This window comes from Nonomuraea jabiensis (assembly GCF_014204795.1).
GTDB lineage: Bacteria > Actinomycetota > Actinomycetes > Streptosporangiales > Streptosporangiaceae > Nonomuraea > Nonomuraea jabiensis.
Window position 1 is genome coordinate 344,459 of record NZ_JACHMB010000001.1, and the last position, 56,441, is coordinate 400,899.

Genomic DNA, 56,441 nt, shown 5'->3' on the forward strand with positions numbered 1-56,441 from the left:
TGCTCGTGTGCTGCTCGGACGACCGGCACGTACTGCGTCCGCTCACCCCGGAGATCGGTTCTGCGACCTCCGCGATCCAGGCGACGCTCCGCCACGATGACCGGACCATCAGCGCCTACGGGCCGGGAGACGTCTGCGGAAACGACCCCAACGCCACTACCAGCGGCGACAAGCCGAGATCGATAAGTGCGGCTGGACTATTAAGGAAGCGCGCACAGCAGGCCAGGTGATGCAAACCATTCCCGGTCGTAGAATCGCCCGGTGATTCTGCCCATGATGATGAGGTACTGCTCCAGCTCTTCTGCTGTTGGCATGAACGGCCTGGATTCAAGGTCGTTCCAATAGGACGCATATTCGGGAGGCTCATATGAGCGCATGGCGGTCGGGAAATCGCATGTCGTGGTTGCTGCCGGTGTGATTTCGAGGCGTCTGGCCACCTCGTTGACGTCTTCGAGGTTGACCCATGTCGTCACCCCGGTCAGGGCGGTGCCAGGCGGCGCACCATCACGCCGACGAACTCGTCGCCTCGCACGAAACCGAAGTCCCGAGAGTCCCAGCTGGCGTCCGGATTGTCGCCCAGCACGACCAAGGCATGCCGGGGCACGACGGTCTCTGGTGCGTCGCGGAACGCCGGAAAACCCTGTCTCGGTACGGGGTCTCCGGGAACGGCGACCGCCCGTTTTACCAGCAACCGCCAACCGGGATGATCCGGCTTCTCCGGCAACTCGTCCTCGCCACCCGGTTCGAGACCCGGCGGCAGCCCGTCGATGGGCGGTGGATCGTCGATCCGGACGACCACGATCTGACCCGCGTGGACCAGCTTCGTCCGGCGGACGAGCAGCATGTCCCCGGAGCGCAGGGTGGGTTCCATGCTCGGCCCGTCGACGGTGGCGACCAGGTAGCGCCGGCGGATCCACCACAGCGAGGCGCCCAGCGTCAGCACGCCTCCTGCCAAGAGGAACAGCCTGCTCCACGTCATCGCGCCTCCTGATATCCCGCGGCTTGGAGCCGGAACAGGCGGGCGTAGTGGCCGTTCGCGGAGAGCAGTGCCTCGTGCGGCCCCAACTCGGCGATCCGCCCATCGTGGAGTACGGCGATGAGGTCGGCATCCCGAACGGCGCTGAGCCGGTGGGAGATCAGCAGGCTCGTACGACCCTGCCGGTACTCCCGGATGCGGGTGTGGACCTCGTGCTCGGCCTCCGGGTCGAGGCCGGAGCTGGGCTCGTCGAGGATCATCAGATCCCTGCCATCGCGGACAAGGGCCCTGGCCAGTGCCAGGCGCTGCCACTGCCCGCCAGAAAGCACCACCCCCGTTTCCGGATCGCCCTTGTCCGCCTCGGAGAAGAACATGCGCGTGAGCAGCGTGTCGTAGCCGCGCGGCAGCCCCGAGAGCGTGTCGTGCACTCCTGCGCGGGCGGCCGCGTCTCTGATCCGGGCCGGCTCGTCCAGGGCGGACAGGTCGCCGAGCCCGATGTTCTCGGCGGCGGACATGTCGAAGTTCATGTGGTCCTGGAACACGGCGCTGATCCGCTCGCGGAGCGAGGGAGGCGGGATGTCCCGCAGATCCACGCCGTCCCACAGGATCTGGCCGCGCGTCGGATCGTACATCCTGCACAGAAGCTTGATGAGGGTGCTCTTGCCCGCGCCGTTCAACCCGACGAGGGCGACCGAACGGCCGTGTGGAATCGCCAGATCGACGCCGCGCAGCACCCAAGGATGATCGTCGTCGTAGCGGAACCAGACATCTCGCAACTCCAGGCCCCGGCGCAGCACGGGAGCCGTCCCTTGCGACACGCTCGGCAGATCAGGCTCGGCCCTGATCACCGCGACGTAATGAGAGAAGGTGAGGAGCTGCTGGTGGAAGGACGCGATCGAGGAGACCAGCGTGTCCAGCGCGGCCTGCACACCACCGACGGCCGCGACGAACATGGCGACGTCGCCGACACTGAGCGAGCCCTGACGAGCGGCCATGATCGCCCACCACAGGCCGGCGCCCGCGACGGCCGCGCTCAGTACCGTCAGTCCGCCCTGAGTGAGCAGTTCCCGGCGGTCCATCCGGCTCTCGGCGGCGTCGGCCTCGCGCCGCTCGGTCATCATCCGTGCGCGAAGGAACGCGCCGATGCCGAACAGCCGGATCTCCACGGCGGCCTGCACGCCGGTGAGCAGCCGGCTGTAGAAGAACTCGCGGCGGTGGATCCGCTCGGTGTCCCACTGCATGGCGGCCCGCCTGCGCGACAGGAGCAGTTCGGCGACAAGCGCCGGGATGGCGGCCAGCAGCACCAGCGCGGTCATGACGGGGCTGAGGATCAGCAGGGACCCCACGAACCCGATGAGGGACAAGATGCCGTGCAGGCTTCCACACAATCCGCTGACGAGGTCGGCCGTGGTCCCGGCGCCCTCTTGCGCCAGGCGCAGCCGGTCGAGGAACACCGGATCCTCGAAACGCCGGAGACCGACCTGGCGCTCGGCCTCCGCGAAGAGCCGGTCGGTCGCGACGGCTCCCGCACGGCGGCCGGTCTGAGCGCGCAGGTAGCGGCTGGTCCCCGGAAGCGCGGCGGCGGACAGCCCCGCCGCCGCGAGCCCGAGCGCGAGCCCCGCGACCGTGCCTTCGGAGGTGGCCAGCCGGTCGATGACCGATTTGGTCAGCCATGCGGTGACAATCGGGGCCGCCGCCCCAGCGAGCGTCACGAAGACATAGCCGGTCACGCCTCCTGAGGCTGACCGCCAGGTCAGAGACACGGCCTCCACCGCGGCCGAGACCAGTTCCCGCAGTCCGACCGGGCTGCGCGCCCCGGCCACGTCGGCCTGGCCGCCGCTCATGCCGGCGACGCGACGGGGAGGTCCTCCAGGCGACCGCCTGCGGCGACGACGCGATGATCGGAGCCGAGAAGGTAGACCGCCGGCGTCCATGTGTTCCGGAACGCGCCGCCCACCGGGCCGTCGAAGTCCTCCTCGATCACCCGGGCCACCGGCGTGAGTGCTGCCACCATTTCGGCCTCGTCCCCGGCGACCACCGCCAGCACGTTCTGCCGTCCGAGCGCGCGGGCGTGCGCCACGAACTGGGGAAGGAGCTTGTGGCAGGGTTCGCATCCGGCGGAGAAGAACCCGACCAGTCCGGCGATCGAGTCGTGGGACACCGGTTCGCCGTCGACGGTGACGGCGGCGAACTCTCCGATGGGTGAGCCGGGACCCAGCGCGAGGGGAGGTCCGGCATGCTGGACGTTTCCCTCGCCCAGCTGTCGTATCCGGCGGATGAGGCTCAGGGTGAGCAGCAGGTTCAACACGCACAGCACGCCGATGAGCACGACCGCGACGGTCAGGTAGGGCATCAGGGGTTCCTCACGAAGAGATCGACGATGTCGTCGAAGGAAGCGGTCAGGTTCGCCCCGATCAGTCCCGTGGCGGCTGCCGCGGCCGTCCCGTCGAGCGCGGGCGAGCCACCGGGCACCAGCAGGCCAAGCGAGGCGGCGATCAGCAAACTGTTGCGGACCAGGTGACGCGTTTCGAGAGGGCGGCGGACGTACCGGTCCGATCCGCGCGTACCCCATCCGCGCGCCTCAACCGGTGAGCGGGCGGCGGCCGACCGCCGCCCGCGGACGCTATGCCGACCGCGTCAGCAGGTGCCGACCCTGACCGTCTGGCACCCCTGGTCGAGGCAGCAAGAACGAAGGTACTTGACCCCGTCCTTGCAGTAGTAGGTGTTGGTGCAGGCGGCTTCCACGGTCACCTTGTGGGCGACGCGGGCAAGCAGGCGATCTACGAGACCCATCATGATGTCTCCTCTCCGGCCCTGCGGCCGAAACAATGATGATCACGATGATCTGGTCTTCCGAATTACGGCGCAACGGTCGAAATTAAATCCCCGCCCCACGAAAGGAGGGGCCAGGTTTCTGGCATTTCGGACACAAAGCACTGTTAGCTGCATGGGCCGAAAAGGGCGTACATGCGGATCGGGAGCATGATCGGGAGGACGTTCTACGGCGATGGACCAGGAGAGACAGGCAGGCGCGATGTCGAGATCCTTTATGGAACGACAAGGCTGCTTCAGAGGGCCCCGGGCGCTTGACCCAGCAGTGCCGCGGACGTCGACCGCTCCGGTGCGCCGATGACCGTGAACAACGCATGGGCCTGCCCCCAAAGGCGTCGGGACTTTTCGCGCTCCGTGCCTTTCACGGCATGGCCGAGCGTCATCAGGGCCCGGGCGTAGTCCAGCCGCTGCCCGGATCGCCGCGCGTGTTCCAGGGCTTGCTCGCACGCCTCGACGCACTGCTCGACGTCGCCCGCCGCCAGGTTGATGGCGGCGAGCAGGCCGTGCAGCCGCGGCAGATTCAGCAGATTGGACGTGAGCGCGAGCTTCAGCGACCGGGCCGCCTCGTCCCACGCGGTCGCGTACCTGCCCTGGCGGTAATGGAACTCCGCGCGACCGAGCAACACCTCGTCCAGGTCGATGCCCGTGTGCTCGGCGAGGTCCAGCGCGGCGTCGAGGCGGGCGAGCGCGCTGTCCGCTCTGCCGAGCTCCGCTTCCGCTCCCGCCATGCCGGTCAGCGAGGCGATCCGGCACCGGCGGTTCTCGACTTCCTCGGCGATGGCCAGACTCCGGCCGAAGGCGTCGATCGCCCGCTCGTAGTGGCCGGCGTCGCGGTGCACCGAGCCGAACGTCTCGTACGTCACCGCCTCGGCGTAGCGCAACCCGTCGGGCTCGGCCAGGGCCAGCGCTTCTTCCAGGGATTCCAGCGCCTCGGGGAAGCGGGCCTGCCTCTTGCGCACCAGGGCCAGATTGACCAGTGTCAGCGTCTGGAGATGCCGGTCGCCGGACTCCCTGGCCAAGGGAAGGCAAGCCCGCAGGCACTCCTCGGCGCGCTCCAGCCGGGCGAGTATGAGGTAGGCCGAGGCCAGGTTGTTCAGCCCGCCCGCCTCGCCGCGCACCGACCCGAGCGCGTGATGGATCTCCACCGACCGCCGGTACCTGGGGATGGCCTGGTGCGGCTCTCCCTGCTGTTTCAGCACCACGCCGCAGCCTTGGAGCGCCCTGGCCTCGCCCAGCGGCCAGCCGGCCCGGCGCGACAGCGCCAGCGCGCGCTCGTAGTGATCCATGGCGTTCTTGAGGTCGGCCATGCGCCATCGGGCGAGTCCGAGAGAGTGATGCATCGCGGCCTGCCCTCTGAAGTTCCGCTCGTCCTCGGCGGCGGCCAGCGCGATCTCCGCGAGACGCAGCCACTCCCCACGGGTCCGCCGGTGGTGCAGGATGTCCGTCAGTGCCTCGACCAGCGACCACGCGTACGGCCGCGGCCCCTGCGCGGCGGCGTACGACACGGCGGCCACGAGGTTGTCCCACTCGGTGTCGAGCCAGTCGAGGGCGTCGGCCGCGGCGTCGAAGGTCGTCGGCGTGACCTCCGGCTGAGCCCTGTCGTAGGCGAGCTCCGCGACTTCGAAGCCGGCCGCCGCGGTGGCGTCGATGACCGTGCTCAGGTAGTAGTCGAGCAGCCGCTGGACGGCGGCCCGCCGCTCGCTCGCGGAGTCCTCGGCGAGGCTGCGCTGTGCGGCGTACTCCAGCACCAGGTCATGAGCGGCGAACCGGTGCGGCCCCGCTTCCTTGATCAAGTGGATCCGCGCCACCGTAGCGAGAAGGTCCTCCGCGCGCTCGCGGCTGGTCCTCGTCAGGGCGGCCGCCGCCGCAGGGGAGATGCCGCTCCCCCGCGCCAGTCCGAGCAGGCGGAACATCCGCCGCGCCGCCGGCGGCAGCGCGTTGTGCGACAGGTCGAGGGCCGCCTGTACGGCCACGCTCTCGTCGCCCTCCACGCGCAACCTCACCAGCCGCCCCCGGTCCGCGAGCTGATGGACGTAATGGCCGATCATCCGGTGCCCGTGGTCGCCGATCCAGGACACGGCTATGGACAGTGCCAGTGGCAGCCGGCCGCAGAGCGCCACGAGCTCTTCGGCGGCGTCCGGCTCCCGGAGCAGGCGGTCCTCGCCGATGCCTTGGGCGAGCAGCTGGTACGCCTCCCCGTGGTCCAGCACGTCCAGTGTGAGGCGCTCGATCCCGTCCACGGCCACCAGGCCGCTCAGCCGGTTGCGGCTCGTGATGACGGCCCGGCATCCAGGGTCCCCGGGCAGCAACGCGCGAACCTGCTCGGGGCCGGCGACGTCGTCCAGGACCACCAGCACGCGCCGCCCCGCCAGAAGCGAGCGGTAGAGCGCGATCTGAGCGTCCAGCTCGACCGGTATGTCCTTCGCCGCCGCGCCGAGCCCTTGTAGGAGCAGCTGCAGCGCCTCGGGTAGGGACATCGGCTCCCGCTGGTCGAAGCCCCGCAGGTCGAGGAACAACTGCCCGTCGGGAAAGCGATCGCTCGCGCGGTGTGCCCACCGGATCGCCAGCGCGGTCTTGCCCACGCCGGCGGGGCCGACCACGAGCGTCACCCGGCCGGCGTCCATGCGCCGCAGCTCCGCGGAGCGGCCCACGAAGCGGCTGGTGACGGGGGGCAGCTGACGCGGCACGGGCGCCGACCTGGCCGCCACGGTCGCCGGCGCCTCCTCGAGCAGGCGCTGGTGAAGCCGCTGCAGCTCTCCGCTCGGTTCCACTCCGACCTCGCGTACGAGCCTCGTCCGGAATTCCCGGTATGCCTCCAGCGCGTCGGGGAGACGGCCGTCGTCGCGGAGCGCCTGCATGAGCAGCGCGTGGGGCCGCTCCCGGAGCGGCTGTTCGGCGAGGAGCCGGGTCAGGCCGGCGATGGCCGCCCGGCTTCGCCCCATCATGAGCAGCGCGGCGGCGTGGCCCTCGGCCGCCTCACATCTGAGCTCCTCGAGCTGGTGCCGCTCCGCATGGGCGACGGGGCCGTGCAGATCGGCGAAGGGGTCGCCGCGCCACAGCGCGAGAGCTCGGTCGTACAGATCCAGCGCGGCCTGGTGCCGATCGTCCCCGGCGGCGTGCCGTGCGTTCTCCACCAGGGAGGCGAACTCCTCGGCGTCCACCGCGGCCGCTCCGGCGGGGATCACGTATCCCGGGCTCCGGGTGAGGATGACATCCCGTCCATGGGGGCTGAGCGCCCGCCGGAGCTCCGCGATCAGCGCGCGCAGCCGTGCCGGGGCGGAGGGCGGGAGGTCGTCGCCCCAGAGGCGGTCGGCCAGCCGTTCTGTGGACACCGCACTGCCGGTGTTCAGGAGCAGGGCCGAAAGCAGCGCCCGCTGCCTGCCGGTCAGGTGGACGGGCCGGCCCTCGACGATGATCTCCAGAGGGCCGAGGAGGAGGAATCGGACACCGGTCAAGATCACGGTTCGAGGCTAGTCCACCCCCTCCGACAGGGGCAATTTGCTTCCGTGCGAGATCCATGCGGCGTCCATGCGCGCGGCTGCCACGGTGTTGCCAAATCCCATCTCAGAGATTGGCTGATGCGCCGATGAGGCCACGACTCAAAGGCATCTCCTGGGAGCGGGTCGGGGATGAGCTGCGGCTGGTCTATGACCCGCGTGACCAACTGCTCCTGGCCGACCCCGACGGGACGGTGGAAAAGCTCGTGGGCCTGCTCAGCGAGGGCGGCAGGACCGTCGCCGAGCTCGCGGACGAGCTGTCGCTGGACGTGGCCGACGTACGCGACGCCGTCGCGGCGTTCGACGCCGAGCGGCTGCTGGAGGACGGTGACCGCCTCGACCGGCTGGAGCCCCCCGACGCCGAGCGGTACTTCAGCAACCTGGCCTTCTTCGAGTCGTTCAGCACCCTCGACCGCAGCCGGGAGGACCTGCAGCGCCGCCTGCGCGAGTCGCACGTCCTGGTGCTCGGCACCGGTGGCCTCAACTCCAACACCATCCCGCACCTCGCCGGGCTCGGCGTCGGCGCGATGACGCTGCTCGACCGGGACGCCGTCGAACCGCGCAACTTCGCCCGGCAGTACCTCTACCGCACCGAGGACATCGGCGCGCGCAAGGTCGAGCGCGCCGCGGCGTGGGTGCGGGCCTTCGACCCTGCCGTCCAGGTCGAGTGGGTCGAGGCCGACGTCGCTGGCCCGGAGCAGCTCGTCGAGCTCATCCGCCGGGTCCGGCCCGATGTCGTGGCCTCGGGCATCGATCGTCCGAAGAACATCGACCTCTGGGTCAACGAGGCGTGCGTACGCAACGGCGTGCCGTTCGTCCGTGGCGGCATGTCGGTCACCACCGGCACGGTCTGGTCGGTGAACCCGGGCGTCAGCGCATGCCGCGCCTGCGTACCGGCCGATCCCTCGAACCCGGCCGACTTCCCCGACCCGGACGACCCGGTCATCGCCGGCGCCATCGCCGCTACTCGCCTCTTCGTCAGCAGGCCACAGCCCAACCGTGGGATCGGGCCGGTCGCGGGCCTGCTGGGGGCATTCGGCGCCTTCGAGGTGCTGCGCTACCTGACCGGCTTCGAGCCACCGGCGTACGCCGGTAGGCCACTCGACATCGACTTCGCGCACGGCTGTGCGACCAGTCAGACCGAGTGGCCACGTGATCCCGCCTGTGCGGTATGCGGAGGGAGGTGATCAATATGAAGATCGAGATCGTACGAGTCGAGAACGCCCGTCTCACGCAGAACGGCACCGATTCCTAAGAATCGGTGGCGTTGGGGGCCGCACTCCTGCCTGATCGGGGTGCGGCCCTTCCCCCCTTCCTGACGACCATGGAGTGAAGAATGGCCGCGTCCCTGGATGAGGAGCTGCGCGAGCGGGCCGCCCGGCTGACGGTCGCCTTCGACGGCGGGGCATGGATTCTCGGCCGTCCCGAACTGGGCGTTTTCGTCGCGGTGCCGGAGCCGGGCGCGGTCTTCGTCACCGCGCTCCAGGAGACCGGCTCGCTCGACGAGGCCACCGCGCGGGCCAGCGAGGCCGCGGGCGAGCAGGTGGACGGTGCGGACTTCGTCGACGGGCTCGCCACCGCGGGGCTGCTCGACCCGCCGGCCGAGGCGGGCGGAGCGCGCGGGCAGATCAAATGGATCGAAGGGGTCAGTGCCCGATCGGCGGCCCGGCTGTTCGGGCCCGCCGCCTGGTCGTGCTACGCGGCCGCCGCGGTCTTCGCCGTCTCCCTCCTGCTGATCCGGCCCGATCTGCGTCCCTCCTGGGAGGACGCCTGGTTCCTGCCCAGCCCCGGCCTGTCCGCGTTCGGTTGGCTGGTGATCGGCATCGTCTTCGGCGCCGTGCACGAGGCGTGGCACTGGCTCGCGGGACGCGCTCTCGGCGTGCCGGCGATCTTCCGGGTCAGCTATCGGGGCACATACGTCGTCTTCGAGACCGATCTCACCCAGATCGTCACGGTGCCACGCCACCGCCGCCACGGGGTCTACCTGGCCGGAATGGCCATCGACACCGTGGTGCTGGCCACCGCACTGGGACTGCGACTGCTCGACCCGTCCGGTGTCCTCGACGATCTCCTCGCCGTCGTGGTGCTCTCCCAGATCGTCGGCATCGTCTGGCAGTGGGCCGCGCTGCCACTGCGCAGCGACTCGTACGCCCTGCTCGCGAACGTGCTGCGGTGCCACAACCTCTACCGGACGACCTGGCTGACCGCCAAGGCCACGTTGTTCCGGCTCACTCAGGCCGAGACGACCGAGCTGTCGGAGATGAGCGCACGTGATCGCCGGGTCGCCCGGTGGTTCGTGGTGCCGTACGTCGCGGGGATCGCGGGCATGGTCTGGATATTCGTCACAGGCGTGTTGCCCCTGGCCCTCTCTCTCGGGCGCTGGGCCCTGGCGCAGCTCGATGGCAGTGCGATCGGCTCGGCGGGGTTCTGGGAGGCGCTGGCCGTGGCCGCGTACATAGTCGTGCAGCTGGGTCTGCCGCCGCTGCTGGCTCTGCGCGAGCGCCGTCTGCGCCGGGCCGGCGAACTCCTCTGAGGTGCCGTCGCGTAGTCGCGTCTCCACGGTGCGCGAGATCCTGACGGCCCGCGAGGGCCGGGACCCCGGCGACCCTGAGATTCGCGACGCCGAGGCCGGGCCGCCCCTATGAGCCCGGCATCCGGGCGGTGCTCTCGCGGACGTACAGCCGGTCGTTGAGCAGGACGTCCGCCGGCTTGCCCTGCCTGAGCACCGTGTACCGCATCCCGGCCCGATCGGCCGCCTCCGCCCAGGCCTCCGGGTCGCACAGGCCGGGGTCGAAGTGCTCCCCAATGGACGAACAACCCGAAACGCCGCTCCCTGAAGGTGTCGGTCCTAGAGATGGCGGAAACCTCGTTCGTGGAGTTGGGCCGCGTACAGCGACGGGATCTGCAGGTCGGCCTCGCCGACGCCCTCGACGTGGCCGATCGGCTGCGCGAACGGACCGTCGGCGTTCACCACGGCGTTCCTCGCGCCGACGACGTAGTTCTGTGCGGTGGGCGGCTTCTGCACGACGATCTGGGTGCCGGACATGTCGCACCCCCAGGCCACGGAATGGGCGGCCGACCAGCCGTGCGACGTACCCCACCAGCCCCGGTTGTACAGGCCGAGCGTCAGCGTGCGATGCGGGTTGACCTCGCGGTGGCCGTCGAAGAGCAGGCCCGTGTTCCAGCGCCGATGGCCCTCGCTGGTGTTGTAGGTCTCCTCGGAGGTCCCGCGCAGGAAGACGATCCCCGAGTTCGAGGCGGCGCCGTTGCAGATGAACGCGTGCCTGGCCTTGGTGGCGTGGCAGTCCTTGAAGAGCACGAGCTGGGCGAACGGGTGGGCACAGAAGTTGTAGCGGTTCCCGCCCGCGGAGGTCGCGCCGGTCGGCTCCAGCGCGCGGCAGTTGTCGACCGTGACCCGGGTGGCTTCCCACGCCTCCATCCCGACCTGCCAGAACCGCAGTGCCGTGCAGTCGCGGATCCAGGCGTCCTCGGCGCGGAAGACGCGGATGGCGTTCTGGACCGCCGACTTGTCCACGAACGGGTCGCCGGTGAACTCGACGTCCACCCGCAGCCGCTCGACGCCTACCTGGGTGACCACGCCGGCCCGGTCGGTCTTGTAGAGGTACGACTGAGACAACGACCGGTCCAGGTGGTTGTAGACCGGCGCGTCGACGGTCACCTGGTTACCCCGGATGTCGGTGACGTAGCGGTTGTAGAGGATGGGCTCCTCATCCACGTTCCACGGCCGGCCGGTGTCGTGCCCGCCGTGGTCGATGGCCTTCAGCCACCCCTCCGAGCAGGGATGGAAGATGATGACGTTGTCGCCGGGCCGCAGCCCGCGGGCGTCGGCGACCTCGAACGAGCGCTCTCCCACCTGGACGAAGTCGGAGACGATATCGGTACGGGTGCCCGGCACCTCGCCACGCCAGGCCGACCAGTTCACCGGCCCCTCGCCACCCGCGACGATCACGGTGCGGTTCGCCGCTGCCGCAGCGGTGGCCATGATGACCGAGTTCTCCGCCGGGTCCTCGCCGTCTCCCGAACCACGCAACACGGTCCTGCTGGAGCGCACGTAGATCGTCCCGGACACCGGGTAGCGGCCCGGCAGGAGCAGCAGCGCCCCGCGCCGGTGCTCAGGCAGCGCCGCGATCTCGTCCAGCGCGGCCTGGATGTGGGCGGTGTTGTCGCCCTCGATCGGCCTGATCGTCTTGACCACGCGCAGGCGCGGGAGCGGCCGCTCACCGTTGCGGTAACCGGCGTGGCTGAAGTCGGGGACGCGGTTGCGCTCGGCGTCCTCGGCGTAGACGAGCCTGCCGTGCCTGCGGTACACGAGGGTCGAGCGCCAGGAGCCGGCCTCGGCGTAGGCGGACGGCGCCCCGGCCATGCCGGTCAGCGCGAGTGCGCCGCCTGCCGCCAGCAGGGTGCGGCGGCTGAGATCGTGAGTCATGAGCTATCCCTTCACAGCTCCGGCCACCAGGCCGGAGAGGAACGTACGTTGGAAGGCCAGATAGACGATCAAGCTGGGCAGCATGGCGACGAGCGCCCCGGCGAGCAGCGGGCCCGGCCCGATCTCCGGATTGGTGCGCAACATCGACAACCCCACCCCGATCGGGTAGTTGTCCGGGGTCTCGGCCACGATCAGCGGCAGCAGATACTGGTCCCAGACCATGTTGAAGCCGAAGATCGTGATCACGCCGAGCGCAGGACGGCACAACGGCAGGATGACCTGCAGGAAGATACGCAGCTCACCGGCGCCGTCAACGCGGGCGGCCTCCTCCAGTTCGGCCGGGATCTCCTTCATGAACTCGCTGATCACGAAGATCGAGAACCCCCACGCGCCCAGCGGCACGATCATGCCCAGCAGCGACCCCCTGAGCGAGACGCCCAGCAGCGGCAGATCGTTCAGCACCAGCGACAGCGGGATCGCGATGACCTCATCCGAGATCATCATCGTGGCCAGGATGGCCACCAGCACGAACGCCTGCCCGCGAAACCTCTTGCGAGCCAGCGCGTACCCGGCGAAAACGCTCACCGTGACCTGCAGCAGCAGCCCGCCGCCGGTGATGAACAGCGAGTTCATGAAGAACCGCCACAGACCCTGGTCACCCGCCACCTCGAAGTTCACCAGCGTCGGGTTCGACGGGAACAACGACATCCGGCTGGGGTCGTTGCTCCGGTCGAACGCCCCCGTGAAGATCGCCAGCAGCGGACCGCAGAAGACGACGAGCACGACGGCGTAGATGAGGATCCGGGCCACGGACGCCAGGGGGTGCTTGCGCCCCCAGGCCCAGCCCAGCGTGGTGTCAAACATCGAGCTCCCTCACCTGGGCGAGCGCGGTCTCAGACATTGAGCTCCTTCCGCCTGCGGTAGAGCGTGACCGCGGCCGTGAGCAGCAGCGTCGCCACGAACAGCACCACCGAGGCGGCGGTGGCGAAGCCCATGTCGCCCGTACGGAAGCCGGTGGCGAAGATCCGCGTCATGATCACGTCGGTGGCGCCCGCCGGACCGCCGCCGGTGAGCACGTAGATCTCGGTGAACACGCGCAGGCTGCGGACGCAGGCCAGGATGATGAGGATCGTCACGACCGGCCGTAGCGCGGGGATCGTGACGTACCTGATCCGCTGCGGCAGGCCCGCGCCGTCGATCGCGGCCGCCTGGTAGAGCTGCCGGTCGATCCCGGCCAGCCCGGCCAGGATGATCATCATGTCGTACGGCGCGCCCTTCCAGATCCCGACCAGGATCACCCAGCCGAGAGCGCCGTTCGGGTCGTCCAGGAACTTCTGGGTGTCGCTGCCGAACCAGCCGAGCAGGGTGTTGAGCATGCCCTCCTCGCCGGGGAAGTACAGCAACCGCCACACTTCCGCCACCACCGCGGTCGCCGTGACGACCGGCAGGAAAGCCGCCGTACGGACGAACCACAACGTCCTGGCCTTGCCCTCCAGCAGCAGCGCGAGCACGAACCCGAGGAGGATCGAGCCGCCGGTCTGGCCCACCGCGTACACCAGGGTGTGGGCGGTGGCGTCGCGGAAGGCCTCCTCGGCGAAGACCCGGCGATAGTTCTCCAGCCCCAGCCACTCATTGCCGAGGAACGGCTGCACCTTGAAGAAGCTCAGCCACATGCCCTCGGCCATCGGGATGTACTTGAAGTAGAGGAAGAGGATCAGCGCGGGCGCCAGGAAGAGCCACGGCACCAGGGCCGCGTTCCGCCTGCGCACTGTTCCGGTCCGGCTCGCCGGGGCGGCGGCGGCGCGCTCCGTGGTGAGCGTCATCAGCCGACCTTCTGTGTGGCCAACTCGGTCTTGAAGCCCCCGGCCAGCTCGGTCAGCGCCGCCTGCACGTCGGTGCCGCAGTCGGCGAAGACCTTGTTGAGCGTCTCGGCCGACTTCTGCCGGAACGGCTGCCAGTTCGGCACGTTCGGGAAGTACTTGCCGTCCTTCTCGTAGATCTCCTTGATGGCCGTCCAACGGTCGTCCTGGCGTTCGGTGAACACGTCCACGCTCTTGTTCACGGGCAGCTTGACGATCGCACCGTCGGAGTTGCCCGCCATGCCGAGCTTCTGCGCCTCAGGCGTGATGAGGTACTCGGCCAGCTTCTTCTGCTGGTCCTGGAGCTTGGAGCCGGCCATCAGGTAGACGTTCTCGCCCTCGGCCATCGAGGTCGCCCCTGCCGGGCCGGCCGGCGAGGGGATCACCTCGTACTTGTCCTTGCCAAGGCTCTTGTCGAACCGGCCGAACAGGTACGGGCCGGTCAGGTAGATGCCGGCCTTGCCGGTCTCGAAGAACGGGTGGGCGTCCTTGGTGACCAGGGTGAGCGCGCCGGGGATGACGAGCTTGTCCTTGCAGAAGAGGTTCTGCAGCCACTTGACGGCTTCGACGGACTTCGGCTGGTCGATGGCAGGCGTGAACTTGCCGCCCGACTCGGTCAGGAACTCCCCGCCGCTCTGCCAGATGTAGGTGGAGGCCCACCAGGACGCGTACCCGCGCTCGGTGGAGGCCGGGACGACCATCCCGTACGTGTCGGCCTTGCCGTTGCCGTCCGGGTCCTTCTCCTGGAACGCCTTGGCCAGGGCGACCAGGTCCTCCCACGTCTTCGGGACCTCGGCGCCGACCTTCTCCCGCCAGTCCTTCCTGATGAGCGTGGCGACGGTCTGCACGCTGTACGGCACCGCGTAGTACTTGCCGTCGTACCCCTTGGCCTGCTCCCACGCGCGTTCGTGCAACTCGCCCTGGCCCGCGATCTGGTTGCGGTCCACCGGGCCGATCAGCCCTTGGCTGACGTTCGTCCCGAGCATGCCTGAGTCGTTGATGATGATGTCGGGCAGGTTGCGCGCGGCGACGGCCTCCTGCACTTTGCCGTCCCAGTTGTCGAGGACCGGCACGTACTTGGTCTTGATGCCGGTCTTGGCGGTGAACGCGGCCAGCACCTTCTTGGTCACCTCGGCGGACGCGGGCGAGGCCCGGTTCCAGACCTCGAGCAGATCGTCGTCAGCGGCCGATGAGGAACCTCCGCAGGCTGACGCCGAGGCGATGAGACCGGCGGTCAATGCGAGGGTGGCGAGCGAACGGCGAGGGGAGGGCATACGGCACTCCATACCTGAAGGGAAGGGAGTTGCGAAACCTTTCGCAACTTCGACATGCCCGGTAACGTAGAGGAAACATCGGATGTGGGTCAAGATCTGGCGGCTCTGGATGGGGGTGAACGGCATACGCGCAGGACGGAGGTCGGATGTATTGCGCGCCGAAGGTCCGGCTACGCCGCCGACCACCGTGCGCCCGCGTGCACATCGGTGTCGGCCGCTCGGCGGCGCCTGCCGCGCCCAACGCTGCCGCTCACCGCTTTACCGGTGCCTGGCCTCGAAACGGCGCCCCCGGGTGTCGTCATGCCCAGCCGCACCTGCCATCACCAGGCGCGGCTGATACCAAGGCCCGCATCACGCGGGCGCCGTACACCCGGCTTCTTGTACGACGCCACCTGCGCCCTGACGTGCTCGATCAGGTCGTCGGTGGTGGCGGCGGCGTCCAGCTTGAGCACCACCACGGCCTTGACCGCCTGGCGCCAGGTCGGGTCCGGGACACCGATCACTGCGGCGTCGGCCACCGCGTGTGCGGCTCCAACATTCGGCCACAGCTTCCGCCCTGTCGGCGACGCCGGTTCCAGACGGCAGGGCCGGCGTGCGGACGGCACATGCGCTTCTTCCCCTCAAGACTTCCCGCAAGAGCCGCTCATGGCCTGGGAAAGGCGTCTCGCAACCTGACCGAAAGGGGTGTCGTATGGGGCCGCTGGAAGCCCTGCTCCTCTTCCCGGCGGTCGAGGTTCATGCGTCGATCGCGGCGCGATGATCCCTGCGCGGAAGTAAGGGGGGCTATGGCGCAAACAAGAAAGGTAACCATCAACCTGGACGCCGACCTCTTCGCGGACGCACAAGCGATCCAGGCGCACATGGGTCACGACAACATGTCGGCATCCCCACGACTATCGGGTCCGTGCCAGGACTAGTGCTGCATCAGGCGACGTTCGTCCCCATATTGGGCCTGTGGTGATCTCCCTCTGTTTCTGAGGTGTTGTCATTGAGATGAGACGTCCGTCGACGCCGTGTCGGAGGACTCGAAGCGGCGATTCGAGTCAGGGGCGCGCCAGCCGCGTTCAACTGACCGGCGGCATTGTTCAGGGTTGTCGCCTGCGCTGGTGAACAGGGCGGTCAGCAGCGGCACACCTTGGGCTGGCGACTGATGGGGCAGAGGGCCAGTGGCGATCAGTGATACCAGTCCATGTCCGAGATCCAGCTCTGGGTGGCCAGCCCCAGCGGGTCGATGTCGTCGCGAAAGCGGCCGGTGGCCATGGCGCGTTCGACGGCCCGGACCAGGCAGGGCCCTGGCCGGGGTCGGCGGATCCTTCGATGACGTGGCCAAGCTGACCATCTACGTCGTCGACTGGACACCCGACAAGATGCCGCTGCTGGGCGAGGGGGTTGCTCGGGCGGCGGCGAAGCTGGGGGTCGACCCGGTCAAGCCGATCACACTGCTGGGCGTTGCGGCCCCGGGAGAACCCGATCTGCTGCTCGAGGACGAGGCCACTGCCGTTATCGACTGAGCCGAGGCGCCTCAGACACGCCTACCGCCCTCCCGGGTCGCCGGGCGTGATCACTTCAGAATGCGGGCATGGCCGAGCGAGTTCGCGTACGCATCGATGATGACGAGGGCAATCGGCTGCTACGGATGGTGCGGCGGGGCTCCGGCTCCGTGATCACCTGGCGGCGGGCGCAGACGGTGCTGTGGTCGGCTCAGGGCATGACCGTCCAGAAGATCGCGGAGCTGGCCACGGTGACCGAATCTTAGGAAGCATACCCGCCGCCATGATCGGCCAAGGGTGTCCCCGCGATGGTGAGCGCACCCCCGAGCCGATCGTTGGCCGTGCGGAGCCAACGCACCAACCGTCGCCCGTCGGGACCGAGCTCTGCCGCGGCCTCCGGGGTGCTGAGCGTGGAGCCGAAGAAGTCGGCCCTGGCCCAGCGGACGGTCAGGCGCTCATCCAGCTCCTCCGGTGTCAACCCCAGGTCGGCATGCTCATCTGCTGCTGCCAGGTGCAGGAGGGAGCAGTGCACGTAGACGTGGAACGCGGCCAGAGCGCGGTCCACGCTGAACAGGCGCCCTGAGCCGCCCCACGGAACCAAGACCTTGTGGCTCGTGTCGTCGCTGTAGCCGTCCCGCAACATCCGGCGGGTCAGGCGGACTTCCACCAGCTTCTGGTGCAGGCACTCGTGAAGCAGGGCGTCGGCGGTCTCCAGCGGATCGTCGAGGAGTTCCTTGCCGATGTACACCAGCAAGGGCGTGCCGTTGATGAAAGCGCTGCTGAGGTCACCCGAGCAGAAGGCGAGCCCATCGACCAGGGCGGTAGTGGACGGCGCGACCTCCGGCAGCAGCCGGTGCAACAGGCCGCGGGCCCGTTCGACCGCTGTCTCCATGTCGGCTGACGGTTCCAGGATCTCGACAGTGAACGTGTGGCCGTCGTTACGCATCGTCTGATGGAAACGTTCGACGACCCGCTTGCCGAGCGGGTCGACGTCCCATCCGGCGATGTTCGAAGGCCCGGAGGGCGCCTGGGCGAGCAGGTCCATCAGTTCGAGCGCGGCGGCCTGGGCGCGTACCTCGCTGGTGCGCAGGTGGATGAGCGCTTCGTCGAGATAGCCCCTGATCAGGATGCGGTGAAGGGGGGAGGCAGGCCAGGGCCAGCTGAGAGAGAAGCCGGGGAAGACATCGGCGAAGAGCTCGGTCACCCCTCGGTAGAAGATGTCGGAGTTCACCCTCAACGACCGGCTGTCGCCGAAGACCCCGGTGGACAACTCCTGCTCGACCTCATTGACGATCATGCGATCACCCGGAGGAGCCCTTGGAGAAGGAGGTCGGAGACATGTTTGTCGAAGGCCGCGCGTGGTTGCCCGGCGATCTTGGTGTATCGGTCCGCGGCGGTCTCCAGGCTGTACGCGGTGGCCATCTCGAGTGCCAGCCAACTCGCCTTGTCGAGGATCAGCACTCCCGGCGGCTCCCGCATGAACACGAACGCGTTCGACAGATCTTCATACGGGCTCAGCGTCCAGCCCTCGGATTTCTCGTATCGGGGTCGGCTCACGCCGTCGTCACCTCTTCTCTCGGCATCGCAGCGCTTCGATCCGCGCCGCGCACTGAACGAGACGCCGCGCTGACCGCGGCGACCAGCGCGCCGGTCACCGCGCATGCTCCCAGCACCAGTCCCGCCGCGCCTGCGTTCCCGGTGCCGAAGGTCTTCGCCAGGAAACCGTCGTCCATGACAGGGGCCAGGCGGTCGGTCAAAGGCCCGGCGACCGCCATACCGAGCGGCACCGCGAGCTGGGCCACGGTCCTGCGCACGCCGAAGACCCTGGCCTGGAGGTCGAGCGGGACGGCCGACTGCCAGAGCGACTGGTAGGCCCCATTGATGATCGGAAGCACAAAACCCGCGCAGAAGCTGGCGGCAAGCCAGACAGGGCCGCTCCACCCGATGGCCGTGGGTAACGTGCCAAGAAGACAGCCCGCGATCATGCTCACGAGAATGAGCGGCACCCGGCGGACCCGGTGCAGAGCGATGGACGCCGACAGCCCGCCGAGGATGCCCCCGACCCCGCCCACCGAAGTCACCAGGCCGAGGAGCGCGGCGTCGTCACCGCTCCTCATCATGATCACGGGCACGGTCAGCACGGAACCCATCGCCACGACGAGATTCATCACGAAGAACACCACGAGCAGCGATCGCAGGGCCGGTCTGGCCGTGATGAAACGCAGCCCGGTCCGTGCGCCCTCGATGCTCACGGAGATCGACGAGCGATCCGCGATTGACGGCTCTGGGGCACCCCGAGGGACGCCGACCGCGACCAGCGTCAACAGCCCGATCAAGTAGCTGGCCGCGTCGATGAGCAGGACCCCGGTCAGATCGAAGACCCCGAGCAGCACGCCGCCGGCGACCGGGCCCAGCACAGCCGCCATCGAGTCCGTGAGGCTGACCAGCCCATTAGCCCGCGCCAGCCCGTCCTGCCCGGCCAACGTGGCGACCACCTTGGAGTACGCCAGCCAGTGAGCCGTCTCGACGACTCCCTCGATCACTCCCACGGCGTACAGGTGCCAGAGGCTGAGCTGCCCCGTCGAGTAGAGCACGACGAGTACGAAAGCGATGGTGGCGAGCAGCCCATCGCACCAAAGCATCAGCGTTTTCGGCGACACCCGATCGACATGGGCGCCGATGAATGGAGCCAGTACCAGCCCGGGCAGGAAATTCACCAGGAGCAGCGTGGACAGGACCGTGGCCGAACCCGTCGACTGCCAGGCCCAAAGGGTGATCGCATACCAGGCAAGCCCGCCGCCCAACGCCGAGACGGTCTGGCCGGACCAAACACGAATGAAACGCCTCAGCACCATCACACCCCCGTGGCGCGTTAATATCCGGTTGACACATTCCCAGAAGGCGCATCGAGCCGTCAAGATTGCAATACGGCGCGCCAAAGGGACTCCTTGACCGAAAGGAAGAGTCATGGCACTTGACAAAGCAAGCGATTTCCCCGATGTTTTTCGGCACTTCGCGGTGGCGGAGGGTGAACGACCCGACGAGTCATGCTATCCCTACGCCCCCGTATTCCCTATTCGAATAGACGGAAACAGGGCCGTCATCAAGCGGACAACGGGTCCCATGTCCGCCGCGGCCGCGATCGCCCGTTGGGTGCGAGCCCTCGACGAGCAGGGTGTCGAAGTGGTGAACCCCCTCACTCTGATCATGGACAACCCGGCGGAGATCGGCGACAGGGTTTGGGTGGTCTACCCCTGGATCGAAGGCAGGACCTACCAGGGATCGACCGCGGACATCGAGGCCGCAGGCGATCTCCTTGGCCGCATTCACGCTGCTCAGACGCCCGATGACGACATGCCGCGCTTCCCGTGGCCCGACCACGACGCCGCCTCCGTGGAGGAGGACGTGACCGGGCTGCAACGGGTGCTCGGCAAACATGCGCCGGAAATCCACGACGAGGTGCTGGCCAGGATGACTCCGTGGCTGGAGTCGTTCATGGCCGAGACCCTCCCGCCGGTGCGCGACGCCGACCTCCCGCGAGCCGTGGTCTGCATGGACTATAAGGCCAACAATCTGGTCTATGTCAATAACAAACCTGTCCTGATCGACCCCGACAACGCCGAGTTCGCACCCAGAATCCTCGACCTGGCACTCGCGGCCCTGCTGTTCCAGAACGAATCGGCCACCTCGCCGCCCAGACTCTTCACCACCGCCGAATGGGCAACGTTCATGTCGGCGTACGGCAGGCACGTGCGACTGACGGACACTGAGGTGACATTATGGCCCACGGTGCTGCGCTACATGCTTCTGGAATGGGGCACGTGGACCCTCATCGACGCGGCAGAGTGGGATGACTGGGAGGACGCCCATAAACGCGGTTTCCTCGTCGATCTGGCCACTGTCGACCTCGAAAAATTCCCGCTGCCAAATAGCTGATGATACAGCCCAAGTCAATACTGTCAGAAATTAGGCCACGCGAAGTATGGTGCCGATGGCGTCCAACGGGGGCGTTCGCGGCGCATTGCCGTGAGAGTCGTAACGGAGGGATTAATGTCCAACGCTCTGCAGGAACTCGAGGCCAAGCTCGAGGCCGCCTTCAACGCCGACGACTGGAGTCTGGAGTCGGACTCCGTCATTGACGAGGCTGCCCTCTCCGACCTGGAGGAGTCCTCGATTCGTCCGATCAACATGGACCTCGTCCCGCTCGGTGGCAGCAGGCCGCGGCCCAACTAGAAATCTGACGACCGCCGGCCGGCCGTAGAGCTCGGTGGGCGGCGACGCCCACCGAGCTTCCCCAAGGCCCAGATGACCTCACGCGACATGTTCCTGAGCGCTCTCCGTGACGCCGCCCAGGCGGCTCCGACGCCGGCTGTCCTCTACGACCTCGCGGGGATCGACACGATGGTGGCCGAGCTGCGACGTGACCTGTCGGAGCTGCCCGACGTCCTGATCTGCTTCGCCGTAAAGGCCAACCGCTGCCCTGACGTGCTTCGGCACCTGGCCTCTCTCGGGCTGGGCGCCGACGTGGCGAGTCCGGCCGAGCTGGAACTGGCCATGGCCGCGGGGATGAAGGTCGTCACCGCCACCGCGCCCGCCCTGAGCGGGAGCGAGCTGGCCGACTTCCACAAGCGCGGCGTCCTGCTGGACGTCAGCAGCGTCTCGCAGCTGCGCGTGCTCCTCGACGAGGTCGGTTCAGGGGTACGGCTCGGCCTGCGAGTGCGGGTGCCCGTCTCCCCCGCCGACCGGAAGGGCAAGGGCATCGAGTGGAGCCGGTTCGGCGTCGACCCCGCCGACCCCGAGCTCCACGAGTTGCTGCGGTGCCATCGCGTGGAGGTGACCAGGCTGCACGTCCACGCGGGCGAGGTCATGACCGCCCGGCGCGCACGCCGGCTCGTCACAGCGCTCCTGGCCTGTGCTGACCAGTTCCCCGAGGTCACGACACTCAACCTCGGCGGCGGCCTCGCCGCCCTCTACGCACGTCCGGCCGAGGCGAGACAGGCCTGGGCGGAGGTGGCCGCGGTGCTCGCCGAGCACCGCGGCAGGAGGTTCCGGATCGTCGTGGAGCCAGGGATGCTGCTGACCGCGCTGGCCGGATACCTCGTCGTGTCCGTGCGCGCCGTGGACCGGCACCCCACCGGTCATCAGGTGGCCACCGTGGACGCCTCGGGATGGAATCTCCTGTCCTGGACGAGCCCTCGCCTGGTGGCTCAGATTCCCCACCGTCCCGACGACCCACGCACCTACACCGTCGCCGGAGCGAGCTGCTACGAGGAAGATTACGTGGCCCGCTCGATCCAGGCTGCCGACCTGCGGGTGGGCGATCGGCTGATCTTCAATGCCGCTGGCGCGTACGTCACCAGCATGGCCCGTTCCATGCACGGGCTGGCTCTGCCGTACGAAGCCGCGCTCGTGCAAGGGAGCACCACGAAGTGCTGAGTGATCTGGACCCGTCCTTTGTCGACCTCCAGCAGGTCGAGTCGGTGATCGAGGGCGTGACGTCGCGCTGTGCCGTACTCGAGCTTGGAACCGACGATCCCCGCCGCGCGGCGATCCTGGCCGCCGTCGCCCCGGATGCCCTGCCGGGGAAACCGGGCACCCTTCTGCTCCGCCGCTACTTACGAGGCGATTACTGGCTGCCCCACCGCTTCGGCGAGGAGCTCGGCGACGTCGACTGGGGCGTGCACGTGGCGTTGCAAGACTCCGGGGTCGACGGCATGACCTACTGGGACGGCGAGGAGTTCGTGCGTGTCCTGGACAGGGCCGGGATTCCGGTACGGCCGGCGCCGGACGCCTGGTGCTGGACCAGCCCAGTCCGGAGCGCGGTTCGCTACACCGTCACCATCGGAGGCAGCGCGTGAAGCCGCTCACCGTTTCCCCGGGTGCCGTACGCAACTACGCGGAGATCGTCGCGATGGCCGAGCGCTACCGGCATCTGTTCAGCGACTACCCCGATCCGGTCGCCCGGAAGGCCAGACCGGCGGACTGGGATCCGCTCAACCCCTACCGGGACTCCGAGTACGAGGACGACGACCGCTACCACGTGCTCCAGATGGGGGACATGCCGCGCGAGCTGGCCGTGACCATTCTCAACGGCCTCGCCACCCCCGACTGCGACCTGCGGAACTTCTACTTCCAGATCAACAGGTACGACGTTGGCGACTACATCCTCCCGCATCGCGACAGCTTGCAGCAGGGCCTGTACATGCTCACCGACTCCGAGGTGGACGGACTGGTCGTGCAGTCGGGCCCCGGACGGATGGAGTTCGTCCCCGACACGGCGGGGAGTCTCGTCGAGCACGACCCGAGCGCATGGCACTGGGTCGATCCGGTGCGCGACCACATCAGGTACACCCTGGTGACCATCCCCGCCCGCCCGCCGGCCCGCTGACAAGGAGCCTCAATGGCAGACCACACCGTGGAGCCGCTCATGTCACAGCCCTCGCGGCGGCTGTTCGAGGCCGCCGCGGAGGTCGAGACCCCCGCGCTCATCTACGACCTGCAGGGCATCGCGGATACCGTCCGACGCATGCGGGAGGACATCTCGGTCGTACCGGGAGCCCGGCTGAACATCGCGCTGAAGGCGTGCCACACCCCTGAGATCCTGGCCCATCTCGCCGCGATGGACGTCGGCGCGGACGTCGCCAGCGTCGGGGAGCTGGACCTGGCCGAGCGCGCCGGCTTCCACGAGATCTCTGCGACCGGTCCGGCCTTCTCCGCGGCCCACTTCGCGCGGTTCGTGGACAGCGGGGTCGTCGTCGACCTCGACTCCTGCGGCCAGATCGACCTTTACGGACGGCACCACGCCGGCACCGTCGTCGGCCTGAGGACCAGGATCCCGCTTCCCGAGCGCCTGGAGTCCGAGGCGACATTCGGGCGCAACAGCAGGTTCGGCGTCACCGTCACCGATCCCGAACTCCACGCCGCCTTGGAGCGATACAGTCTGCGCGTCACCAGACTCCACCTGCACACCGGCCAGATGACCCCCGAGTCACTGCTGTACAAGGTCACCTACACGCTCCTCATGGCCGAGCAGTTCCCCGACGTCCACACCATCGACCTCGGTGGCGGCTTCTTCCACCTTTACGCGCACCGCGGCAGGGCCATCGCGGCGTTCGCCAGGATGCGCCGGATCGTCGAGGACTGGCAGGAACGCCACGGACGGCGGATCGCCTTCAGGTTCGAGCCGGGCGGAGCGGTGCTGGCCGTCTACGGCTACCTGTTCACCGAGGTCCGCTCGGTCGAGGAACACCACCCCCACCACGGAACCAGGGTGGTCACCGTGGACTCGTCTGCCTGGAACCTCGCCCCATGGCACAAGCCCGAGGTGCTGTCGGCCGTTCCCTCGGCCGATGCCGCCGAGAGGGAGCCCGGCCTGATCGCCGGGAACACCCTGTACGAGAACGACTTCTTCGGCACCGACATCAAGGGCCGCGTCCAGCCGTTCCGCTTCCCCAAATGCCAGGTGGGCGACCGCCTGGTCGTCACCGCGACGGGCGCCTACACGATGACCAACTCACGGCGTTTCAACCGGATCCCCCCACCGGTCGAGTACGGCTTCGACGGCGTCACTCTGACCCGGCTCACCACGGAGGTGTTCGCGTGAACGGGGTGCTGATGGTCAACCCCGAGCTGGTGAGGACAGGCGAGGAGACCTTCTGGGACGTCGCCGAGGGCAGAGAGATCCGGCTGGGGCCCGCCCTGACCTCGCTGGTACTCCAGTTCGCTGTGCCCAGCACGGTGGACGCGGTCATCTCGGGCCTCAAGGTCACCAACTCAGCCGCGACCGTGGCCTCCGCGGTCGCGGAACTGGTGACCCGGCGAGTGCTGGTCCATCACGAGACGCGGGCGCCCGACAACGGCCGGGCCGCCGGCCTGTTCCGCAGCCCGGTGCTCAGCGTGGCCGAGGCGCTCGGGGGTGAGGTCGCCGACGCCGTGGTCCTGGGCATGCCGTACGACGTGGCCGTGACCTACCGGCCGGGCACTCGCTTCGGTCCCGAGTATTTACGCCGGGTCAGCGGATCCCTGTTCCAGTACAAGGTCGTGGACGGCCTCCCGCGCGGCATGCACGATCCCGTCCGTGGGCACCGGGTTCTGGAAGGGGTACGGCTCGCCGACATCGGGAACATCACGGGCACCGTCTTCACGCGCAACGGCACCGGGTTCGACGCGCTGAAGCGGATCATGTCGCGCCTGGCCGCTGCGAGCAGGTTCCCCGTGCTTCTGGGGGGCGACCACTCGATCACGCTGCCTGCCGTACAGGGAATGCTCAGCGCCTATCCCCGGCTCGGAGTCCTGCACATCGACGCGCACGCCGACTACGCCGTGGCGCGCACCGACGACTGGCGGGAGGACTGCCACCACGGCAACTTCATGAGCTGGATCGTCGGCGACGAGCGGGTGCAGAAGATCGCTCAGTTCGGCATCAGGCAGCTCACCGAGGAGGAGACCTACACTCCGGACAAGGTAAGCCGATGGCCGGGAACGACGGCGAGCGGCGCCGTATCCGACGTGCTGGCCGCCCTGCCGGAGGACTTGCCGTACTACCTCACCATCGACGTCGACGGCCTGGACCCGGCGACGATGCCCGCCACCGGCACTCCGCTGCCCGGCGGCTTTGGCGCCCCCCAGCTCATCACGCTGCTGGAGGCCATCTGCGCCGAACGCCGACTGGTCGGCATGGACGTGGTCGAGCTGCAGTCCGACACCGCGGACGGGCCGGGCTTGGTGGCAGCGGAGATCGTGCTACGCGTACTGGACGCGGTGCTGGGACGAGGACGCCGATGATCGACGCCTTGCTGCTGGAAGCCGAGACGCTGGCCGAGCTGGTACGGCTCTCGTGCGCGTCGGCCGAGGACGAGCGCCGCTTCCAGCCGATCGTCGATCGGCTGGGGGCTGTGGCCTCACTCGCGCCGACCGCGCCGCTGGCCGCCGAGCAGGAGCTGGAGCAGCTTGCGGTACGGCTCCGCCGTGCCCTCCTCGCCCGAGCGCATGACCACTCCGATCCGCACTTCCGCTCGCCCGTGCACGGGCCGGCGCGACCACTTCCCTCCGGGGACACCAGTGCCCACATCTACGAGAGGAGCGCGAACCCCACTGCCCTGGAGAGGCGCGTTGCCAAGGCGGCCCCGCCGCCCCGCGGCTGGCGGGCCGATCACGTGATGTTCAGCAGTGGGACGGCGGCGATCTCCGGTCTGCTGCAGTGCTACCGCAGTATGGTCAGGGGATCGGAGCGGGACCCACTGCGCGCCGGGGTGTGGGGCGGGTACTTCGAGACGGACATGCTGTTCGAGCTGCTGAAGTCGGGCGCCTTCACCTGGGATGCCGTCTCCGACGTGATCTCCGCAGTCGGCGGTGGGCAGTACGACCTGCTGTTCATCGAGCCGGTCCGCTACACCTGGGACCTGACGACCCTCGACCTGCCCGCCTTCGTCCGAGCCTGGCGCGTCAGGTCACCCCGCAGAACCAGGGTGCTGGTCTTCGACACGACGCTGGCCTCCTTCACTTGGCCAAGTGCTCGTGTGCTGGAAAGTTTGCGCGACGGCTCGCCCCTGCTGGTGATAGAGGTGCGATCCGGCCTGAAGCTCGACCAGCAGGGCTTGGAGCTGGCCAACCTCGGCATCGTCTCGATCTACAGCTGTCACGAGGACGAGGGCACGCCCACTGCGGAACAATTCGGGCAATACCTCAGGTTGATCAGGTCGATCACGGGCACGGCACTGTCGATGGACGCCATGGCCGTGCTGGACACGCCGTTCATGGCGGCTCCGGTATGGGTCGCCCGCCACGCGGGCCAAGTCTTCCTCAACAACCAGACGCTAGCCGCCGCGCTCGCCCAGGAGTCAGGGCTGTTCAGCAAGATCGCGCATCCGAGTCTGACGGTGGCGAGCGGTCCTCTTCGGCATGCGCCGTTTGTCGTGTGCCAGCTGGCCGAGGACCACATCGCCAATCACGGCTTCCTCCTCGCCGTCGTCAGGGAAGAGGTCCGCCGCCGCGGCATTCGCCTGGACTGGGGATCGAGCTTCGGCTTCCGCTCGCATCGGTGGGAGACGATCATCCCCCGGGTGCAGGACCGGCGCGGGCTGTTCAAGATTGCGATGGGCTCGCGATCCGGCCCGTCGTTCGAGGCAGCTGTCGAGCTGTTCCGACAGCTGGCGCGCTACCGGGACTTCGACGCGTTGCGCCGCGCCTACCCCGGGCTGATCGCGCTGGACCTGATGGCGATGGCCGGGCCGGAGCCGTCAGCCTCTGCCGAAGACAGTCCAACGGTGCGCGATCGCGAAACCAGTCTGCTCGTAGACGCGCAGCGCGGCGGCGGGGCCGGCTGAGTCCACGCTGAGCGAGGCTCGCTCATAACCAAGTGCGCGGTACGCGGCGAGCGCGTGGCTGAGGAGCGCACTGGCAACGCCTCGCCCACGGGCGGCCCGAATGGTGCCCAGGCTGTGGATCCAGGCCTCTTTGACTCCCGTGACCTCGGTGTCGGCGGGATAGTAGTGGGCGAGCAGCACCCCGGTCACGCGCTCGCCCTCCGTGGCCAGGAACGACAGCTCAGGGCGGAAGGCCGACGCCGTGACCAGGCCGTGCCACACCTCCGGTGAAAGCGATGAATTGCCCCACTGGCCGGAGAAGGCATCGTTGCGTGCCTTGAGGACGGCTTCAGCCGGCCGGGAATCGAAGGGGACCACGGACATCCCATCGGGAGCGGCGACGAGGTCGATGTCATTGTCCAACCGTCGTTCCATGTCCAGCAGCCAGCGAACGGGGTCGAAGCCCGTGGCGGCCATCAGCGCCGCCTGGCCCTCGTTGCGTTCACTGGCATGGACGCGCAGCTCCAAGGTGCGGTCCGGGTAGTCGCGCCGCTGAACCAAGGCTGCCTGCTGGGCGAACCACTCCACCAGCCGTTGCCCGAGCCCCCGCCTGCGATATCGGGGGGCGACAGCGCCTTCCATGCCGGCGACCAGGGTGGCGGCCGCCTCCGGACGGAAGCGGATAATCCCGTATCCGGCGAGGTCAGAGCCATCGAAAGCCGCTACCGTCGCCGCTTCGAGGTCGACGCGCGGATCCGCGAGCTGGTCGCGGAGATCCGTCAGGCTGTAGTTCTCGCCCTTGTGGTCGACGGCCTCCACCTGGCCGAGGAAGTCGGCCCACACCGGGACGTCGGACGAACGTAATGGCCGCCAGAGAAGATCCACCCGGACAGGATAAGCCGTTTGAACGCGCTTCGGCCGCCGCGGGTTGCGCGGCCCGGCTATGCCCGTCGAGCAGCCTGTCTCAGTGGGCGGCGTCCACAATCCGTGCTCCGCGGCCGACTGTCCGAGGGTGCACCGCCGGCAGGATCACCCCATGCTCATCGGGGACGGTGGCATGCGGCCGAATCCTGCCGACCGAGGCGCGTACCTCAATCAGCTGGCAGTGGAACACCTTGCGGGCGGGCACCGAATACAGTCAGTCAGCTAGTGCGGAGGCGCAGGGAAACCGGCCCGGAGTGCGGGTCGACACCACGTTGCCGCGGACTCCTGGGATGAACGCCATCTGCGAGCGGGGTATCGGCTCCCTGCGCCGCGAACTCCAGGACTCGCCACAGGCATGATCAGCGAATACCGTCACGCTGCTTAACGCAGCTCAGGACGCGGTAACTCAATATTCGGGCGGCCCTCGGAGCTGCGAGGTCTGAGGCGTCTGATGTCCTGCGGCTTTAAGGGTTGACACCCAAAATTTAGATGAAAACTATACTGACGTGCTTTGCTGACTGCCGTTAGCAGAAAGCCTACTCAGGAGAGCCAGCAAGTGACCGAGTCCCTCTTGGGCACTGTCAGCCTCCGTCGTCAACTGATCGCATCCCGCTGTCGCGAAGCGCCCGCCCGCATGAAGGCATTCCCAGCCGACGCATTGACCGGCCACGCCTGCGACGGCTTTCGGGGAACAGACGGAACTCTCCAGCGCCCATGGTCGTGGTCACGGGGCCGGCCTCGACGAATCTGCATCCTGAGCCGGGGCCGAGCCAGCGTCAGCGCTCTTCTAGAGTTTCAGAACCACGGGGATGATGCTCAATGGCGATGCCACTTCTCGATTCTGTCCCAGCGAAGGAAGGGGAGCGCGACGCCGCCCGTCGGGCTGCTGCCAGCGTGGGCAGGCACTCCTTGTCGGGAAGGCTGGGGCTCGACTCCGCCGTACAGGCCCGGAGGCTCGGGCTGCGACTCCCCGTGGACATGTCCTTTGAATCGTGGCGGAAAATCGGCGACCAATTGAGCGTGATTGCCGACTCCTCCGCCTGGTGGCTCGGGGATTGGCTCGTCTATGGCGCGGAGTACTTCCCCGACCGGTACCGGATAGCCCTCGCCAAGACCTCGCTGTCGTACAAGACGCTCAGAAACTACGCGTGGGTGGCCCGCAAATTCCCGATGTCCCGTCGACGGGACACGCTGAGTCTGCAGCACCATGCCGAAGTGGCCGCCCTCCCGGAGGACGAGCAGGAGATCTGGCTCACGCGTGCGGAGACCGAAGGCTGGCCGCAGAGCAAGTTGCGTAAAGAGATCCAGGCGAGCCGGGCCCGCAACGAGGACAGCGGCCAGGCCAGGGTGACCATCTCCGTTGAGGTCTCCTCCGCGCAGGAACAGCGCTGGGCCGCGGCGGCGCGGAGCGCGGCCGTCCCCCTGCCGGAATGGATCGCCTGTACCCTCGACGAGGCCGCGGTTCGCACCGGCCGGTAGACCGTGCGTCGCCCGGGGAAAGAACCGCTTCCCGGGCGACGTTCACGCTCGGCCCGGCACGGCACGCGCCGAGCACGGCCGACATCACCCCGGGATCATTCCACCGATGACGACAGCCGCCCCATCCGCTGTTCCAGTCGGCACGCTCAGCCGTGCTTCATGACGTAGCGGATGGGGAGGCGTTTGAGCCCGCCGACGAATGTGGTGGCGGTCCACACGGGCTCGCCGTCGAGCTCGACGCTCGCGAGCCTGGGGACGAGTTCGGCGAAGAGCGCGCGGATCTCCACGCGGGCGAGCGCGGCGCCCAGGCAGTAGTGAACGCCGAAGCCGAAGGCCAGGTGCCTGTTGGGGTCGCGGCCGACGTCGAAGCGGAACGGGTCGGCGAAGACCTCCTCATCCCTGTTGGCCGACGGATACGACAGCAGCACGGATTCGCCCTTCCTGATGGGCGTGCCGTTGACCTGGGTGTCGGCGGAGGCGGTGCGCATGAACTCCTTCACAGGGCTCACCCACCGGATCATCTCCTCGGCGGCCGTCGGCAGCAGGCCGGGGTCGTCCCGCAGTCGCCGCAGCTCGTCCGGGTGCCGGATGAGCGCCTCCAGGCCGCCCGCGATGGTGGAGCTGGTGGTGTCGTGCCCGGCCGTGGCAATGAGGATGTAGTAGGAGGCGGCGGTGTTGTCGTCCAGCGGCCGGCCGTCGATGCGGGCGTTGGCGATCTGCGAGGCGAGGTCGCCGGTCGGCCTGGCCCTGCGCTCGGCCGTCAGCTCGTGGAAGTAGGCGAAGAGGTCCTCCAGCACGGAGGTGTGGCCCTGCGGGCTGCTGCCGCGCCCGGTCTCCTCGTCGTGCTGGCCGAACAGCTCCTGCGTGAGCCGCAACATGCGCGGGAAGTCCGACTCGGGCAGGCCCAGCAGGGTGAGGATGACGTAGAGCGGATAGTGCACGGCGACCTGGCGGGCGAAGTCGCACGCACCGCCGTACTCTGCCATCCGGTCCACGTGCAGGCGGGCGAGCTCTCGGACCCGCACCTCCATGGCGCGCATGGCCTTGGGCCGGAACCAGTCGGCCCCGACGGCGCGCAGGGCGCGGTGCTCCGGATCGTCCATGTGGACGATGCTCCTGAGCGCGGTCCCCCGCGCCCGGCGCGTTTCGAGTGCGGCGTCGAGGTCGGCGGTCCTCAGCACGGGGCGCGGGGCGCTGAGCCACAGGGTGTGGTCCCGCTCGATCTCCAGCACGTCGGCGTGGCGGGTGACCGCCCAGAACGGGGTGTATCCGGGGACCTCCACGCGGTGGACGGGAGATTCACGGCGCAGCAGCGCGAGGGCCTCGTGAAGGCGGGTCTCGTCGGTGTACGCGGCGGGCCTGGCGAACGTTCGCCCGGCTTCGCTCACGGACAGGGTGGGGTTCACGGTGAAGCCTCCTGTCTCATCGGGTGGCGCGACGGCAGTACATCCGGCCGGGTCCCTTCGGCGCCCTACAGGCCAGGAGGTGCCATTCCCGCGGCGGCGCGTCCCCATGCCGGGGGGTCGATTCGGCCAGGACCACAGACCGACTGCTGACCCGGTTCTCTGGACGTCAATGGGACGGACGGTATGACTGCGGTGACACCGACCCGGAAGACGCCCGCCGCAAACGCCTCCAGGTGACCCCGCTCGGCTACGAGGTGATGCGCCAGGGTGAGGCCATCTTCTTGGAGGCCCACCTGTCAGTGCTGGTGGGCACCCTGCCCGTGCGCTTCGACACCCCTCCGCTGGATCGCCCGCGACCTCGGCGAACCGGCGTGAGACGTTACCGGCCGTTGATCAGGTGAGGGCGCGGAGGACCGGCGTCCACCTCGGCGGCTACCGGCGGGTGCACGGCGAACTCACTACCCTCGGCATCTTGGTCGCGCCATCCACGGTGTGGGAAAGCCTCGAGCAGGACGGCCTTGAGCCGGCACCAGAACGGGCGTCCACCACGTGGGCCGACTTCTTCCGCTCGCAAGCCGACGCTCTACTGGCCTGCGATTTTGTCGAGACCGTCACCTTGAACGGGCAGCGCCGGCACATCCCGGCCGTCATCGACGATGCCACCAGGCGCGTCCGCGTGCTGGGCACCACCCACGGCGGGTCGGCCGTCGGGGTCGGCAGGCGCGACGCCCATAGGAATTCCCTATGGCAGCTGCTGATAATTCATCTTTGCCTCTCGTTCTTTTCCGGACATACCGTGAATCGGGTTCGACGAGGTGCACACCGCGGTTGCTCGAAAGATTCGCGCTGTGCCCGCGCCGAGCGAATGAGCAAACAATCGAAAGGAATGGCAGCATGACCACGGTTGAGAACGGAGCTGAGCCGCGAGAGCTCAGAGGAAAGCGAGCCCTGGTCACAGGTGGTTCCCGTGGAATCGGAGCGGCCGTCGTGCGCCAACTTTTGGACGCGGGCGCCGAGGTCTTGGCCACCGCCAGGTCGACCACGTACACGGCGCCGGAGGGAGCCGCCTTCGTGACGGCCGACATCCGGACACAGGCCGGGACGGAGGCGCTGGCCACGGCCGTGCAGGAGACGCTCGGCGGGGTGGACATCCTGGTCCACAACGCGGGCGGTGCGCGGCCCAACGCGGGCGGCAGCGCCATGACGATCCCCGCCGAGGACTGGCAGGACACGCTGGAGCTGAACCTCCTGGCGGCGGTGCGGCTGAACTCGCTGCTGGCACCGGGGATGCGGGAACGGGGATCGGGGGCGATCGTGCACATCTCCACGGCCGCGCTCCTCCCGCCGGTGCCGGCGTTCGCGCACTACCAGGCGGCGAAGGCGGGGCTGGAAAGCTACAGCCGGGCCCTGGCCGCGGAGCTGGCCCCGTTCGGAGTCCGAGTCAACGCCCTGGGCCCCGGCAGGACCGCCACACCCGGCGGCGAGGAGACGCGGAGGCGGTGGGCGAGCGACAGCCCGGAATCGGGCACGACCGCCACACCCCCGCTCGGGCGCGACGGCCGGCCTGATGACATCGCCAACGCGGTGCTGTTCCTCGTGTCCGACCGGGCGAGCTGGCTCACCGGGACCTATTTCTCCGTGGACGGCGGCGAATACCCCAGGAACTGACGCCGAAGGGGAATTCGGCGGCGCACTTTCGCATCAAAAGACGAAGGAATCATGGCATGGAAAAATACAGCGGCAAGAATGTAGTGGTCACCGGTGGCAGCAGCGGCATCGGGCTCGCGATCGCGAAGTTCCTGGCGGACGGCGGAGCCCGCGTGGTGATCACCGGCCGTTCTCAGGCCACGCTCGACGCCGCACGGGAGCGGTTGGGCGAGAACGTGGTGGCCTTCCGCGGCGACGTGTCCTCGCTGCCCGACCTGGACGCCCTGGCAGACCGGGTGAAAGCCGAGCTCGGCACGATCGACGCCCTGTTCGTCAACGCGGGCATCACGCTCCTGACTCCTTTCGAGTCGACGACCGAGGAGGTGTACGAGGAGCTGTTCGCTATCAACGTCAAAGGCGCCTTCTTCACCGTGCAGAAGCTCGCCCCGCTGCTGAACACGGGTGCCGGCGTCGTCCTCACCACCTCGGTCGCGGGCGCCGTCGGCATGCTGGACACCAGTGTCTACGCGGCCGGCAAGGCGGCGGTGCGCTCCATGGCCCGCACCTTCTCCCGCGAGTTGCTTCCGCGCAGGATTCGCGTCAACGCGATCAGCCCCGGTCCCATCGACACGGGGATTCTGGAGCGCTCCATGACCAAGGAGGACGCCGAGCAGTCCAAGGCGGAGCGCGTCGCGGACAATCCCATGCGGCGTTTCGGCACCCTCGACGAGATCGCCACCGCGGCCGCGTTCCTCGCCTTCGACGCGACGTACACCGCGGGCGTCGAGCTCGCCGTGGACGGCGGAGTCACCCAACTCTGACCGGTCCCCTACGCCTCATGGCGGGCCGCGGGCCGGATCACCTTCCCCTACACCGTCCTCGAACCCTCAGTGGAACGAGCGATCACGGCCCAGGACGAGCTGCTCGGCGGCGTTCACCGCGGCAACCTCATCGTCCAGCTCACCGGCCCCAGCGCCTGACCAGCGAAATGAGGCGGAGTTGTCCCAGGTCTCCTGACGCAGGAGCTCCAGCAGAGCGGTCGCCGCCGGGCCCGCGTCGGACCGGACCACGGCGATGACAGGCTGGGACACGGCCGGGAACACCGGACGCGCCAGGTGCTCATAACCGCGGGGCACCGCGGAGGCCGGGACGAGCGTCACCCCTAGGCCGTGGGCGGCCCACCGAACGGCTGTCGCCGTCTGGGACACGCGGGAGACCGTGGCCGGGGTCAGCCCGTTGTTCCGCGACACCTCCAGCAGCACGCCGTCCAGTGCGCTGTCGCGGTCGAACCTGACCCACGGCTCCCCCTCCAGCTCCCGCAGCTCGACCCGGTCCGCGGCGAGCTGCCGGTGCCCGGCGCCCAGCACCACGACGAACTCCTCCTCGCCGAGGCGGTGGGCGTCCGCGGGGCTCCGCTCGCACGCGGCCATCAGGGCGAGGCCCAGCGCACCCCTGCGGCACAGCCGATCCAGCTCAGCGGAGCTCGACTCCTCGAAGACGGTGACCTCCAGCCGCGGGAAGCGGCGCCGCAGCACGCTCAGCGCGCCCGGCAGCTGCCGCGTGCCGAAGCCCAGCTGCGCCGCGACGACCAGCTCCCCCACCAGGTCATCCGCGCCGGCCCGCGCCGTTGCCCGCGCCCGCCGAGCCGCGTTCACCGCGACCTCCGCCTCCTTCAGGAACGCCCGGCCGACCGCGGTGGGCACCAGTCCGGCCGGCGTCCGGGCGAACAGCGTCACGCCGAGATCACGCTCCAGGTTGCGGATCTGCTGGGACATCGACGGCTGGGCGACTTGCAACAACTCCGCCGCCGCCGTCACCGAGCCCTCCGCCGCGACCGCCAGGGCGTACTCGAACTGGCGAAGGCTCATCGGCTCCCATCCCTCCTGGGGTGAAGCGTGGCCCACCCCGTCGTCATCGTGTCCCGCACCACTCACGTCACCCGGATTCCGCGAACGGCGACGAGCGTTCTTCGGCCCACCCGACACCTCGCCTCAACACACTCCCGTCCCGAACCCTTCCCAAAGGTGACACCGTTCCGCTCTGTCGGTACCAGCGACACAGCCACCCTCGCCGCGATAAGAAATCCGCGGAACCACCCCCACCCTGCACCCCATCGGTTGCCCGCGGTCTGCGGACGCTGCTGTCGCGAGAGAGCGCGGATGCGGGCTACAACAGGATCAGGATCCTTGTCGCGGCGGCCGGTCGACGCCCTCCGTTCGGACGCGAGGGTGGCCGGCTGGTCGAGGTATCCGGCGACCATGGCACCGTCCCGAATCAGCATCGGGTCGTCGGCGACCTCTGCGGGAGTCGTGAGATCGAGCGGGGCGATGAGCCCGATCGCCTCGGAGATCACCCGTGGCACAGAACCCTCTCAGACGGCAGAGATGATCCCGCTCTCCGCAGCAACGTCCAGGCCCTACGGCGACACCGGACGTGGCGCGACCGCCTCGCACAACTCGGCGGCGGCTTGGATGACGAGCTCGGAGAGGGTCGCTTCCGGGTCGGCCAGCCAGCGGGCTGTGGCTCGCCGCGAGATCGCTATCGCCACTGGAAGAGATCGGCGCCCAGGTGACCGGCTACGGCGACGGCATGGCCGAACGCGTCGCCGCGCTGGCCGCAGACCGCGTCGACCGCGCCCTGGAAGCTGTACTGAATGGATCAGCGTTTCCGGTGGCGCTAACGCCGAGCAAACTCCCTGCCGTATTGACTGCCCCTCAACGTCCCTGACCCGACGGGGGCGACCGTGACGCAACCATGACCTGACACGGATGAGCCGCGAACATGCCAAGTCGATAGTGGACGGGCCATGGAGCGTTCCTCATCGGAAGGCGGTGTGCGTCAGGCCCAGCTGAATCAGGTCCCAATAGCTCGAGGATCACGTTCTGCCGCGATCCAGGTTGCGCAGAAAACGAATTCCGGAGGTCACCACATGACTTTGCCGCCTTCGCACAGCGCCCCGCCCACCGTCCTCGTCGTCAGTGACGTTCCCGCGGAATTACCCGGACTCGCCCCCGTGCTCCCCGCCTTGCGCGACGTGATCGGCAAGGCGACCGGGCGGCCCGCGAGCTGGCTCTGGGTCGGACGGCCCCGCCGTGGCGCGGCGGCCGATGACACGCTGAGGACCTGGGCGCGCCGCGCCCACGGGCTGGTTCTCCTGGCCGGTGTCCGCAACGAATCCTGCTCGGTAGAGGTCCAGCTCGCCCTGGACCGGCTCGCGGGCGGCGCCCTGCGCCGGAAGCCGGTCGGCATCGTGTCGGTCGGCGTCGGGCAGAGCAGCCACGCGGTGGACCACCTCCGCGTCGTGCTGGCCGCGCTGGGGGCGGTGGCCATTCCGAAGGCCCTGCACCTGCCGGTTCATGAGCAGCCGCCGCCCGGCCTGGGACAGCCGCGCGACGGTGCCCGGGCGTTCGTCGACGAACTGCTGTGGTTCGCCGCCCGGCTGCGGGAGGACGTCCCGCTCACGACCGCCCACCCGCCGAAAGGCCACGACCACGCCGCCGCCGTGCACGTGGCGGCCGCCATTTCGTACATCACCGAGAACTTCGCCGACAACGACCTGACCCTCGAGTCCGCGGCCCACGTCGCGCACATGAGCAGGTACCACTTCTCGCGGACCTTCAAGAAGCACACCGGACGCCGGTTCATCGACTTCGTCACCGAACTGCGCATGCAGCGCGCCCAAACGCTTCTGCTGAAAACGGATCTGCCATTGTCCGACATCTGCGTGCAGGTCGGCTACCGCGATCTCAGCCATTTCCAGCGGACCTTCAAGGCGGCCTTCGCTGTGACACCGTCCGTCTACCGGTCGGCGGCCCTCGCCGGCCTCACCTCCGCGGGCGCCGCCCAGGCCGGCGGGCCCGACGCCTCGCCGTCCGAGCCCGTACTGGTCTCCTCATGTGCCGGGAACCAGCTGTGACCAGGCTCGTGCCGCACTACCTGTGCGATCGATGGCGTACGCCCACGGACCTCGGGACACCGCGGCGGCACGCGGTGTCAGGCGAGGAGGTCTACCGGGTCACCGCGGTCGGCGTCGACGCGGGCCCAGCCGTGGCACACGCCCGTACGGTCGGCATCCCCGCCCTGCGCGGCCTCGGCTTCGCGGAGCGCGCCCGGGCCGCCAGGCTGCTGGCGCGTCATCTGGCCCGGTACCAGGCGGAGTTCGTCGCTCTGGCCGGGCACCTGGGCGGCTCGCCCGCCGATGCCGAACAGGACGTCCGGGCGGGACTGGACGCGTTGCTCGGCCACGCCGACGCCGTGACCCGCCACTTCGCGGGCGAGACGACCAGCGACGGGAACCTGCTCGTCGAACCCGTCACCCACACCCACCTGCCGCCCATGGCCCACCTGTCCGCCGCCCCGCCCGGGATCGCCGTTCACGTCAGCGGCTTCGCCGACCCCGTGAGCACGATGCTCGACGGCTTCGCGGGCGCGTTCGTGCTCGGGGCGCCGAGCATCGTCCGGCCGTCGCGCCGTACCGCGGAGCTGACGGCCCACCTGGTACGGCGCGTCAGCGAATGCGACGCCGTCCCGCCGGGCTGCCTGCAACTGGTGACCGGTCCCACCGACCTGACCGGCCATCTCGGCCCGCACGACGAGCTCCGGTTCAACGGCACCGCCGCCACGGCCGGGCGGTTCCGCACCCTGCTCGCGCGGCGGCCGATGCCGCCCCGCGCGGAGTTCACCGCCGGGATTCTCGACTGCGCCGTCCTGGGCATGGACGCGGCGGACCACGGCCGGACGCTCGACCTGTACGTGGAACGTCTCGTGGCCGGCATGTCCGCGCACAACGGCCAGACCCGCCGGGCGGTACGCCGTGCCTTCGTTCCCGAGACCCTGATGGACGCCGTCAGCCAGGCCGCGTCGTCGGTCCTGGGCGGACTCCGGTTCACGGACCGGGAGTGCGGAGACCCGGCCCTGGGCCCGCTGGTGGACGCCGCGCACCGGCGCCGCGTGTTGTCCGCGCTCGCACGGTTGCGCCGAGCGGCCCGTACGGTGTGCGGCACGCCCGAGGACGTGGCGTTCGCGGCGAAGGAGTACGGGCCCGGGGCGTACCTGCCGCCGGTCCTCCTCGCCGCCGGCGACGTACAGGCCCAGGACCTGCACCGGGTCGAGGCGTTCGGTCCCGTCGTGGCACTCGTCCCGTACCGCGACGCCGACGAGATCGCCCGCGCGCTGGCCCTCGGCGCCGGCGGCCTCCGAAGCTGGATCGTCACAGCGGACCCCGGCCAGGCCCGCGACCTCGCCCGCGCCCTGGCTCCGACCCACGAACGCCTCCACCTCATCGACCCCGAAACCTCACCCGACGCGGCACTCGCACCCGGCAAGGGGCAGCACCCCGGCCGCCTGCGTACCCGCCTCACCGCGACCACCGTCGGCGGCACCCCGGCCCACCTGACCGCCGCCAGCGACCGCTGGACGCCAGGAAGCCCGCCGAGCACACCCGGTACGAGCCCGCTCCGCCTGCACCTGCGTGACCTGCGCCTCGGCGACACCGTCACGGCCGGGCCCCGCGTCGTCACCCGTGAGGACATCGCCGCCTTCGCCGAACTGACCGGCGACCACTACTACCTGCACACCGACGAGGCCGCCGCCGCCGATCACCCGATCTTCCGCGGCATCGTCGCCCACGGCCACCTGGTCGCCGCGCTCGCGACCGGGATGCTCGTCCCGCCCGAACCCGGGCCCGTGCTCGCCAACCTCGGCCTCGACAACCTCCGCTTTCTCGCCCCCGTCCGCCCCGGCACCCCGCTCACCGTCACCATGACAGCCGTCCGCATCACCCCGCGCCCCGGCACCGGGCGCGGCGAGGTCCGCTGGCACGCGGTCGTCACCGGCGCCGGAGACCGGCCCGTCGCCCGCTTCGACCTCACCACCCTGACCGCCGACCGGCCCACCACCGACTAAGGACCCACCATGCGCGCCGCGACCATTCACGGTCCCTACGACGTCCGCGTCGAGAACGTCCCCGATGCCCGCCTCAGCGAACCCGGCGACGCCGTCGTCCAGGTCCTGCGCTCCTGCGTGTGCGGCACCGACCTGTGGGCTTACCGCGGCGAATCGCCGCGCCGGCCCGGCCAGCGCCTCGGCCACGAGTTCCTCGGCACCGTGACCGACACCGGGCCCGAGGTGACCGCGATCCGCCCCGGCGACCTCGTCCTCGCCCCGTTCGCCTGGTCCGACGGCCGCTGCGCCGCGTGCGCCGACGGCCTGCCCACCTCATGCGTGAACGGCGGCCTGTGGGGGGCGGTAGGCGCCGACGGCGCCCAGGGCGAGGCCGTCCGGGTTCCCTACGCGGACGCCACCCTGGTCCGCCTCCCGTCCCACGCCGCCTCCGACGACCGGCTCCTCAACGCCCTGCTCGCGCTCTCCGACGTCATGGGCACCGGCTACCACGGCGCGGTGTCCGCCGACGTCCGCCCCGGCGCGGCCGTCGCCATCATCGGTGACGGCGCCGTCGGCCTGTGCGCCGTCCTCGCCGCCCGCATGCTCGGCGCCGAGCAGATCATCGCACTCGGCCATCATCCCGCCCGCCTCGACCTGGCCCGCTCGTTCGGCGCCACCGCCGTCGTCACCCGGCGCGGCGAGGCCGCCGTCGCCGCCCTCCGCGAACTCACCGGCGGCCACGGTACGCACGCGACGATCGAAGCCGTCGGCACCCGCGAGTCCATGCGTGCCGCCCTGGACGTCACCCGCCCCGGCGGCGCCATCGGCTGGGTCGGCGCCCCCCACGGCAACACCGACGCCCTCGATCCGATGACGCTCTTCCTCCACAACATCAGCCTCCGCGGCGGCCTGGCCCCCACCCGCCGCTACATCGACGACCTCCTCCCCCATGTGCTCGACGGCACCCTCGACCCCTCGCCCGTCTTCGACACCAGCCTCTCGCTGGAGTCGGTCCCCGCCGCCTACCAGGCGATGGACGCCAGGACGGCGCTCAAGCCGTTGATCACACCCGGCGGCTGACCACCCTGCGGCAGAAATTGCGCGGGACAATCTTCGCGCTCGGTCGAGATCTGGTGGATGTTGCTCGACACGCCGGGCGGGGCGCGCAATCGGTTGCCCGGAAGCGAGATCGCAGGTGGACTTGGCTCGTTTCCGCAACGACCGCGGCACCGGAGAGAGGGTGCGCGCGGCGGCGCGTTCCCTCCCGTGAAAGCCGGTGGTCCCATGCTGTCCGCGTTCACCGATCTGTCCGTGGCATCCGCGCGCCGTACCCTGCTGTCCAGGGCGGGGCGCCTCGCCGTGGCCCAGGACCCCGGCCTCGGCGGCGGGAACCTGTGGCGGACGGCGCTGGCGCACAGCCGCGATCCGGATGCCACGTTGGTCGTGGCGGATCCGCCGATACCCGGCGTCGACGGAGCGCCGCGCGCCGAGTTCGGAATCGCCGCGCTGTGCGCGCTCGCGGACGCGTGGTCGTCCTGGTATCTCGCGCAGGGCGTGCGGCCACGCGACCGGGTCGCGCTGTATCTGGAGGACTCGTTCGAGGAGCACGCGCACCTCGCCGCGCTCGCGCAGATCGGCGCGATCGCCGTCGTCGTCAACGGTCGGCTTCCCGGCGAGGTCGCGCTCGGGCTCATGCGGCGCGCCGGCGCAGTGGGCCTCTACACCGACGCCGCGCACCTGGCGCGACTCGGCGGGGGCGAGAAAGAGCTCCCTTCGCTGCGATGGGCGTTCACCCGATCCGAGGCCGGCGACCTGAGCGGCGCCGTCCTGCCGGACCAAGCCCGGTACCGGCACAGCGACTCCGACCCGATCTTCCTGTGCCACTCCTCCGGCACCACCGGCGACCCGAAGCTCGTCATCTGGACGCACGGGCAGGGCACGGCGGGGCCCGCCTTCCGGCTGTCCACCCAGCCCGAGCCGGACGACTCGCTGCTGTTGTGCGCGGCGCCGCTGTCGCACGGAGCGGCCATCGCCGTCACGTTCTTCGCGTTGCTCGCCGGCCTGCCGATGGTCGCGCTGGCCGACCGCAGCGCGGCGGGCCTGTCCCGGGCGGCCGCCCGGTACCGTCCCACGACCGTGTTCGCGTTCAACCACGTCCTCGCCGAACTGGCGCTGTCCGACGCCGATCCGGAGGATTTCGACTCGGTACGCGACTGGGTGAACGTGGGTGATTCCGCGCACGAGGTCCACATGCGGCGGCTGGTGCGGCTCGGCCACCGCGACGTCGGGGGCGAGCGGGTGCCCGGCTCGATGTTCCACGACATCCTCGGCTCGTCCGAACTCGGCTGGGCCGCGTTGCGCCGTACCACCACCGCCGACATGCCGTCCGCCCCGCGCCACCTCGGCAGACCGGTGCCCGCAATGAAGGTCGCGGTCCTGCGCGAGGACGGCAGCCTCGCCGGCCCCGATGAGGTGGGCATGCTCGGCGTACGCGGCGACTCGGTCACCACCGGCTACTGGAACGACTCCGACACCACTCACCGCAGCCGGCTCGCCGGGTACTTCCTGTCCGGCGACCTGGTACGCCGCACCGCCCGGAACGAGTACTTCCACGTTGACCGCATCGTGGACGCGATCCCCACGGCCGGGGGGACGGGCCACTCCGTCCTGATGGAGGACACGGTGCTGCTCGCGCTGCCCGAGGTCGCCGACTGCGCGGTGGTGGCCGGGAATGACGCCGGGGCGATCGTTGCGGTGGCAGTGGTCAGGCTGCGCAACGAGGATCCGGCGTCCGGCCCGGACAGCGACTCGGACACCGGCCCGGGCGCCGGTCCGGCCGCCGGGCTTCTTGCCCGGGCCAACTCCGCGCTCGTGGCGATCGGCCAGCCGCCCCTCGCCGCGCTGGAGATCGCGGTCACCGACGACGACCTGCCGGTCGGTGCGACCGGCAAGGTGCTCAAGCGCCGGCTCCGCGAGAAGTACCGGGATCTGGCGTCTCATCTGGCCACCGCGCCGCACGCCGCCGCGGCAGGGCACGTACGGCCCTGGGCGCAGGTGGCCGAGACCCTGCGCCACCTCGCCGAGGACGTACTCGACGCCGAACCCGGGCAGGTCTCCATGGCCGACGGCTTCCACACCGACCTGCAGATGGACTCCCTGCAGAAGATCGAGCTCGTCACTCGCGTCGAACGCGCCTTCGCCGTACGGTTCGAGGCCGAGGAGGCCGCCGGGATCGAGGCGCTCGCCGACGTCCTAGATCTCCTGACCCGCCGCGGCCTGGTCGCCGCCGCACCGGCCGGCGGCGCGTGATGGACCCCGTCGAGATGCTGCTGCTGCGCCACGTCGCGGCCGGGCAGGGCGGCCGGACCGCTCTCGCCGACCACGTACGCACCCTGACCTACGCCGAACTGACCCAGGCTGCCTGCGACCACGCCGGAGCGCTCGCCGCCGCCGGAGTACGCCGCGGCTGCCGTGCGCTGGTCGTCGGCGACGACAGCGTGGACACCGTCGTCGCGGTGCTGGGCCTGTGGTGGTACGGCTGTGTCCCCGTCGTCCTCAGCCCGATGTTGCGCGATGCGGAGATCGCCTTCGTCGCCCGCGACTGCGCCGCCGAGCACGCCTGGATCGCGCTGCCCAAGGGGCGGCGCGACAGCCTGCGTGAGGCGCTCGGCCCGCTGCCCGTGCACGAACCGCGCGCCACCCCCGCCGCCGACGTCGGGCCGCCCGCCCCGTTCGTGCCGGAAGCGGAGGTCCTGGTCCAGTACACCTCCGGCAGCACCGGCCAACCGCGCGGCGTGCGCCACAGCATGGCCGGGCTCCGCGCCGTCCTCGACGGCTTCGGCGTTGTCCTCGCCCTCACCCCCGACGACACCGTGCTGTCGACCGCGAAACTGTCCTTCGGCTACGGCTTCGGGAACTCCGTGCTGTTCCCGCTGGCGGCCGGCGCCCGGTCGGTGCTGCTCGCGGGCCCCGTCGATCCGTACACCGCGATCACCGCCGTCCACCGGCACCGGCCGACCGTGCTGTGCGCGGTGCCCAGGCTGTACGCGGCCCTGCTCGACACCGTCGAGCGCGGCACGGTGCTGGACCCGTCGTCCCTCCGCCTCGCGCTCGCCGCGGGCGAACATCTGCCCGCCGAGCTGTCCGCCCGCGCGGCGCGCCTGCTCGGCGTCCCGGTGGTGAACGGGCTGGGGGCGACAGAGGTGCTGCACATCGTCCTGGCGACCGACCCGCAGGACGTCCTGCACGGCTCCACCGGCCACCCGGTGCCCGGCGTCACCGCGACCGTACGGGACGACGACGGCCGTCCGCTGCCCGCCGGCTCGCCCGGCCGCCTGCACATCCGGACCGCCTCGGCCGCGCTCGGCTACATCGACCGGCCCGAGGACTCCGCGCGCACGTTCGCCGACGGCGGTGTCTACACCGGCGACATCGCCTACCGCACCGAGGACGGCGACTTCCGCCACGTCTGCCGGGCCGACGACCTGCTCAACCTCGGCGGTTTCAAGGTCGCGCCCGCCGAGATCGAGGCGGAACTGCGTACCGCCGACGGCATCGCCGACCTGGTCGTCGTCGGCGGGCGCGACGACACGGGGCTGGAGCAGGTCGTGGTTCACGCCGTTCCCGCCGACGGCGTCACACCCGATCAGGCCCGCCGCGCCCTCAGGCGGGCCATCCGGGAGAACCTGCCGCCGTACAAGCGGCCTTCGCGCGTCGAGGTGCTCGCCGCGCTGCCCACCACCTCCACCGGGAAGCTCGCCCGTTACCAGTTGCGCGCCCCGCGGGAGCCGCGATGAGCGGGGACATCGTCGGCATGGGCGTCGTCACCTGCCTCGGCGACGAACCCGAGGCGGTGCACCGGGCGCTGTGCGACGGACGTACCGGAGTCGCGCCGCTGCGGGCCTTCGACAGCGCACTCTTCCGGGTCAAGCACGCGTACGAGATCGACGACCGGACCGTCCCCGGCCAGGACGAACCGGGGCGCGCCTCCCGCTGGCTGCGTGCCGCCGTCGCCGCGGCGCTCGCCGACGCGGGGCTGCCCGCCACTGTCCCCGACGTGCCGGTCATCGTCGGAACCACACTGCGCGAACTGCGCTCCGCCGAGCTGTGGTGGCGCGACGGGCACTCGCTCACCCCCGCCGAACTGCACTTCGGCCAGGTGATGCGCGACGCGTTCGGCACCGCGGAGACGCACACCGTGGCCAGCGCGTGCGCCGCCGCTCTCTACGCCCTGGGCATGGCCACCGACCTGATCGCGCTCGGCCTCGCCGACACCGTCGTGGTCGCGGGCACCGACGCCATCACCGAGAGCTCCTTCGGGGGACTCGACCGCGTGCAGAACCCGCCGCCGCAGGCCATACAGCCGTTCGCGAGGCACCGCCGCGGCATGGTCATGGGGGAGGGCGCCGCCGCGGTCGTCGTACGGGCCTCCGGCGCCCATCCCCGCCCCGCACACGCCTGTGTCCGCGGGGTCGCGATGAACTGTGACGCGGCGCATGCCACCGTGCCCGACGTCGCGGGCGTCGCCGGGGCCGTCCGCGACGCCCACCGCCGTGCCGGAGTCGACGCCGCCGACATCGACCTGGTCGTGGTGCACGGCAGCGGCACACGCCACAACGACGCGGTGGAGGCCGGCGTACTGCGCGACGTCTTCCGGGGCGTCCGGCCCGGCCCGCTGGTCACCTCGGTGAAGTCCGGCCTGGGCCACACCTGCGGGGGATCCGGTCTGATGAGCCTGATCATCGCCGTGCTGGCCATGCGGACCGGGGAACTGCCGCCGATACCCGGGCTGAGCGACCCCTCCCCCGAGGCTGGGGACCTGCGCCTCGTCGCCGGCCACCCGGCCCGTGGCCGCTTCGACACAGCGCAGATCAACGCCATCGGCCTCGGCGGCATCAACGCCGTCGCCGTCATCGGCGGGGCCGCATGACACGCGCCGTGATCACCGGCTGCGCGCTCGCCGTCACCGGCGTCGCCGACGAATACGACCTCCTCGGCCTCGGCACCGCCGCCGCACCCGAGGACGACGCCGCCCGCGTCGAAATCGGGCTGCGGCACAAGGACCGCGCGTCCCGGCTCGCCCTCCGTGCCACCCGACGGGCGCTGCGCGGCGTCACGCTGCCCGCGTCGGGCAGCGTGACGGGCACCGCCGTCATCGTCAGCAGCAACCTCGGGAACCTCGACACCGTCTGCGAGTTCGTCGACACCATCGGCAAGGAGACCGTCATCGGTCTCAGCCCGATGCGCGTGCCGCACATGTCCAGCAACGTCACCGCGAGCTGGATCGCCCTCGACCACGGCCTGCGCGGACCCAACATCACCCTGTGCAGCGGCACCACCAGCGGCCTGGACGCGATCTTCTGGGCCACCGCCCTGCTCGCCGCGGGCCGCGCCGAAGCCGCCGTCGTCGTCGGCGTCGAACCGGACACCGCGCCGGTCGCCAGGCTGCACGGCGGCACGACGCGACTGGACGGCGCCGTGTGCCTCATCCTCGAGACCCCCGCGCGGGCCCGCGCCCGCGGCGCCCGGCCGCGCGCCGAGATCCACGCCTACGGCAGAGCCGCCGACCGCGCCGAGGCCGTTCACCGCGCGACCCGAACGTGGCGGGGCCCCATCGGACTGCGGCTCGCCGGGGGGCCGGGTATCGGCATCGCGGCCGACGCGGTCGATCTCCCCGCGGGTCCGGGTACCGGCCACGCGGCCAGCACAGTCGATCTCACCGCCCGGCTCGGCCGCTGCTCCGGCGCGCTCGGTGTCCTGCAGTGCGCCGCCGCTCTCGCCTGGCTCGACCGGCCCGGCCACGACGCCGTGCTCGCGGTCGCCGGCGACGACGGCACCGGCGACCGACCCGACGGGGAAGGCGATCCGAGCGCGGTGGCCGCCGTGCTGCTCACCCGGCCTGCCGAGAACGTGCCGCCTCGGCCCGCCGGCGACGTCACGTACGGGAACGGCTTCGGAGGTGATCGGCATGATGGTGCCTGATCGGCGTCGTGCGGTGCTGACCGGGCTTGGTGCCGTCTCCTGCCTGGGCGCGGGCGCCGAGGCTCACTGGGCCGGTCTGCTCGCGGGTGGAGCGGCGCCCCGCGAGGTCGATCTGCCGTACATGCACATGCGGGCCAGGCGTATGTACCTGACACCACCTTCCGCGATCCCCGCCGACCCCGGCACCCACGCCGGGATCCCGCTCGGCCCGGCCCCGCGTATGGCGGTCGCGGCCGCACGTGAAGCACTCGCGGACGCCGGCATCGGCCGCGGCGACACCGTACGCATCCCCGTCGTGATGGGCGTCGAGATGGGCAACGCGAGCGTTCAGGAAGAGCAGCGCGGCGCGGGCGGCACCCCGCCGTGGACCCCGCTCGCGGTCACCGCCGCGGTCGTCGCCGAGGCGGTCGGCTCGCGGGCGGGCACCGCCGGCTTGGGCAACGCCTGCGCCGCGGGCGGCTACGCGCTCGGCGTCGCGCTGGACGTCATCCGTGCCGGCGAGGCCGACGTGGTGCTCGTCGGCGGCGCGGAGGGCATCACCCGGGTCGGCATGGCCGGGTTCGACCGGATCCGGGTGACCGATCCGTACGGCTGCCGGCCGTTCGCCCGCGACCGGGCGGGCACCGTGTTCGCCGACGGCGCCGCGTTCGCGGTCCTCGAATCCGCCGCCCACGCCGCATCGCGGGGAACCCGGCCGTACGCGGAGCTCGGCGCCGCCGCCTGGAGCTGCGACGCCTACCACCACCCCACCGCCCCGGAGCCCGAGGCGGTGCAACTGGTCCGGGCCATGCGGAACGCGCTCGCCGACGCCGGAGTCCGGCCGGAGCAGGTGGGCTGTGTGCTGCCGCACGCGACCGGCACCCCCGTCAACGACGCGGTGGAAAGCCGGGCACTACGCCGCGTTTTCGGCGATTCCTCCGGCCGTCCACCGGTGTTCGCGCTCAAGGCGCTCATCGGCCACACCTCGGGGGCCGCGGGCATGTTCGCGTGCCTGACCGCGGCGCTCATCGCCTTCCGGGCCCGGATCCCGGCCAACGCGCCCCTGGACCAGGACCCGGAGTGCGACGTGTGGCTGCCGCAGGACGGGCCCGTACCGCTGAACCGGCCGGCCGTGCTCGTCAACTCGTGCGCGACCGGCGGAATCAACGCCTCGTTCGTGCTCTCGCGGGTGGGAGACCCGGCATGAACGCCCCGGTCCGCGTACGCGTCCTCGGCCTCGGGATGATCGCCCCCGGCGCCCTCCGGCCGGCCCGCGCCCTCGAACCTCCCGTGGAACCGTTTCCCGGCTGGTTCGACGCCGAGGCGCTGCTCCCCGGCCGCGGCTACCGGAAACTGCCGCCGGCCTGCCGGTACCTGCTCGCTGCGGCCCGCTCGGCACTCGACGACACCGGTACGTGGTTCGCCGGCCTCCCACCACAGGACCGGGCGGCCGTGATCGGCGGCAACAACGCGGGAGCCGCGCTCCAGGACGACTTCGACCGTACCGTCATCGCCACGGGGGCGGCGGATCTGTCCCCGGCGCGCGTACCGTACATGGCGCTGAGCATGTTCGGCGGCCGACTGGCCCCGGAACACGGGCTGCAGGCATTGGTCCTGACCACCAACTCCCCGGCGGTCGCCGGACTGGAGGCCGTACAGACGGCGGCGCGCGCACTGGCCGCCGGGCGTGCCACGGCTGTGCTCGCGGGCGCCGTCGAAGACCGGCCCGCGCCCGTCCAGGGCGGTGGGTCCGCGCACGACCTCGGCGCCGCCGTGCTCGTGTGCGTACAGGAAGGTGTTCCGGTCGCCGGAGAACGGGCGTACGGCCACTGCTCCGTGCGCGGCGCGTTCGTCGGCGCGGCGGGCGGGGTGCCCGAGACCTCCGACGTACTCGACCCGCTGTGGAAGGAACTCCTCGCCGACGGCCGGCCGGTCGCGCGCATCGACGCCGTGCTCGACGACTCGCCCGCGGGAGCGGCGGTCGCCGGGTGGCTGGCCGCACGCGCGGGCGACCGCGCCGTCACCATCCTCACCCGGCCGCCGGGCAGCGGATCCCTCGCACCGCTGCGCCGCGTGGTCGGCCGGATGGCGGCCGGTACGGCCGAGCGGGCCGTGGTGCTCGCCGTGTCCACGCACGGCCACGTCTCGATCGCCGACGTGCTCCCTGGCACGGCGAACCCTTACACATCCACCGAACAGGCATCACCGACCCCGAAAGGCAGGACCCCATGGCAACCCTGATCCCCACCCGCGACGAGCTGCGCGACTTCTTCGCCGAAGAGCTCGAACTCCCGGCCGACGTCGTCGGCTACGAGAGCGACTTCGAGGCCGACCTCGGCGTCGACTCGCTCGCCACCATGGAGATCCTCGTGCAGTTGGAGAAGAAGTACAGCATCCGTCTGGAGGAGTCCGAGTTCGCCGGTCTCACCTCCGTGAACGCCGTCCACGCCTTCCTCGCCGACCGGCTCGAAGCGGCGTGAGCATGACGGGCGCCCACCGCCCGGTCGCCATCGTGACCGGGGGATCACGTGGCATCGGCCGCGCTGTCGTGACCCGCCTGGCCGCCGACGGGTTCGACGTCGCGTTCTGCTACCGCACCCGTAAGGACGCCGCGGAGGAGGTGGCGGCCGAGGCCGGGGCGGCGGGTGCCCGCGTGCTCGCGTACGAGGCCGACGTCGCGTCCGCCGACCAGGCCCGGGCGCTGGTCGCGGCCGCCGAAGAGCACCTCGGGCCGCTGTCGGTGCTCGTCACCTGCGCCGGCATCGTCCGGGACCGGCCGCTGGCACGCATGACCGACGCCGAATGGGACGATGTGATCCAGACCAACCTGTACGGCACGTACCACGTCTGTCGTGCCGCCGCGCTCCCGCTCATGCGGCATGGCAGCGGCTCGATCGTCACGCTGTCCTCGGTCGCGGCCGCGCACGGCGGCCCGGCACAGAGCAACTACGCCGCGTCCAAGGCCGGCATCGTGGGCTTCACCGCGTCCTTGGCGCGCGAACTCGCCCGGTCCGGGGTGCGCGCGAACGTCGTCGCGCCCGGGCTGATCACCACCGACATCACCAGCGATCTGCCGCCCAAGGTGCAGGCGTCCATCATCGGGAAGATCCCGCTGCGCCGGCCCGGGACTCCCGGCGAGGTCGCCGATCTGGTCGCCTTCCTGGTCTCCGACCGCGCCCGCTACATCACCGGGCAGGTCATCGGCGTCGATGGAGGGCTGGTGCCGTGACCGCGTCCGCCACCGGCCGTCCGGGCTCCGGCTCCAGCTCCGTGGCCGCATCCGCCACCGGCCGTCCGGGCTCCGGCTCCGGCTCCGGTTCCGGTTCCGGTTCCGGCGTCGGCTATGACGTGATCGTCGTGGGTGCCCGCTGCGGCGGAGCGCCCGCGGCGATGTTGCTGGCCCGCGCGGGCTACCGCGTCCTCATGCTGGACCGCGCTCGCTTCCCCCGCGACACCCTGTCCACCCTGTACATCCACCAACCCGGCACCGCCCTGCTCGACCGCTGGGGCCTGCTCGACCGGGTCGCCGCCACCGGCTGCCCGCCGATCACCTCGGCCATGCACCGCATGGGCCAAGTCGCCGTCGAAGGCGCTCCCACTCCGGTTCACGGCGTCCACGTGGCCTACGCGCCACGGCGTTACCTCCTCGACACCCTCCTCGCCAAGGCCGCGACCGACGCCGGAGCGGAGTTCCGCGAGGATTGCCGGGTCACCGACGTGGTCGTCGAGGACGGGCGGGCCGTCGGGGTGCGATGGCGTACCGCCTCCGGCAGCGGCACCGACCGCGCCGCGCTGGTCGTCGGCGCGGACGGTATGCGCTCGGTCGTGGCGGGCGCCGTACGTGCCGAGACGGTCCGCGAACACCCGCCGCTGACCTGCGTCTACTACGGCTACTGGGAGGGGGTGCCGGTCACCAGGTTCGAGGCCCACTCGGTACGCGGCCGCTGGGTCGGCTGCCTGCCCACCAACGACGGCCGTACCCTGCTCGCGGTGTACTTCCCCCAGGCCGAGTTCGAGGCTGTCCGTCGCAACCTGCCCGCCGCCTACCTGGGCGGACTCGCGGCCGCGGCGCCGGAACTGTACGAACGCGCCCTCGCCGGCACCCGGGTCGGCCCGCTCCGCGGCAGCGGCACACAGCGGAACTTCTTCCGCCGCGCGGCCGGACCCGGATGGGTGCTGGTCGGCGACGCGGGACACCACAAGGACTCCATCACCGCCGACGGCATCACCGCGGCGTTCCAGCAGGCGGCGCTCCTGGCCGCCCACCTGGGCGCCGACCTGCCCGATCCGGCGCGCCGGCAGGCCGCGTTGGAGCGCTATGCCCTCGACCGCGACCGCCTGCTCGCCGCCCGCTACTCCGACACCCTCGCGCTCGCCCGGCTCCGCGCCGACCGGGTGGAGGCCCGGATCGCCGGGCTCGCGCACGACCCGGCGTGGGTGCAGGCGTTCTTCGACCGCGCGGCGGGCACCGGTCCCGACCTCGTGCCCGTGCCTGGTAACCGGTCTGAGGAGGTACCGGCGTGATCGCCGAACAGTACGGAATCGCCTTTCCCGGACAGGGCATCACGGCGCAGACGCTGCGCTCCGCCCTGTGGGCCCACGTCCGGCACCCGCTGGTCGCCCGGCTGCTGACGACGTTCGGCGCGGCGGATCCCGAGGCGCTGGACCTCGGTGACACCTCGGTCGTCCAGCCCGCCACCTTCGCCGCCGGCCTCGCGGCGGCCCACACGGCCTTCGGGCCGGACCACCGCCCACCGGTGGCGCTCGGCCACAGCCTGGGCGAGCTGACCGCCGCGGCGTACGCCGGATTCCTCCGTACCGACGAGGGCTTCGAACTGGCCGTGGACCGCGGCCGGTTGTGCCGCGACCAGAGCCTGCGCAGGCCCGGGGCGATGGTCGCGATCGTCGGCGCCGACGCGGGCGAACTCGAATGGCTGCGCCGGAGCGTGGTCGCCGAGCACGGCGAGATCCTCGACGTCGCCGGGCTCAACAGCGCCCGGCAGACCGTACTGTCGGGCGCTCCCGAGGCGGTGGCCGCGGCCGTACGCATCGCCGAGGAACAGTGCCTGCGCGCCGAAGTGCTGCCGATACCCGGCGGTTTCCACAGTCCGCTGATGATGGACGCCGTCCCGGCGTGGCGGCGCCGTCTGGAGTCTGCGGACTTCCGCCCGAGTACGACCCGATTCGTCTCCGCGATCGACGTACGACCGCACACCGACCCGGTCCAGGTCCGAGAACAACTCGCGCGCGGCCTGGTGCTCCCGGTGCGCTGGCACGAGGCCGTGCGTACGGTACGGGACCTCGACGTGCCCGGCCTCGTCGACGCCGGACCGGGTACGACCCTGCTCAAACTCGGACGCCGCGCCCGCATCCTCAAGTTCACCGGCCTCGGCGCGCTGCCCGAACCGGTTCCACCCGGGTGAAGGCGGCCCGCTGAGCACCGCCGTTCGACCACGTGACCCACAAGCGGACCAGCCCCGCCTGCCGCGCGACCGAAGGGCGCCCATGCACCACCACGATCCCACCGCGGATGCCGTGCTCGACCCCGGCATCGTCCCCGACGGCACCGCATCCGCCGCCGGACCGGCCCGCCACGTGCTGCTCACCGGCGCCACCGGCTTCCTCGGCGCGTTCCTGCTCCGCGAGCTCCTCGACCGCGCCGACGCCGACGTGTGGTGCCTGGTGCGCGCCGACAGCGACCACCACGCGGCGTCCCGCCTGCGCGAGGCCATGCGGCGCTATCTGATCTGGGACGACCGGTCGGCCGGGCGCGTCATCCCGGTCGCCGGAGACCTGACCGCGCCCGGCCTCGGCCTGACGCCCGCCCGCTGGGCGGAACTCGCCGAGCGGATCGACGCCGTGCAACACGCCGGCGCCCAGGTCGGCCACGCCGCACCGTACGCCGCGCTGCGGGCGGCCAACGTGTACGGCACCCAGGAGATCATCCGGTTGGCCTGCGAGCGCCGCGGCAAGCCGCTCAGCTTCATCTCCACCGCCGCCGTACCGGGTGATCCGGCGGACCGTACCGCGGCACCTCCTCCGCCGGGGCGCCCGGGCGGAGGCTATGTCACCGGCAAATGGGTCGCCGAGCGCCTGGTCCGGCAGGCCGGCGACCGCGGGCTGCCGGTACGGATCCACCGCCCCGGCCGCATCAGCGGCCACTCCGTCACCGGAGCCTGCCAACTCGACGACGGAATATGGCACTTCGTACGAGCCATCGCCCTGCTCGGCCTGGCCCCCGTCGTCGCGGCGCCCGACGGCGGCGGCCCCGCGGTGTCGTTCTCGCCGGTCGACTACGTCGCCCGCGCCATCGTCCACATGTCCGCGCAGGACGCTGGACCGGCCCCGCTGCGCTACCTGGTCAACCATTCCCGCATGCCGCTGAGCGACCTGATCGGCCACGTGGCCAAGCGGTACGCCGTCTCCTACGTCTCGTGCGAAACCTGGCTCGAACGCCTGTGGCAGGCACGGCACCGGCACGACGGCGCGCTGCTCAAGGCCGGCGTCCTGGTGAAGTACTACCGGGCGCTGCTCACCGGAACCGGCCGCCCGCCGACCGCCGACGACCGGAACACCGTACGGGACCTGGCCGGAACCGGCATCACCTGCCCGCCCCTGGACGGCGCCCTCATCGGGGTGTACCTCGACTACTTCCAATCAGCGGGCTTCCTCCCGGTACCGCCGACACACCTGAACCGAGAGTGCGGGATTTGGCGGTAGTGACCTGCAGCGGCAGCCACTCGGTCGATCAGTGGGTACGGCGGCGGGGCGCCAGGACCTCGGTGACCTTGGCGATGGCTTCGGCACCGGGGTTGACGTAGCGCATGGCCGTGCGCGGGTTCTTGTGGCGGGTCCTGCCCATGATGAGCCGCAGCGGGATCTCGGCCTCGCCGAGGGGGGTGGCGGCGCTGTGGCGCAGCTGGTGCAGATCCAGCCCGGCGTACTTGTCCAGCAGGACGCAGGCACGATCGTCACCGAGCCGGGCCCGGCCGGTATGCGGGCAGATGTCGCCGGCGGCGAGCCGCCGAGCCGGGACCACCCCCCGCCAGTCCACGCAACCGAGAGTGTGGTGCAGGACCGCTGACGAATCGAGGTCAGTAGGCGAGTTCTCCGATGCCGCCATCGACGCGCAGGACGGTGCCGGCGGTGTAGGCGGACTCGTCAGAGGCCAGGTAGACAGCCGCCTTTGCCAGCTCGGTGGCGGTGCCGATGCGATGCAGGGGCACGGTCCGCCGAAGCTCGGCGTACAGGGCGGCCTGCCGCTCGGGGCCGAGTGAGGCGAACGTGTCCGTGAGGGTCGGCCCCGGGCTCAGCCCGTTGACGCGGACGCCCCGCTCCTTCAGCTCGTAGGTCAGCCCGCGCGACAGGGACAGCAGGCCGGCCTTGGCGGCGCCGTAGACCGCCGCGTTCCCGTGCCCGATGAAGGCGGAGACGGAGCCGACGAGGATGACGGACGCCTGCCGGGACAACAGCGGCAGCAGGGCCTTGATCAGGAAGAACGGCCCCTTGAGGTTGGTGGCGACGAGCCGGTCGAACGCCTCCTCGGTCCATTCCTCGATCGGCAGGTGGGTGACGTCGGCGGCGTTGCTCATCACGACGTCGAGCCGCGGCCACTCCTGCCGCAGCCGCGCCGCGAGCGCCGCCTGGCCGGGCACGTCGCCGGCGTCGGACAGCACGGGCAGCACCCGGCCGCCCAGCCGCCGGGCGGCCTCCTCCAGACGTTCGCGCGAGCGGCCGGTGATCGCGACGGCCGCTCCCTCGGCGAGGAACTCGCGGGCGGTCTCGAACCCGATGCCGCTCGTCCCTCCCGTGATCAGGGCGTACTTGCCCTCAAGACGACCCATTGACGTCAATCTCCTCACTCGCGCCCGAGCGCGTGGTTCTGGTAACGGTGGTTGTGCAGAGGGACCGGAGCGCGCCCCGGGTCAGATGGCGGTGCGGCCTCCGTCGGCGGCCACGACGGCGCCGGTCACGTAGCCGGCCTGGTCGCCGGCGAGGAAGGCGATCACCTGGGCGACCTCGGCCGGGTCGGCGGCGCGCTTCAGGGCGGTCGTCAGCCCCATGCCGCCGAGGTCCGGGCCCATGGCCGCCACCACCTTTGAGGTGGTCATCGGGCCAGGCGCCACGGCGTTGACGCGCACGTTGGAGCCGGCGAACTCGGCCGCCCAGGTGCGGGTCAGCGACTCCAGCGCCGCCTTGGTGGCGCCGTAGACCGCCATCGCCGGCATGCCCAGGGCGGCCGCGGTGGAGCTGACGTTGACGATGCTGCCGCCCCCGCCTGCGGCCATCTTCGGCGCGAGCCGGGCCACCAGGACGAACGGCGCGCGCACGTTGACCGCGAAGGCGGCGTCGTAGCCGGCGAGGTCCTGGTCGGCGGTCGCGCTGAACGGGACGACGCCCGCGTTGTTGACAAGGATGTCCACCGCCCCGGCGTCATCGGCCAGCCGTTGCACGGCCTGCGGGTCGGCCAGGTCGGCGGGGATGAAGCGCACGGTGCCGGCCGCACTCGCCCGCACGTCATCCACGACCTGGGCGCCACGATCCGGGTCGGTGCCAGTGATGATCACGTTGGCCCCGCCTGCGGCGAGGATCCTCGCTGTCGCGTGCCCGAGCCCGCCGATGGCGCCCGATCCGGTGATCAGCGCCGTCTTCCCGTTGAAGTCCATGGGTCCTGCCTCTCGTCCGCCGGCGCGCTCACGCGCCACCGACTTCTGTGCGTTCGTTCAATAAGTCGCTCAGCCGTCACCGTACGGCATTTCGTGCAAGCGGTCAAAAAGTCGTACCCTGGGGGCATGGCACGGACAGGACGCCCCCGCGCATTCGACAAGGACCAGGTCCTGGAGCGCGCTCTTCTGCTGTTCTGGTCCCGGGGCTACGGAGAGACCTCCGTCCAGGACCTCGTCGACGCGCTGGCGCTGGAGCGGGGCAGCCTGTACGGCGCCTTCGGCGACAAGCGGCAGTTCTACCTGGCGGCGGTCCAGCTGTACTGGGACACCTACGAGCGCCGGCTACTGACGGCACTGGAGGCCGGGCCGGTGCTGCCGGCGCTGCGCGAGGTGCTCACCCATCCGGCCCGGGCGCAGGAGTACGCCTCCGACGTCGGCGTTCCGCAAGGGTGCATGATCGGCAACACCACCGCCGAACTCGTCCCGCACGATGCCGAGGCCCGCGACCTCGTAGCCCGCTCACACGCCCGCTTCACCCAGATCGTCGCCGACGCCCTGCGGCGCGCGCAGGCCACCGGCGAGGTCACCCAGGCCGCCACCCCCGAGGCCCAGGCGCAGCTCCTGCTGTTCACCGTCCAGGGACTCTCCCTGGTCTCCCGCGCAGGACTCGACACCTCCGCCGCGCTCACCGCCGTCGACGCCCTGATCGACGCCCTCCGCGCTTGATCCGCGGGCTCGGGGGCCCACCGCGCCGCCGGCCGGTCCGGATCGCTGGGGCCTCGACCAGGTCACTGTCCGTCCCGGGGCCTTGCGCGAAATCCTCGAAGGACTTCACCGGTGACGAACGTGCCTGACAACCTTGGAGCCCACTTGCTCAACGGCGGCGGGGCTGGTGGGAGGCGTCGCTTCGGTCGGGGCGGGTGAGCGGCTGCAACGGCTTCGCCGGCCGTCAGTCGCCTGCGGCCTCGCCCGCCGCCGCGCGGGCGAGGGTGTCGGCCACTGTTGTGCGGGCGAGCCGGGCCACGGAACGCAGTTCGGCGTCGGAGGCGCCGGCGCGGCTGAGCACGGCCAGCGACTGGTTGATGGCGACGACGAACACGGCCGGCTCGTCCAGGACGCGGGGATCGGCCGGTGCGGCCGCCAGCGCCCCGCGTACCCGTCGGCGTTTGGATGTCGAGCAGGGTGCGCACATGGCCACGGCTCTCCTCGCCGAGGATCGCCGACTGCGCCGCGGACTGCGCGATGAGGCACCCCGTAGGAACCGACGGGTCGGCGATGCGCGCCAGCACCACGTCCAGGAACGCCTCGATCGCGCGCACCGGATCGTCGGAGTGCGCGGCGAGCGCCTCCTCGTACTGGTTGCCGTAGGTGGCCAGAGCGACAGGCGGATCGCCGACCTGACCGACACCCGCAACCGGCTCGACTCTGTACTGGGCCGACCGCGGGCGCGGTGGTCTCAGGGGGTGCTGCTGGCCGTTGCCGCCGCCGCCATGAGGACGGCGACGGAGTCGCGATGGTCGTGCTCGTTGCACCCGAGGACGATGCAGCTCGGTCCGGCATCTGCGACGGGGACGCAGATGGTGCCCGGTGAGGCCGGGGTGACAAGTGAGCGAGGAAGTACCGCGACCACTCGTCCGAGTCTCACCAGTGGAATCAGTTCGGCGACGTCGTTGAGCTCCGGTCCGTCAGATCCGTCGTTTGATATGCCACGCCAACGAGGGAAGGTCTCTCCGTCGAGATCCGCGGACCTGATGCTGGAGCGTTCGGCCAGGCGGTGGCCTTCGGGCAGCACGGCGACGCGGTCCTCGACGTGGAGTGTCTGGGTCGTGAGGCCGGTGAGGTCTTCGAAGGGCGCGTACAGGAGAGCGGCGTCGGCTCGTCCGTCGCGGACGAGGTCTGCTCGTTCCGAGCCGGGGTGGAACATGATGTCGACGTGTCGGGCTTGCGGAGTCTTCGCATACTCCGCGAGCAGCGCGGACAGCAGTCCGGCGTCACCGCCCGGTTTCATGGCGAGGCGCAGTGGCCCGGTCTCGGCCGCCTGCCGGGTGCGCTGCACGGCGACGTCCATGGCGTTCAACGCGTAAGGTGGCGCCGGCCGCGAACAGCGGCACCGCCACCGCTAGCAGCACCAGGCGCAGGAGTCGGGTGCCGGGGTCGCCGACGACGGTCAGGACGCTCGACAGCACCGTGAGCAGGCTTGAGAACATGGCGAGCAGCGCCCCGAGCACCCTCATTCTCGTTCCGGCGACCAGGGCACCCACCCCGGCTGTGGGAACGGCGGCGGCAGCGGCGATGACCTTGGTTCAGGGCTTCACCGCGTCCGCCACTCGTCAGTGATATCGCGCGTGCCGACCAAGCTCACTCTGGCGAAAGCATGAGGTATTGATCGACCTCGACACCGGCCCGCGCCGCCGCCAGCCAGCGGATGAGGTCCGCGCCCATCGAGATGCCCTTCTCCCGGGACTCCTCAACATCGCGGAACTCCTGTACCACGATTAACGTCGCCTCCCAGCCCCGGTCACGGGCAAGATCGCGCAGCGTGTGCGCACCCCGGTCGCCCCACTCCGTCAGCCCGCCGAACACCTCGTCCAGCTGGTCCGACCCCACCTGCCGGCCGAGTGCGAGGGTCCATGAACTGAACCCGTACGGCCTGCCCGTCTTAGGGGACGGGCGGCCGTGCCGGGTGGACTCGTCGGGTGCGATACCGAGCGCCTGGGTCACCGATTCAGGGTCACCGTCATCGGCGACCAGGCGCAGGTACACGTTGAACATGCGCTACTTCCACTTGTACGCCGAC

57 protein-coding genes (1 of these 57 cut by a window edge) are annotated in these 56,441 nt (G+C 70.4%); 31 read left to right on the forward strand and 26 right to left on the reverse strand.

Annotated features, from left to right (window positions below; genetic code table 11):
- Window positions 1-200: 200 nt before the first annotated feature.
- The 7 genes from HD596_RS01480 to HD596_RS01510 form a co-directional block, all read right to left on the reverse strand.
- Entirely contained in the window at window positions 201-473 is a 273-nt protein-coding gene (locus HD596_RS01480) for a hypothetical protein (RefSeq protein ID WP_185067514.1), read from the reverse strand.
- Window positions 474-478: 5 nt separating this feature from the next.
- Window positions 479-943 (reverse strand): S26 family signal peptidase, encoded by a 465-nt coding sequence (locus HD596_RS01485; RefSeq protein ID WP_221519128.1) that lies wholly within the window; start codon window positions 941-943, stop codon window positions 479-481.
- Between the two features lie 32 nt (window positions 944-975).
- Window positions 976-2,820: an ABC transporter ATP-binding protein gene (locus HD596_RS01490; RefSeq protein WP_185067516.1), complete on the reverse strand. Its 1,845-nt coding sequence runs from the start codon at window positions 2,818-2,820 to the stop codon at window positions 976-978.
- Window positions 2,817-3,329, reverse strand: a complete 513-nt coding sequence (locus HD596_RS01495; protein ID WP_185067517.1) for a peroxiredoxin family protein — start codon at window positions 3,327-3,329, stop codon at window positions 2,817-2,819. Before HD596_RS01495 ends, HD596_RS01490 begins: the two co-directional genes overlap by 4 nt.
- Entirely contained in the window at window positions 3,329-3,478 is a 150-nt protein-coding gene (locus HD596_RS01500) for a hypothetical protein (protein ID WP_185067518.1), read from the reverse strand. The genes HD596_RS01495 and HD596_RS01500 overlap by 1 nt, the downstream gene beginning before the upstream one ends.
- A 135-nt stretch (window positions 3,479-3,613) precedes the next feature.
- Window positions 3,614-3,772, reverse strand: a complete 159-nt coding sequence (locus HD596_RS01505) for a hypothetical protein (RefSeq protein WP_185067519.1) — start codon at window positions 3,770-3,772, stop codon at window positions 3,614-3,616.
- 272 nt (window positions 3,773-4,044) lie between these two features.
- A complete protein-coding gene (locus tag HD596_RS01510; RefSeq protein WP_185067520.1) occupies window positions 4,045-7,269 on the reverse strand; it encodes an AfsR/SARP family transcriptional regulator in 3,225 nt (1,074 codons plus the stop codon).
- A 125-nt stretch (window positions 7,270-7,394) separates the two neighbouring features.
- Here HD596_RS01510 and HD596_RS01515 point away from each other — a divergent pair, with 125 nt between their 5' ends.
- Both HD596_RS01515 and HD596_RS01520 read left to right on the forward strand, forming a co-directional pair.
- Entirely contained in the window at window positions 7,395-8,492 is a 1,098-nt protein-coding gene (locus tag HD596_RS01515) for a HesA/MoeB/ThiF family protein (protein ID WP_185067521.1), read from the forward strand.
- A gap of 149 nt (window positions 8,493-8,641) precedes the next feature.
- On the forward strand, window positions 8,642-9,838 hold the full coding sequence (locus tag HD596_RS01520) for a hypothetical protein (protein ID WP_185067522.1): 1,197 nt from the start codon (window positions 8,642-8,644) through the stop codon (window positions 9,836-9,838).
- Between the two features lie 315 nt (window positions 9,839-10,153).
- On the opposite strand, the gene HD596_RS01525 is transcribed toward HD596_RS01520, so the two are convergent.
- The 5 genes from HD596_RS01525 to HD596_RS01545 form a co-directional block, all read right to left on the reverse strand.
- Entirely contained in the window at window positions 10,154-11,752 is a 1,599-nt protein-coding gene (locus HD596_RS01525; RefSeq protein ID WP_221519129.1) for a hypothetical protein, read from the reverse strand.
- Window positions 11,753-11,755: 3 nt separating this feature from the next.
- Entirely contained in the window at window positions 11,756-12,616 is an 861-nt protein-coding gene (locus HD596_RS01530; RefSeq protein WP_185067523.1) for a carbohydrate ABC transporter permease, read from the reverse strand.
- 29 nt (window positions 12,617-12,645) lie between these two features.
- Window positions 12,646-13,575: a carbohydrate ABC transporter permease gene (locus tag HD596_RS01535; RefSeq protein ID WP_185067524.1), complete on the reverse strand. Its 930-nt coding sequence runs from the start codon at window positions 13,573-13,575 to the stop codon at window positions 12,646-12,648.
- Window positions 13,575-14,885 carry an ABC transporter substrate-binding protein gene (locus HD596_RS01540; protein ID WP_185067525.1) on the reverse strand — a complete coding sequence of 437 codons (1,311 nt, stop codon included), beginning with the start codon at window positions 14,883-14,885 and terminating at the stop codon, window positions 13,575-13,577. Before HD596_RS01540 ends, HD596_RS01535 begins: the two co-directional genes overlap by 1 nt.
- 320 nt (window positions 14,886-15,205) lie before the next feature.
- Window positions 15,206-15,403 (reverse strand): AMP-binding enzyme, encoded by a 198-nt coding sequence (locus tag HD596_RS01545; RefSeq protein ID WP_313042284.1) that lies wholly within the window; start codon window positions 15,401-15,403, stop codon window positions 15,206-15,208.
- A gap of 804 nt (window positions 15,404-16,207) precedes the next feature.
- Between HD596_RS01545 and HD596_RS01550 the strand changes: the two genes are divergently transcribed.
- Both HD596_RS01550 and HD596_RS01555 read left to right on the forward strand, forming a co-directional pair.
- Window positions 16,208-16,396, forward strand: a complete 189-nt coding sequence (locus HD596_RS01550) for a hypothetical protein (protein ID WP_246554058.1) — start codon at window positions 16,208-16,210, stop codon at window positions 16,394-16,396.
- Between the two features lie 68 nt (window positions 16,397-16,464).
- A complete protein-coding gene (locus HD596_RS01555; RefSeq protein ID WP_185079456.1) occupies window positions 16,465-16,641 on the forward strand; it encodes a hypothetical protein in 177 nt (58 codons plus the stop codon).
- Here the strand turns inward: HD596_RS01555 and HD596_RS01560 are convergent.
- Genes HD596_RS01560 through HD596_RS01570 form a run of 3 tightly spaced genes read right to left on the reverse strand, consistent with a single transcriptional unit; the run spans window position 16,638 to window position 19,230 of the window.
- Window positions 16,638-17,672, reverse strand: coding sequence for a hypothetical protein (locus HD596_RS01560; RefSeq protein WP_185067527.1), 1,035 nt, complete (start codon window positions 17,670-17,672; stop codon window positions 16,638-16,640). The two genes, HD596_RS01555 and HD596_RS01560, sit on opposite strands and share 4 nt — an antisense overlap.
- Window positions 17,669-17,932 (reverse strand): hypothetical protein, encoded by a 264-nt coding sequence (locus HD596_RS01565; RefSeq protein ID WP_185067528.1) that lies wholly within the window; start codon window positions 17,930-17,932, stop codon window positions 17,669-17,671. Before HD596_RS01565 ends, HD596_RS01560 begins: the two co-directional genes overlap by 4 nt.
- Window positions 17,929-19,230: an MFS transporter gene (locus HD596_RS01570; protein ID WP_185067529.1), complete on the reverse strand. Its 1,302-nt coding sequence runs from the start codon at window positions 19,228-19,230 to the stop codon at window positions 17,929-17,931. The genes HD596_RS01565 and HD596_RS01570 overlap by 4 nt, the downstream gene beginning before the upstream one ends.
- Before the next feature lie 112 nt (window positions 19,231-19,342).
- On the opposite strand from HD596_RS01570, the gene HD596_RS01575 reads away from it, so the two are divergent.
- From HD596_RS01575 to HD596_RS01610, 8 genes are all read left to right on the forward strand, one after another.
- Window positions 19,343-20,311, forward strand: a complete 969-nt coding sequence (locus HD596_RS01575) for a phosphotransferase (protein WP_185067530.1) — start codon at window positions 19,343-19,345, stop codon at window positions 20,309-20,311.
- A gap of 114 nt (window positions 20,312-20,425) precedes the next feature.
- Window positions 20,426-20,608: a hypothetical protein gene (locus HD596_RS01580; protein ID WP_185067531.1), complete on the forward strand. Its 183-nt coding sequence runs from the start codon at window positions 20,426-20,428 to the stop codon at window positions 20,606-20,608.
- A 72-nt stretch (window positions 20,609-20,680) separates the two neighbouring features.
- Window positions 20,681-21,811 (forward strand): diaminopimelate decarboxylase family protein, encoded by a 1,131-nt coding sequence (locus HD596_RS01585; protein WP_185067532.1) that lies wholly within the window; start codon window positions 20,681-20,683, stop codon window positions 21,809-21,811.
- Window positions 21,805-22,233, forward strand: coding sequence for a hypothetical protein (locus HD596_RS01590; protein ID WP_185067533.1), 429 nt, complete (start codon window positions 21,805-21,807; stop codon window positions 22,231-22,233). The genes HD596_RS01585 and HD596_RS01590 overlap by 7 nt, the downstream gene beginning before the upstream one ends.
- Entirely contained in the window at window positions 22,230-22,763 is a 534-nt protein-coding gene (locus tag HD596_RS01595; RefSeq protein ID WP_185067534.1) for a 2OG-Fe(II) oxygenase, read from the forward strand. The genes HD596_RS01590 and HD596_RS01595 overlap by 4 nt, the downstream gene beginning before the upstream one ends.
- Window positions 22,764-22,775: 12 nt before the next feature.
- Complete coding sequence (locus HD596_RS01600) at window positions 22,776-23,978, forward strand: diaminopimelate decarboxylase family protein (protein WP_185067535.1); 1,203 nt, start codon at window positions 22,776-22,778, stop codon at window positions 23,976-23,978.
- The gene (locus HD596_RS01605) at window positions 23,975-25,159 is read left to right on the forward strand and encodes an arginase family protein (protein WP_185067536.1); all 1,185 of its coding nucleotides are present in this window, start codon (window positions 23,975-23,977) and stop codon (window positions 25,157-25,159) included. The genes HD596_RS01600 and HD596_RS01605 overlap by 4 nt, the downstream gene beginning before the upstream one ends.
- The gene (locus tag HD596_RS01610) at window positions 25,156-26,700 is read left to right on the forward strand and encodes a PLP-dependent aminotransferase family protein (protein WP_185067537.1); all 1,545 of its coding nucleotides are present in this window, start codon (window positions 25,156-25,158) and stop codon (window positions 26,698-26,700) included. The genes HD596_RS01605 and HD596_RS01610 overlap by 4 nt, the downstream gene beginning before the upstream one ends.
- On the opposite strand, the gene HD596_RS01615 is transcribed toward HD596_RS01610, so the two are convergent.
- Complete coding sequence (locus tag HD596_RS01615; RefSeq protein WP_185067538.1) at window positions 26,614-27,564, reverse strand: GNAT family N-acetyltransferase; 951 nt, start codon at window positions 27,562-27,564, stop codon at window positions 26,614-26,616. The two genes, HD596_RS01610 and HD596_RS01615, sit on opposite strands and share 87 nt — an antisense overlap.
- Before the next feature lie 933 nt (window positions 27,565-28,497).
- Here HD596_RS01615 and HD596_RS01620 point away from each other — a divergent pair.
- A complete protein-coding gene (locus tag HD596_RS01620; RefSeq protein ID WP_376776136.1) occupies window positions 28,498-29,082 on the forward strand; it encodes an LmbU family transcriptional regulator in 585 nt (194 codons plus the stop codon).
- 146 nt (window positions 29,083-29,228) lie between these two features.
- Here the strand turns inward: HD596_RS01620 and HD596_RS01625 are convergent, their stop codons facing one another.
- On the reverse strand, window positions 29,229-30,488 hold the full coding sequence (locus HD596_RS01625) for a cytochrome P450 (RefSeq protein WP_313042298.1): 1,260 nt from the start codon (window positions 30,486-30,488) through the stop codon (window positions 29,229-29,231).
- Window positions 30,489-30,960: 472 nt separating this feature from the next.
- On the opposite strand from HD596_RS01625, the gene HD596_RS01630 reads away from it, so the two are divergent.
- The 3 genes from HD596_RS01630 to HD596_RS01640 are packed head-to-tail and all read left to right on the forward strand — an operon-like array spanning window position 30,961 to window position 32,956.
- Window positions 30,961-31,386, forward strand: coding sequence for a hypothetical protein (locus HD596_RS01630; protein ID WP_185067541.1), 426 nt, complete (start codon window positions 30,961-30,963; stop codon window positions 31,384-31,386).
- Entirely contained in the window at window positions 31,383-32,156 is a 774-nt protein-coding gene (locus HD596_RS01635; protein ID WP_185067542.1) for an SDR family oxidoreductase, read from the forward strand. Before HD596_RS01630 ends, HD596_RS01635 begins: the two co-directional genes overlap by 4 nt.
- Before the next feature lie 56 nt (window positions 32,157-32,212).
- Window positions 32,213-32,956 (forward strand): SDR family oxidoreductase, encoded by a 744-nt coding sequence (locus HD596_RS01640; protein ID WP_185067543.1) that lies wholly within the window; start codon window positions 32,213-32,215, stop codon window positions 32,954-32,956.
- A gap of 66 nt (window positions 32,957-33,022) precedes the next feature.
- On the opposite strand, the gene HD596_RS01645 is transcribed toward HD596_RS01640, so the two are convergent.
- Together HD596_RS01645 and HD596_RS60105 are read right to left on the reverse strand one after the other, a co-directional pair.
- On the reverse strand, window positions 33,023-34,003 hold the full coding sequence (locus tag HD596_RS01645) for a LysR family transcriptional regulator (protein WP_185067544.1): 981 nt from the start codon (window positions 34,001-34,003) through the stop codon (window positions 33,023-33,025).
- A 62-nt stretch (window positions 34,004-34,065) separates the two neighbouring features.
- A complete protein-coding gene (locus HD596_RS60105; RefSeq protein ID WP_221519130.1) occupies window positions 34,066-34,488 on the reverse strand; it encodes a hypothetical protein in 423 nt (140 codons plus the stop codon).
- Window positions 34,489-35,064: 576 nt separating this feature from the next.
- On the opposite strand from HD596_RS60105, the gene HD596_RS01655 reads away from it, so the two are divergent.
- From HD596_RS01655 to HD596_RS01720, 14 genes are all read left to right on the forward strand, one after another.
- Window positions 35,065-36,051 (forward strand): helix-turn-helix transcriptional regulator, encoded by a 987-nt coding sequence (locus HD596_RS01655; RefSeq protein WP_185067545.1) that lies wholly within the window; start codon window positions 35,065-35,067, stop codon window positions 36,049-36,051.
- Window positions 36,048-38,039 (forward strand): aldehyde dehydrogenase family protein, encoded by a 1,992-nt coding sequence (locus tag HD596_RS01660; protein WP_185067546.1) that lies wholly within the window; start codon window positions 36,048-36,050, stop codon window positions 38,037-38,039. The genes HD596_RS01655 and HD596_RS01660 overlap by 4 nt, the downstream gene beginning before the upstream one ends.
- Window positions 38,040-38,048: 9 nt before the next feature.
- Window positions 38,049-39,098 carry a zinc-binding dehydrogenase gene (locus HD596_RS01665; RefSeq protein ID WP_185067547.1) on the forward strand — a complete coding sequence of 350 codons (1,050 nt, stop codon included), beginning with the start codon at window positions 38,049-38,051 and terminating at the stop codon, window positions 39,096-39,098.
- 204 nt (window positions 39,099-39,302) lie between these two features.
- Entirely contained in the window at window positions 39,303-41,327 is a 2,025-nt protein-coding gene (locus HD596_RS01670; protein WP_185067548.1) for an AMP-binding protein, read from the forward strand.
- Complete coding sequence (locus tag HD596_RS01675; protein WP_185067549.1) at window positions 41,327-42,814, forward strand: class I adenylate-forming enzyme family protein; 1,488 nt, start codon at window positions 41,327-41,329, stop codon at window positions 42,812-42,814. Before HD596_RS01670 ends, HD596_RS01675 begins: the two co-directional genes overlap by 1 nt.
- The gene (locus HD596_RS01680; protein WP_185067550.1) at window positions 42,811-43,947 is read left to right on the forward strand and encodes a beta-ketoacyl synthase N-terminal-like domain-containing protein; all 1,137 of its coding nucleotides are present in this window, start codon (window positions 42,811-42,813) and stop codon (window positions 43,945-43,947) included. Before HD596_RS01675 ends, HD596_RS01680 begins: the two co-directional genes overlap by 4 nt.
- Window positions 43,944-44,999 carry a beta-ketoacyl synthase N-terminal-like domain-containing protein gene (locus HD596_RS01685; protein WP_185067551.1) on the forward strand — a complete coding sequence of 352 codons (1,056 nt, stop codon included), beginning with the start codon at window positions 43,944-43,946 and terminating at the stop codon, window positions 44,997-44,999. Before HD596_RS01680 ends, HD596_RS01685 begins: the two co-directional genes overlap by 4 nt.
- Window positions 44,986-46,185, forward strand: a complete 1,200-nt coding sequence (locus HD596_RS01690; RefSeq protein ID WP_221519131.1) for a beta-ketoacyl-[acyl-carrier-protein] synthase family protein — start codon at window positions 44,986-44,988, stop codon at window positions 46,183-46,185. The genes HD596_RS01685 and HD596_RS01690 overlap by 14 nt, the downstream gene beginning before the upstream one ends.
- A complete protein-coding gene (locus HD596_RS01695) occupies window positions 46,182-47,219 on the forward strand; it encodes a beta-ketoacyl synthase N-terminal-like domain-containing protein (protein ID WP_185067552.1) in 1,038 nt (345 codons plus the stop codon). Before HD596_RS01690 ends, HD596_RS01695 begins: the two co-directional genes overlap by 4 nt.
- On the forward strand, window positions 47,207-47,458 hold the full coding sequence (locus tag HD596_RS01700; RefSeq protein WP_185067553.1) for an acyl carrier protein: 252 nt from the start codon (window positions 47,207-47,209) through the stop codon (window positions 47,456-47,458). Before HD596_RS01695 ends, HD596_RS01700 begins: the two co-directional genes overlap by 13 nt.
- Before the next feature lie 2 nt (window positions 47,459-47,460).
- Window positions 47,461-48,207, forward strand: a complete 747-nt coding sequence (fabG, locus tag HD596_RS01705; RefSeq protein WP_185067554.1) for a 3-oxoacyl-ACP reductase FabG — start codon at window positions 47,461-47,463, stop codon at window positions 48,205-48,207.
- A complete protein-coding gene (locus HD596_RS01710) occupies window positions 48,204-49,502 on the forward strand; it encodes an NAD(P)/FAD-dependent oxidoreductase (protein ID WP_221519132.1) in 1,299 nt (432 codons plus the stop codon). Before fabG ends, HD596_RS01710 begins: the two co-directional genes overlap by 4 nt.
- Window positions 49,499-50,401 (forward strand): ACP S-malonyltransferase, encoded by a 903-nt coding sequence (locus HD596_RS01715; RefSeq protein WP_185067555.1) that lies wholly within the window; start codon window positions 49,499-49,501, stop codon window positions 50,399-50,401. Before HD596_RS01710 ends, HD596_RS01715 begins: the two co-directional genes overlap by 4 nt.
- A gap of 82 nt (window positions 50,402-50,483) precedes the next feature.
- Window positions 50,484-51,698: an SDR family oxidoreductase gene (locus HD596_RS01720; RefSeq protein ID WP_185067556.1), complete on the forward strand. Its 1,215-nt coding sequence runs from the start codon at window positions 50,484-50,486 to the stop codon at window positions 51,696-51,698.
- Window positions 51,699-51,726: 28 nt separating this feature from the next.
- Here HD596_RS01720 and HD596_RS01725 read toward each other — a convergent pair whose 3' ends face one another.
- The 3 genes from HD596_RS01725 to HD596_RS01735 all read right to left on the reverse strand — a co-directional run bounded on the left by HD596_RS01725 (window position 51,727) and on the right by HD596_RS01735 (window position 53,644).
- Window positions 51,727-52,032 carry a tyrosine-type recombinase/integrase gene (locus HD596_RS01725; protein ID WP_246554067.1) on the reverse strand — a complete coding sequence of 102 codons (306 nt, stop codon included), beginning with the start codon at window positions 52,030-52,032 and terminating at the stop codon, window positions 51,727-51,729.
- Window positions 52,033-52,072: 40 nt separating this feature from the next.
- Window positions 52,073-52,822 carry an SDR family oxidoreductase gene (locus HD596_RS01730; RefSeq protein WP_185067557.1) on the reverse strand — a complete coding sequence of 250 codons (750 nt, stop codon included), beginning with the start codon at window positions 52,820-52,822 and terminating at the stop codon, window positions 52,073-52,075.
- A gap of 81 nt (window positions 52,823-52,903) precedes the next feature.
- Complete coding sequence (locus tag HD596_RS01735) at window positions 52,904-53,644, reverse strand: SDR family NAD(P)-dependent oxidoreductase (protein WP_185067558.1); 741 nt, start codon at window positions 53,642-53,644, stop codon at window positions 52,904-52,906.
- A 126-nt stretch (window positions 53,645-53,770) separates the two neighbouring features.
- On the opposite strand from HD596_RS01735, the gene HD596_RS01740 reads away from it, so the two are divergent.
- Entirely contained in the window at window positions 53,771-54,370 is a 600-nt protein-coding gene (locus HD596_RS01740; protein WP_185067559.1) for a TetR/AcrR family transcriptional regulator, read from the forward strand.
- Window positions 54,371-54,593: 223 nt separating this feature from the next.
- On the opposite strand, the gene HD596_RS60110 is transcribed toward HD596_RS01740, so the two are convergent.
- The 4 genes from HD596_RS60110 to HD596_RS01760 all read right to left on the reverse strand — a co-directional run.
- A complete protein-coding gene (locus HD596_RS60110; RefSeq protein ID WP_221519133.1) occupies window positions 54,594-54,836 on the reverse strand; it encodes a hypothetical protein in 243 nt (80 codons plus the stop codon).
- 264 nt (window positions 54,837-55,100) lie between these two features.
- Window positions 55,101-55,712, reverse strand: coding sequence for a LysR substrate-binding domain-containing protein (locus tag HD596_RS01750; RefSeq protein WP_185067560.1), 612 nt, complete (start codon window positions 55,710-55,712; stop codon window positions 55,101-55,103).
- A gap of 290 nt (window positions 55,713-56,002) precedes the next feature.
- Window positions 56,003-56,416: a DUF4279 domain-containing protein gene (locus tag HD596_RS01755; RefSeq protein WP_185067561.1), complete on the reverse strand. Its 414-nt coding sequence runs from the start codon at window positions 56,414-56,416 to the stop codon at window positions 56,003-56,005.
- A 3-nt stretch (window positions 56,417-56,419) separates the two neighbouring features.
- A protein-coding gene (locus HD596_RS01760) for a hypothetical protein (RefSeq protein ID WP_185067562.1) crosses the window boundary here: on the reverse strand, window positions 56,420-56,441 show its 3' portion. The gene runs 404 nt beyond the window's last position; only the last 22 of its 426 coding nucleotides appear in the window; its start codon lies off the right edge, out of view — the gene reads right to left on this strand; it ends in the stop codon at window positions 56,420-56,422.

Bases quoted from the DNA above. Each gene is read 5' to 3' on its own strand.
- HD596_RS01490 (WP_185067516.1), bottom strand. From the start codon at position 2,820: ATGAGCGGCGGCCAGGCCGACGTGGCCGGGGCGCGCAGCCCGGTCGGA.
- HD596_RS01495 (WP_185067517.1), bottom strand. From the start codon at position 3,329: ATGCCCTACCTGACCGTCGCGGTCGTGCTCATCGGCGTGCTGTGCGTG.
- HD596_RS01505 (WP_185067519.1), bottom strand. From the start codon at position 3,772: ATGATGGGTCTCGTAGATCGCCTGCTTGCCCGCGTCGCCCACAAGGTG.
- HD596_RS01515 (WP_185067521.1), top strand. From the start codon at position 7,395: ATGAGGCCACGACTCAAAGGCATCTCCTGGGAGCGGGTCGGGGATGAG.
- HD596_RS01520 (WP_185067522.1), top strand. From the start codon at position 8,642: ATGGCCGCGTCCCTGGATGAGGAGCTGCGCGAGCGGGCCGCCCGGCTG.
- HD596_RS01525 (WP_221519129.1), bottom strand. From the start codon at position 11,752: ATGACTCACGATCTCAGCCGCCGCACCCTGCTGGCGGCAGGCGGCGCA.
- HD596_RS01530 (WP_185067523.1), bottom strand. From the start codon at position 12,616: ATGTTTGACACCACGCTGGGCTGGGCCTGGGGGCGCAAGCACCCCCTG.
- HD596_RS01535 (WP_185067524.1), bottom strand. From the start codon at position 13,575: ATGACGCTCACCACGGAGCGCGCCGCCGCCGCCCCGGCGAGCCGGACC.
- HD596_RS01540 (WP_185067525.1), bottom strand. From the start codon at position 14,885: ATGCCCTCCCCTCGCCGTTCGCTCGCCACCCTCGCATTGACCGCCGGT.
- HD596_RS01555 (WP_185079456.1), top strand. From the start codon at position 16,465: ATGGCCGAGCGAGTTCGCGTACGCATCGATGATGACGAGGGCAATCGG.
- HD596_RS01560 (WP_185067527.1), bottom strand. From the start codon at position 17,672: ATGATCGTCAATGAGGTCGAGCAGGAGTTGTCCACCGGGGTCTTCGGC.
- HD596_RS01570 (WP_185067529.1), bottom strand. From the start codon at position 19,230: ATGGTGCTGAGGCGTTTCATTCGTGTTTGGTCCGGCCAGACCGTCTCG.
- HD596_RS01575 (WP_185067530.1), top strand. From the start codon at position 19,343: ATGGCACTTGACAAAGCAAGCGATTTCCCCGATGTTTTTCGGCACTTC.
- HD596_RS01580 (WP_185067531.1), top strand. From the start codon at position 20,426: ATGTCCAACGCTCTGCAGGAACTCGAGGCCAAGCTCGAGGCCGCCTTC.
- HD596_RS01585 (WP_185067532.1), top strand. From the start codon at position 20,681: ATGACCTCACGCGACATGTTCCTGAGCGCTCTCCGTGACGCCGCCCAG.
- HD596_RS01600 (WP_185067535.1), top strand. From the start codon at position 22,776: ATGGCAGACCACACCGTGGAGCCGCTCATGTCACAGCCCTCGCGGCGG.
- HD596_RS01610 (WP_185067537.1), top strand. From the start codon at position 25,156: ATGATCGACGCCTTGCTGCTGGAAGCCGAGACGCTGGCCGAGCTGGTA.
- HD596_RS01635 (WP_185067542.1), top strand. From the start codon at position 31,383: ATGACCACGGTTGAGAACGGAGCTGAGCCGCGAGAGCTCAGAGGAAAG.
- HD596_RS01640 (WP_185067543.1), top strand. From the start codon at position 32,213: ATGGAAAAATACAGCGGCAAGAATGTAGTGGTCACCGGTGGCAGCAGC.
- HD596_RS01645 (WP_185067544.1), bottom strand. From the start codon at position 34,003: ATGAGCCTTCGCCAGTTCGAGTACGCCCTGGCGGTCGCGGCGGAGGGC.
- HD596_RS01655 (WP_185067545.1), top strand. From the start codon at position 35,065: ATGACTTTGCCGCCTTCGCACAGCGCCCCGCCCACCGTCCTCGTCGTC.
- HD596_RS01665 (WP_185067547.1), top strand. From the start codon at position 38,049: ATGCGCGCCGCGACCATTCACGGTCCCTACGACGTCCGCGTCGAGAAC.
- HD596_RS01670 (WP_185067548.1), top strand. From the start codon at position 39,303: ATGCTGTCCGCGTTCACCGATCTGTCCGTGGCATCCGCGCGCCGTACC.
- HD596_RS01675 (WP_185067549.1), top strand. From the start codon at position 41,327: ATGGACCCCGTCGAGATGCTGCTGCTGCGCCACGTCGCGGCCGGGCAG.
- HD596_RS01680 (WP_185067550.1), top strand. From the start codon at position 42,811: ATGAGCGGGGACATCGTCGGCATGGGCGTCGTCACCTGCCTCGGCGAC.
- HD596_RS01685 (WP_185067551.1), top strand. From the start codon at position 43,944: ATGACACGCGCCGTGATCACCGGCTGCGCGCTCGCCGTCACCGGCGTC.
- HD596_RS01690 (WP_221519131.1), top strand. From the start codon at position 44,986: ATGATGGTGCCTGATCGGCGTCGTGCGGTGCTGACCGGGCTTGGTGCC.
- HD596_RS01695 (WP_185067552.1), top strand. From the start codon at position 46,182: ATGAACGCCCCGGTCCGCGTACGCGTCCTCGGCCTCGGGATGATCGCC.
- HD596_RS01700 (WP_185067553.1), top strand. From the start codon at position 47,207: ATGGCAACCCTGATCCCCACCCGCGACGAGCTGCGCGACTTCTTCGCC.
- fabG (WP_185067554.1), top strand. From the start codon at position 47,461: ATGACGGGCGCCCACCGCCCGGTCGCCATCGTGACCGGGGGATCACGT.
- HD596_RS01720 (WP_185067556.1), top strand. From the start codon at position 50,484: ATGCACCACCACGATCCCACCGCGGATGCCGTGCTCGACCCCGGCATC.
- HD596_RS01730 (WP_185067557.1), bottom strand. From the start codon at position 52,822: ATGGGTCGTCTTGAGGGCAAGTACGCCCTGATCACGGGAGGGACGAGC.
- HD596_RS01735 (WP_185067558.1), bottom strand. From the start codon at position 53,644: ATGGACTTCAACGGGAAGACGGCGCTGATCACCGGATCGGGCGCCATC.
- HD596_RS01740 (WP_185067559.1), top strand. From the start codon at position 53,771: ATGGCACGGACAGGACGCCCCCGCGCATTCGACAAGGACCAGGTCCTG.
- HD596_RS60110 (WP_221519133.1), bottom strand. From the start codon at position 54,836: ATGTGCGCACCCTGCTCGACATCCAAACGCCGACGGGTACGCGGGGCG.
- HD596_RS01750 (WP_185067560.1), bottom strand. From the start codon at position 55,712: ATGGACGTCGCCGTGCAGCGCACCCGGCAGGCGGCCGAGACCGGGCCA.
- HD596_RS01755 (WP_185067561.1), bottom strand. From the start codon at position 56,416: ATGTTCAACGTGTACCTGCGCCTGGTCGCCGATGACGGTGACCCTGAA.